The sequence below is a fragment of the Streptomyces doebereineriae genome, from assembly GCF_031845645.1.
Taxonomy (GTDB): domain Bacteria; phylum Actinomycetota; class Actinomycetes; order Streptomycetales; family Streptomycetaceae; genus Streptomyces; species Streptomyces canus.
Genome location: NZ_JAVREZ010000018.1, coordinates 114,837 through 172,507 on the forward strand (window position 1 = coordinate 114,837; position 57,671 = coordinate 172,507).

Consider the following 57,671-nt stretch of genomic DNA (forward strand, 5'->3'; position numbering starts at 1 on the left):
GAGGTTCGGCAGCCGCTTCTGAAGGGACATGTCGACGATCGTGTCCTGGGCGGCGAAGAGGATGTCGGGCGAGATGTCGATGCCGTGGTAGTGCCCGGGCTCCAGGTGGCGGATGAACCGCCAGCCGCCGCGCAGGTTGCCGCAGCCGATCTCCAGCATGCGGTGCTCGGGGCGCAGCCCGTGGCCGAGGAGGTAGTCGAACTGCATCGCCCCGAGCGCCAGCCAGCGCTCCCGGTTGCGGCTGCCGACGGCCGCGTCCGGGTCGGTCCGGGTGTCGGAGCGCATCACGGCGCGGTAGTAGGAGATGTGGTCCGGGTGCCGGCGGCGCAGCCACAGGTCGCGGGCGGCCCGGGCCACATGGCGGGGCACGCGGTCGGGGTGACGCAGGGCGTAGCCGACGCGGTGGCCGAGGGCGGCGCGGTTGGCAGTGAGGTTCTTGGCGGGCATCGTGAGGCCTTTCGCAGGTTGTCGCTCTGCTCCCAGCCTCGATGCGGAAGCCGGGCCTCCGGCTCGGCCAACGAGCTCCCTCCGCGGAGAGTTTCGGGCGACCGGCATGTCAGCCGATCGGTTGATGCGGTCCTGCTTCCCGGCAGGCACGTTAGACACGGAGCTTGACTTCCTCCCCCCTCGTGAATGAGGGGGATTCCTACGGCTCGCGCCGTGGGGTTTTCTGCTTCATCGCCGACTGCCTGCCCGGAGAACTCCGTTGAGGTCTTACACCGGCTCCACAGACTGTCAGGGCCAGCCCGGCCCCCAGAAGGTTCTGCGCCGCGTTCACGTCCCGGTCGTGGGTCGTTCCGCAGTCGCACGTCCAGGTGCGGACGCTGAGCGGCATCTTGTCCTGCAAGGCACCGCAGGCGGAGCACAGTTTCGAGGAGGGGAACCACCGGTCCACGGCGATCACCTCACGTCCGTACCAGGCGGCCTTGTACTCCAGCATGCTCCGGAATTCCGACCATGCCGCATCCGAGATGGTGCGGGCCAGACTCCGGTTTTTGACCATGTTGCGCACGGTCAGGTCCTCGATCACGAGCGTTTGGTTTTCGCGCACGAGCTTCGAGGTGAGTTTGTGGAGACCGTCTCGGCGACGGTCGGTGATGCGGGCGTGGATGCGGGCGGCCTTGCGCCGGGCCTTGGCCCGGTTCGCGCCGTCGCCCTTGGCCTTGCGGGCGAGTTCCCGCTGCGCCTTCGCGAGCCGGGCACGGTCGCGGCGCTCGTGCCGGGGGTTGGCGATCTTCTCTCCGGTGGACAGCGTCAAAAGGTGGTCCAGGCCGACGTCAATACCGACCGCCGTATCAGTGGCGGGCAGCGGCTTGATGCTGGGGTCCTCGCACAGCAGGGAGACGAACCAGCGTCCCGCCGCGTCCAGCGAGACGGTCACCGTCGACGGGCTCGCGCCCTCCGGCAGCGCACGCGACCAGGCGATGTCGAGCGGCTCGCTCATCTTCGCGAGCGTGAGCTGTCCGTTCCGGAACCGGAACCCGCTGGTGGTGTACTCGGCGGACTTCCGCGACTTCTTCCGCGACTTGAAGCGCGGGTACTTCGCCCGCCTGCCGAAGAAGTTGGTGAAGGCGACTTGCAGGTGCCGCAGCGTCTGCTGCAACGGCACCGACGACACGTCATTGAGGTAGGCCAGCTCTTCGGTCTTCTTCCAGGCCGTCAGCATCGCGGAGGTCTGGTTGTAATTCACCCGCTCCTGCCGCGTCCACGCCTGGGTGCGGGCCGCGAGCGCCATGTTGTAGACCTTGCGCACGCATCCGAACGTGCGCGACAGCTCCGCTGCCTGCGCATCGGTCGGATAGAAGCGGTACTTGAACGCCCGCTTCACGATGTTCACGGTCACGCTCACAAACTAGCGCTGCCACAGGTGAAGATCAAAGCTGCCGGCCGGAGCACTGTGATCCGCCCTAGCGGCGAATCGCAGCTCCTCGCCCTGCTCCGCAGGAGTCCGATTCCTCTCCGCCCCGAAGGGCGGAGTGTTCACGGAGGTACACGATGAACCACTCCGATCCGGACGAGCGCTGGCTGGGCGCGATCGTGCACGGCGCCTTCTTCCTGCTCCTCGGCTCGTCGTTCGCCCGCTTCCTGACCCGCGACCAGGGCGGAGCCCGCACCGGCTGGGTGGTGGCGCTGTTCGCCTTCTTCTGTGTGCTGTACGTCCTCGGGCACCTGGTGGCCCCGCCGCCCCGCCCGGGACTGCCGCCCACCCGCCGTCATCTGGTCTGGCTCGGCTGTGTCACGGCTGTCTGGGTCGTCCTGCTGGTCCTCGCGCCGAGCGCCACCTGGTGTGTGATGCCCCTGTTGTTCGCCGGACTGCACGCGCTGCCGCCGAGGATCGCGGTGCCCGCGGCGGCCGTGCTCACCGCGCTGGTCGTGGTCTCGGAGATACGGGTGGCCGACGGGCCGCTCAACCCGAACATGGTCGTGGCCCCGCCGGCCGTCGCCGCGGTCGCCACCGCCGTACTGGTGCATCTGCAACGGCAGGGAGCCCGGCAGCGCGTTCTGATCGAGGACCTGGTGCGCACCCGGCAGGAACTCGCCGCCACCGAACGGCGGGCCGGTGTCCTGGCGGAGCGCCAGCGGCTGTCCGCGGAGATCCACGACACCCTCGCGCAGGGGCTGTCCAGTCAGCGGATGCTGCTCCAGGCCGCGGAGCTGGTGTGGAGCTCGGACCGGGATGCGGCCCGTGACCATGTCCGGGCAGCGGCGGAGATCACCTCGCACAGCCTCGCCGAGGCCCGCCGCTTCGTGCACGACCTGGCTCCCGCGGACCTCGCGGAGCGTTCCCTCGCCGAGGCCCTCGACGCACTCGCCCGGCGCGAGAGCGGCCCGGGGCTGACCGTGGAGTTCCGGCTCGAGGGGGATCCGGGTCCGCTGCCGGAGCGGGTGGCGGCGGCGCTGCTGCGGATCGCCCAGGGCGCGCTGGCCAACGTCAGGGAGCATGCGGCGGCGACCCGGGCCGCGCTCACACTCACGTGGCTGGACGATCAGGTCTCGCTGGACGTCGCGGACAACGGGCGGGGGTTCGAGCGAACCGAGGCCCGGGGGTCCGGGTCGTCGACGCGTGGACACGGTCTTCCCGCCATGCGGATCCGGGCCCGCCAGGCCGGTGGCGGGCTCATCGTGGAGTCCACGCCCGGAGAGGGCACCGTGGTGTCGGTCGCCATCCCGCTCGCCGCCCCGCTCGTCGTCAAGGAGACCGCCCTGTGAGTACGCCGCCGCCCTCGTCCCCGGTCCGGCTCCTGCTCTGCGACGACCATGCCGTCGTACGCGCCGGACTGCGGGCCCTGCTCGCCGGCGCGGACGGCATCGACGTGGTCGGGGAGGCGGCCACCGGTGAGGAGGCGCTCGCCATGGCGGCCCACCTGGGCCCCGATGTCGTACTGATGGATCTTCAACTGGACGACGGCATGGACGGGGTGACGGCGATCCGGCAGTTGACGGCGGGAGGCTCTCGGGGTCCCCGCGTGCTGGTGCTCACCATGTTCGACACGGACGCCGACATCACCCGGGCCATCGAGGCGGGCGCCACCGGTTATCTCCTCAAGGCCGAGCAGCCCGAGGAGTTGTTCACGGCGATCCGCGACGCCGCGTCCGGCCGCAGCACGCTGTCCGCCCCCGTGGCCGACCGGCTGCTGAACCGGCTGCGCAGCCCGCGCCCCACCCTGTCCGCACGCGAGCAGGAGATCCTCGCGCAACTCGCCCGTGGCCTCGGCAATCGGGAGATCGCCCGGGCCCTGTTCATCAGCGAGGCGACCGTCAAGACCCATCTGGGCCGGATCTACGGCAAGTTGGGCGTCGAGACCCGGGCGGGCGCGGTGGCCGTCGCCAAGGAACGCCGGCTGCTGCCTTGACCGGCCGCGGGAACCAGGAGTATCCGATCCGCACTCTTCCGTTACGGCAGACACCCTTGACAGCATGCGTACTGTTTGGCGACGTTTGGTCCTTGCCGACACTTCGATCGGCGGGACGCGGACGCCGCGTCGTGGGGGGAATTGGGGGGAACGGTCGCCCATGCGATCCATGAGCAGTGACACGGACATAACGATCCACAGACCCGAAGAGCTCGGCACCTCGCTCCGCGAGGCCTGGCACCGGGCGATGGACGAGTCGCCCGAGTACGCCAACCCGTTCCTGGCACCGGAGTTCGCGGCCGGGATCGGCAGACACCGCCGCGGCGGCGCCCGGGTGGCGGTGCTGCACCAGCGCGGAGAGGCCGTGGGCTTCCTCCCGTACGAACGGGGTTCCTTCGGCGTCGGCCGGGCCATCGGACTCGGACTCTCCGACTGCCAGGGCCTCGTGCACCGCCCCGGGGTCACGTGGGACGCCAGGGCGCTGCTGAAGGCGTGCCGGCTCTCGGTGTTCGAGTTCGACCACCTCGCCGAGGAGCAGACGCCCTTCGCCCCCTACGTCACCGGCACGTTCGCCTCCCCGGTGATCGACCTCAAGGTCGGCAGCGACAGTTACCCGGAGTGGCTGCGCGGCGCGTACCCGGGACTCGCCAAGACGACCCTCAAGAAGGAGCGCCGGCTCACGCGCGACCTGGGTGAGATGCGGTTCGTGTTCGACGAGCGCGACCCGAGGGCCCTGCACACACTGATGCAGTGGAAGTCCGCCCAGTACCGCCGGACGGGACGGATGGACCGGTTCGCGCGGCCGTGGATCGTGAACCTGGTGAAGGACCTCTTCCACGTCCGCGAGGAGCACTTCACCGGGCTCCTCTCGGTGGTGTACGCCGGTGACCGGCCGGTGGCCGCGCACTTCGGGCCGACCTCGCGCACGGTGTTCGCGCCCTGGTTCACCGCGTACGACCCCGAGCTGCGCTACTACTCCCCCGGTCTGATCATGCATCTGCGGATGGCCGAGGCGGCCGGCCGGCGCGGGGCGCGGCTCATGGACATGGGGCGCGGCGACAAGGAGTGGAAGGACTGGCTCAAGACGCGTGAGCTGCGGGTGGCGGAAGGGTTCGCCACCCGTCCCCATCCGGTCGCGACGGCACACCGTCTGTGGCGCCGGCCCGTGCGGGGTCTGCGGAACACGGTCAACGCCCACCCGGCCCTGCGCGAGCCCGCCGACCGCCTCCTGAAGACCGTCGGCACCCTGCGTACCTCCGGGCACCGCTCGGACTCCGACAGCGCGGGACCGCTGGCGAGCTGACGAGCCTGCTCACCTCCGGTTCCCGCGGGAGCCGGCGCCGATGTGTGTTCTCCTCCACGGTCCTTCCGTGGCCCATCGACACAAGGGATGCCGATGCCCTATGGCTCGCGGCTGGCCGCGACGATGACCCGGCGACTGGGACGCGAGTGCGTCTACACGCCCTCGGCCCGGCTGGCCCTGTACCTGGCGCTCAGGCGCTGGTGCCGGCCCGGCGCGCGGGTGCTGATGTCACCGGTGAACGACGACGTGATCCTGTTCGTGGTCCTCGCGGCCGGGCTGCGCCCCGTGCAGGCCCCCGTGTCCGTGTGGGACGGCAACATCGACCCGGCCGCTGTACCGGAGTCGACCTGGCGCAATGTGGACGCGGTCCTGACCACCAACCTGTACGGCGTGCCCGACCGGGTCCTCGAACTGCGACGCCGCTGCGAGCAGTTGGGGATCCCTCTGTTCGAGGACGCGGCGCACGCCATCGGCAGCCATGTGGACGGGCGGCCGATCGGGACCTTCGGGAAGGCGGCGGCGTTCAGCCTGTCCAAGCACGTGGCCGGTATGGCGGGCGGTTTCCTCGCCGTCGAGGACGCGCGCACCCGCCGGGAACTGGAGCTGCTGCGGGACGATCTCCTGACCCCCGGACGGCTGCGCGAGGACCTGGCCACGACCCTGCGCCCACTGGCCCGGTCCGCCGTCCGGTCGCTCCATCTGGTGCGCCCGGTGTGGCGGACGATGGAGCGACTGGGGCTGCTGGAGCGCGACGCGTTCCGGATGGACCTGCACGCACCACGGCTCACCGCCTCCGCGCGGGAGGCACCGAGCCTGACCGCCTACGAGCGGTGGGTGCGCGTCGATCTGCACGGCTACCGTTCCCGGCACGGCTCGCTGGTCCGCGGCCAGCTGAAGCTGCGGATGGCCCGGCTCGACGAGGACCTGGCCCGGCGCAGGGCCGGGGTCACCCTGCTGGCGGGCACACCGTGGGCCTCGCCGGCCCTGCGCGACCGGACGGCGCACGACGGGCCCCTCCCCCTCTTCCGGGTGCCGCTCCTGGTCCACGACCGCGACACGCTCGTCCAGCGGCTGGTGCGGCACGACGTGGTCTGCGGCTACATCTACGACCCGCCGCTGGACGACTACGCGGGCGCGGAGTTCGTCGAGCCCTCCCCCGATCCGGCGCCCGCCCGCTGGTTCGCCGCGCACACACTCCCGGCCGATCCGCTGCTGGCCCGCAGGATCGTGGGCGCGTTCACGAAGGAACGGGTGGCCGACGCACACCCCTCGCTGCTGCGGCCGGTTCCGGACGTCACACCGCCCCGGTTGCTGGGGCAGTGAGCTCTGACACCCCGACGATCGATCAAAACATCAGGGGGTTAGCATATGAGCGCCGCCTAGCTCGAAAGAGAATTCTGTGACTGTCAAGGACGACTCGTTCACCGACTGGAAGAACCGCGAGGAGATCGCGGAATCGATGATCCCGATGATCGGGAGGCTGCACAGGGAGCGGGACGTAACGGTTCTGCTGCACAGCCGTTCCCTGGTGAACAAGTCGGTGGTCAGCATCCTCAAGACCCACCGGTTCGCCCGGCAGATCGCCGGTGAGGAGCTCTCCGTCACCGACACCCTGCCCTTCGTCCAGGCGCTCACGACGCTGGACCTCGGCCCCTCGCAGATCGACATCGGCCGGCTCGCCGAGATCTACCAGGCCGACGACCGCGGGCTGTCGGTGGCCGAGTTCACCGCCGAGGCCGTGGCCGGCGCGACGGGCGGCAACAAGATCGACCGCCGTGAGCCGCGGGACGTCGTCCTCTACGGCTTCGGCCGCATCGGCCGCCTGGTGGCCCGGCTGCTGATCGAGAAGGCGGGCTCCGGCAACGGCCTCAGGCTGCGCGCGATCGTGGTCCGAGGAGGCGGCGACCAGGACATCATCAAGCGTGCCTCGCTGCTGCGCCGGGACTCCATCCACGGCCAGTTCCAGGGCACGATCACCGTCGACGAGGCCGAGAGCGCGATCATCGCCAACGGCAACACCATCAAGGTGATCTACGCGAACGACCCCTCCGAGGTCGACTACACGGCGTACGGCATCGACAACGCCATCCTCATCGACAACACCGGCAAGTGGCGCGACCGCGAGGGCCTCTCCCAGCATCTGCGCCCCGGCATCGACAAGGTCGTCCTGACCGCGCCGGGCAAGGGTGACGTCCCCAACATCGTGCACGGGGTCAACCACGACACGATCAAGCCGGACGAGCAGATCCTGTCCTGCGCGTCCTGCACCACCAACGCGATCGTGCCGCCGCTGAAGGCGATGGCCGACGAGTACGGCGTGCTGCGCGGTCACGTGGAGACGGTCCACTCGTTCACCAACGACCAGAACCTGCTGGACAATTACCACAAGGCCGACCGCCGGGGCCGTTCGGCGCCGCTCAACATGGTCATCACGGAGACGGGCGCCGCTTCCGCCGTCGCCAAGGCGCTGCCCGACCTCAAGGCGCCGATCACCGGCAGCTCGATCCGGGTCCCGGTGCCGGACGTCTCCATCGCGATCCTGAGCCTGCGCCTGGGCCGTGAGACCACCCGCGAGGAGGTCCTCGACCACCTCCGGGACGTCTCTCTGACCTCCCCGCTCAAGCGCCAGATCGACTTCACCACGGCCCCCGACGCGGTCTCCAGCGACTTCATCGGCTCGCGCCACTCCTCGATCGTCGACGCCGGTGCCACCAAGGTCGACGGCGACAACGCGATCCTCTACCTCTGGTACGACAACGAGTTCGGCTACTCCTGCCAGGTGGTCCGGGTCGTGCAGCACGTGACCGGCGTGGAGTACCCGACCTATCCGGCGCCCGCGGTCTGATCCGGCCGTTCGGACGGGTGATCCCGGCCGACGGTGTCGGCGGTGCCGCGCAGCGCCGTGCGCCAGGCGCCGGCGGCGGTGCCGCTGACACGGTGGTCATCGCGGGTGAGGGTGTGGGGCTCAGGCGCCATGCGAGAGTCGTGAACGGCGGCGGAACGGGGTGCGGGTGGGGCGCGGCGTCCCGGCCCCAGTCGCCGGTCCCGGCCAGGAAGGTCGCCCGGGCCGCGGGTCCGTCCGTACGCGGACGCACCGACCAGCAGTCCGCCCCACCGGCTCCCAGAGAGCCGTCGCCGCTGTCCATGACCGGCCCGGTGAGCCGACCGGCCAGGCCGGCCCACCCCAGGGCGCCGCGCTCCTGTTTTTCCCCGGCTGGAACCCGTCACGAAGGTCCCTAGTGTCCGCGGAACGCCTCCTCCAGCCACCACGCCCCACGGTCCCGAACCACCTTGGCGTCGATCAGCAGCGGGGCGGACCGTGGCCCGGCGACCCAGTCCTCCACGGCCTTCAGATCCGTCCGCGTGTGCACGGTCACCGCCTCGAAGCCGTAACCGCGGGCCACGGCCGCGATGTCGGTCGGCGGGAACTCGACCGTGTCGAGCGGGTGTCCGTCGGGGCCGAAGTGGTGCACCTCCGCTCCGTAGGCGTCGTCGTTGTACACGACGACGACCATGGGGAGCCCGAGCCGCCGTACGGTGTCCAGGTCGGCGGCGCCCATCAGCGCGCCGCCGTCGCCGAGCGCGGCCACCGGCAGCCGGTCCGGACGGGCCAGGGCCGCGCCGATCGCGGTGGCGAGGCCGAGGCCGATCGACTGGAAGGCCTGCGTGAAGCAGAAGCCGTCCTGGTCGGGCACCGACAGGAACATGCTCGGGTGGCCCATGAAGTTGCCGGAGTCGACGCCGATCACCCGCTCCGCGGGGAGGATGTCGTCGAGCGCGATGCTGAGCGTGCGGGGGTCGATCCGGTCACGGGTGCCCGTGTCTTCGTACGGCACGTCACGCCAGCGCACCCGGGTGGCCACGGCCTCGGCGATGCCCGGCGTCCGCAGGCCCTGCAGTTTCCCGCCGTGGGCCGCCAGGACGTGCCGCGCGGTGAGTTCGACATCGCCGGTGACCCCGAGGTGCAGCTTCCGGTGCGCACCGAGTGCCGAGGGGTCGTCGTCGACCTGCACCACGGTCGTGTCCGCACCGATGAGGGCACCGTGCCGCATGGTCCACATGTTCAGTGCGCAGCCCCAGCCGACGATCGCGTCGGCCCCGCCGATGAGTTCGGCCGCCAAGGGCGAGGCGAAGCCGCCGGACACGTCGAGCGACCAGGGGTTGTCGTGGAACAGCCCACGCGCCACGGCCGAGGTCGCCAGCAGGGCGCCGCAGCGCTCGGCGAGGGCTTCGAGGGCGTCCCGGGCCCCGGGTGAGCGCGCACCGCGTCCGGCCACGAAGACCGGCCGCCGGGCCTGCTCCAGCACCCGGGCCAGAGCCGCCACCTCGTCGGCGGACGGCTCGACCGCCGTTCGCCGCGGTGGCGGTGCGGCCTGGGCGAGGGCATCGGCGGGGGCGTCCGCCGCCTGTACGTCCAGGGGGAGGTTGAGGAGCACCGTGCGTCGTTCGTGCAGGGCCCGTCGCACCGCCGCGCACGCCTGTCCCACGGCGTCCTCGGGCGACGCGACCCGCATCGGGACCGCGCCCACCGCCGTCCCCAACGCCTCCTGGTCGACGTAGAAGTTGGAGGTCGGCCGGGTCACCTCGGCCGCCACCACGACGAGCGGTGTGCGGCTCTTGGCCGCCTCGGCGATCCCCGTCATCGCGTTGGTGAGCCCGGGCCCCTGGTGGACGCTCACGGCGGCCACCGTTCCGCTCACACGCGCGTACGCGTCGGCCATCGTCGCCGCACCGCCCTCGTGGCGGGCGGCGACGAAGCGGGCGCCGGCCGCGACCATGGCGTTGGTCAGATGGAAGTTGCCGGACCCCACGACGCCGAAGACCTGCTCGACCCCGGCCGCGTACAGGGCCCGTCCGACGGCCTCCGCGACCTTCATGACCGCTCCACGAGGGCCAGCACCCGGGCGGGCGAGCCGGAGCCCGCGACGATGGGCAGGGGTCCCGCGACGACGACGCTGCCGGTGGCGGGCAGCGCGGCCAGGTTCTGGAGCTGGGTGAGGCCGTACTTGCCGCTGCCCATCAGATGGGAGTGGCAGGGGAAGGGCGGGTCGAAGGAGTGCCCGCGCCCGGCGTCCGTGCCGACCGTCTCCACGCCGAGGCCGATCACGGGCGACTCCTCGGCCACCCAGCGGGCGCACTCGGGGGACAGGCCGGGCGTGTGGGGACCGTTCTCGTCGGCGTTCAGGAACGCCTCCTGGGAGTGCGAGCGGGCGTCCCAGCCGGTGCGCAACAGCAGCCAACCGCCGTCCGGCAGCGGCCCGTTGTGCTCTTCCCAGGCCTTGACGTGGTCCACCTCGACGAGGAAGTCCGGGTCCTTGGCCGCCTCGGCGGTGAAGTCCAGTACGGCGGCGGGGGCGATCAGCCGCTGAGCCGGGACGGACGCCACGTCGGCGAGGTCCCTTCCGGTCACCCAGTGGTTCGGTGCGTCGAAGTGGGTGCCGGTGTGCTCACCGCTGCGGAAGTTGTTCCAGTACCAGGCCGGGCCGCGGTCGTCGTAGCGGCTGATCTCCTCCAGCTCGAAGACGGCCGTCTGGCCGAACTGCGGCGGAAGTTGGATCACGGGTGTGGACGACGACAACGGCGAGGTGAGATCGACGACTTCGATCGAACCGGCCCGCAGGGCGGACACCAGCGCGGCGAGAAGGGACGGCTGCTCGTGCATGAGGGCCTCCTGAAACACTCCGAGGCCGACAGCATGTCACCGACCGTCCGGCCGAGGCCCGGCTTCGCGCGCCGTGTCCGGCAATCCCACCCGGGCGCCCCGCCGGAGACCACGACGGGCCCAGGATCGTCCGATCCGGGGCCCGGCAGCAGGCGTTCGGTCAGTTGACGCCGACGTGGGCGTTGAGGCTCGCCGCGACACCCTCGGTGGAGACGAGGGCGTCGACGTCGGCGCAAACCTCGAGGTGCGCCACCTGGAGGTGCAGACCGGCGGTGGTCGCGGCGGCGGCACCGCCGGAGACGTTGTCCAGGTCGGCATCGTTGAGCTCGGCCGCTACGAGGTGGGGGGCGACGTTCATGGCGCGCGGTTCCTTTCGCATGAGCAATCCTCGAGGAGGAGGGACACCGGATGGAAGCACGCCGGACATGAACACGGCCAGTCAGCCGGACACCCTCCACAGGACGTTCCCGTTCCCGGCTTCACCGATCGCAACATGGTCACCCAATCCGTCGGTTCCTTCACAGAATTTGCTGCCGCAGCGACCGACCCTCCATCGCTGTGCCGTTCCGAGGGGGGGCACTCCGCCACCGAAGAGCGGTGCGGAAAACGTTTTATCCGCGGCCGGGGTAGACTTGCGTCGCCCATGGTGAACAGCGAGGGGGTGGACGCCATTTCGGTTCGCCCCGCCCGTATCCAGGACGTCGCGGCCGCCGCCGGGGTCTCGGTCTCCACCGTGTCGAACGTCCTGAACCGGCCCGAGCGGGTCAACGCGCGCACCGCCGAGCGGGTCCGCGACGCGGTCGCCGCCCTCGACTACGTCCCCCACCCGGGAGCCGCCGGACTGCGTACCGGGCATTCCTCGTCGATCGGCCTGGTACTGCCGGACGTGGCCAACTCCTTCTACTCGCGCATCGCGCGCGGCGCCGCGGACGCTGCCTACGAACACGGCTACTCCCTCGTCCTGTGTGACAGCGGGGACGCGCCGGAGCGGGAGCAGGGCTACTTCACCATGCTCATCGAGCAGCGGGCGGTCGGCGCGGTGGTGGTGCCGCTCAGCGCCGACCCCACCCGGCTGTCGCGGCTGCGCGAGCGCGGTATCCCGCTGGTGCTGGCGGACCGCGCGATGCCCGCCCAGGAAGGCTGTTCGGTCTCCGTCGACGACATCGCCGGCGGACGCATCGCCGTGCAGCACCTCCTGGACCGCGGGGCGCGCGACGTCCTCGTCGTGAACGGCGAGCGCACGATCCGTCAGTGCGCCGACCGCTACCAGGGCGCCCGGCAGGCCGTGCGCACCCGGCGCGAGGCCCGCCTCGGCCAGGTCGTCGCCGAGGAGATGACGGTGGCGTACGGCAGCGAAATAGCCCACAGTCTCGACGAGTTGCCCGACGGGGTGTTCTGCACCAACGACTTCCTCGCAGCGGGTCTGTGCCGGGCGCTGGGCGAACGCGGTGTGAAGGTCCCGGAGGACGTCCAGGTGGTCGGCTACGGCGACCTGGACATCGCCAGCTTCGTGGGCACGACCCTGACCACGGTCCGCCAGCCGGTCGAGGAACTCGGCCGGGCGGCCGTGGAGATGCTCCTGGACGAGGTGGAGGCCCGCGCGGAGCACGCCCACGAGGCACGGGTGTTCGCACCGGGGCTGGTCCTGCGGGACTCCACCCGGGCTTCCTCAGACGCGCCTTTCTAGTGTCACCGGCCCCAGCAGGCCCGAGGGGAGCTGGGAGGGGAAGGCCCACGCGGTCGGCGTGGCTTCGGCGAGATAGGGCGCCAGGGTGTTGTGGACGGTCACTTCCAGGCGGACGGTACGCCCGGCGGTCCCGCGCAGTTCGAAGCGGTACGGCGCGCAGAACGCCTCGCCGACGAGCTCACCGTCGACGCACACCGCGACGCTGCCGCGCACCCTCCCCAGATCCAGCACCGGGTCCGGCCCGGCCGGCACCTCGAGCGTCCGCGCATAGGTCACGCCTCCGCTCCAACCGCCCAGTCCCAGCTCACCCCACTCGCCCAGCGGCATGGGTGCCGGCACCGCGCGCGCCCGCACCGGCCCCCGCCAGGCGGAGCCACCGCGCAGCACGGCCGTCGGGGCGGTGACGACCTCGAACTCGGTTGCCACCTCGAGAGGTTGATCCAACGTCAGTTCATGCCCGTCGAAGGGAAGTTCAGGGTCGCCGATGATCCTCACTCGTGCGGGAAGCTTCAGTGGCAGGTCGAGCGACACGGTCCCCGCCGGTACAACGAACCGGAAGCGCTGCTCGACCTCCCGGAGGTCATCGGTGGACCGCAGCGGCAGTACGGCGGACCCGAGCACCGGAGAACCGGCGAGCCACTCGGCGTCGGGCAGCGGGTGCGGCCGTACCGCCGCGCCGCAGTGCTGCAACTCCCCCCACCGGCCCACGTGTTCGATGGTCGGCCCGCTCCACTCCCCCGTCCCGGCCGCCCAACCCGGGCCGCTGACCAGGGCGGTCGTGTCCGCCACGAGGTCGACAAAGACACCGTCCCGCACGTCGACGCTGTCGGCCACCACGTCGAGGACGTGATCACCGCCGCTCAGCGTCAGTTCGTGCCGGAAGAACATCGGCACCGCGCCCCAGTCGGACTCGTAGTACTCCGCCTTCTCCTGCCGTGCCACGACGGCTCCGTCGAGCAGGACGGTCACGCCCACCGCGGCGCCCACGACGAGGACCGCGTCCGCACCCCGCCCCGGGAGGCCGATCCGGCCGCGGTAGGTCACGCTGCCGTCCGGTCGTACGCCGTCGGGCAGGCGCATGAACAGCGGGCGCGGCGCGAACCCGTCCGGGCGGGACAGACAGAAATAGCTGCCCAGCGGGGTGTCGGCGGCGCCCGAGATGGTCTGCGGCCGGTCCTGGGCGTCGGAAAGCTCGTACTCGAGCACATTGCGGGCCCGTTCGACCTCCACCCGGGCGGACGCCAGATAGCCGCCGCCCGTCTCCAGCAGACTGCCGTTCCACCACACGCGTTTGACCGCCGCCGCGCCGACATGCAGATCGGCGGATCCCCGGTGGTCGGTCTCCACGACGGCCCTGACCCGGGCCACGGTCCCGCTCCCGGGTACCGGCACCCGTACGAACTCCTCCGGTACCAGGCCCTTGTTGCCGAGCACACCGTACGGGTCCGGGATGCCGCGACTCGACGAGTACAGCGAGACCGCCCAGTCCGCGGGTGCCAACATCCGCTCTCCTGCGAGGACTTGCTCGACGGCGGCACGGTCCAGCGGAGCCGGAGCCTGTGCGGAGGGCACGGGCGCCAGGACGCGGACCCGGTTGCCGTATGTCACCCGCGACTGCTCCCACGAGCCTTCGGTCTCGGTCCACCCCATGGTCCAGATCTGCGGTTCGGCGACGGAGGCTCCGGCGGGCAGGGCCAGGTCGCCCCAGGTGTTGTCCATGGTGGGAGCAAGGCGGCCCTCCCAGCCGGTCGACAGGTCGGTCGTCTCCGGCGGGTCCATGGGCGAGGGGGGCACAGCACCCGCCGGAGGACCTTCGCGCCATACGACGAGGGCGGCGGGAGCGCCCTCCAGGGGTACCGCGATGGTCGAGACACCGTCGGCGAGGGTGACGCGTGCAGGGCGGCGGGTGCCGGTCGCCGGGTTCCAGATCTCGGCCTCGGCGACCGGGGCCGTCACGGTGACGGACGAGGTGCGGGCGTAGCGCGCGGGGTCGATCTCGTGGTGGCCCCTCGGCGGATGCGTACGGGCGTCGGGGAACGCCCCCGTGACCAGCGCGACCGCCGCGTCGCCCTTCCTCCTGACGAGCAGCGGCACCTCGCCCGTCGCGTATCCGGCGGCTTCGGCGACCGCGGTCGCACCGGCCTCGGCGTCGGTCACCCGCTCCAGGCGGGGGTGGTCCAGAAGTGCGGCCACGACGGAGTCGTCACCGGCGAGCCCGGCCGCCTGCGTCGGCGGGCGGCCGACGACCACGACCCGTCCCCCGGCGTCGAGGAGTTCGGTCAGCCGGCGGGCCGTCTCGTGCTCCAGGACGCTCGCCGAGGGCAGCAGGACCGCGGTGTACGCCAGGTCCCGGATGCGCAGGGCCCCGTCGCCCGCCTTGGCCCCCTGGACGGAGGCGTCGTCGATGACGTCGAAGGAGACGCGGTGGCGGTCGAGGGCGCCGACGGAGGGCCTGAGCCAGTTGTTGGTGCCGCACAGCTCCAGGTAGTGGCGCTGGGTCTCGTCGACGTCGGCGTGGGTCCCGCCCAGGCGGCCGTCGCCGAAGTGCTGGACGGGGGCGTCGAGGGGGATGAGGGCCTGCACGGTGGCGGTCGGATGCAGGACCGCCACGTCGGCGCTGTAGGTGCCCCAGGACAGGATCGAGCAGATCCGGGCGACGGCCCGGGAGAAGGCGGGGTACTGCCGCCAGTAGGGCTGGCGCCAGTCGGTGGACGGCGGCGCCCACTCGAACCAGCCGCCCGCGGTGCCGAAGTAACTGGCGTGCGGGTTGTACAGGTTGGCGCCGCTGCGCAGGAACGGCAGCAGCCAGTCGTACGTCTCCTCCAGGGTGCCGCCCCAGCCGGAGGAGTGGAACGACTCGATCCAGACGCGCTCGTGGCCGTAGAGGTGGGCCATCGAGGAGTGGATCTTGGCGTCACCGTGGTGGTCGCTGCCGGCGGCGCTGTACCAGCGGTGGGTGCGGAAGTAGTCCGTGTAGAGCTGCGTCGACTGGGCGGGGAAGCCGGAGCGGGCGGGGTGGCTCTGGTCGCAGCCCAGGAGCAGGCCGCGCTCGTCGTGCCAGGCGGCGAGGGGACGGAACAGCGCCTCTTCGGTGAGCTCGGCACGGACGGCGTAGTAGTCGGCGCGGATCTTCCGGGCCCGGGTGGTGTCGTCGCCCGTGAAGAGGGCGGGGAGGTCGTCGAGGAGGTCGTAGCCGCGTCGGGCCCGGAACTCCTCGGGGAAGCGGCCGGTCCAGGAGTTGGTGGCGGGCAGTTCGTCCTGGAAGCTGCCGGCGATGACGTTCCCCAGGTACTGGGGCACTCGCCGGTCGTACTCGCGATGGATGGCATCGAACAGGAGACCGACAGACGCCGGGTTCAGGTAGTCGAAGGCTGTGGGGACGGCGAGGACCAGGCGCACCTCGGTGCCGTCGGCGACCTCGAGCCTTGGCGGTCCTTGGCGACCCGCCGGGTCGGGCTGCCCGGAGACCGGCAACCGCGCGCCCGCGCTGTCGTACGCCCCCAGCAGTGTCTCCGCGCCCTGCAGCGCGACCGTGCCGCCGGAGACGACGGCCAGGCGTGACCGCAGCGCGCGGCCTGCCGCCTCGGGCTGCTCTCGGGTGATGCTTCCCTGCACGTTGGCGCCGGAGAAGCCGATCTGGTCGTAGAACCACAGGCGCATGCCCAGGTCCCCGGCGATCTCACAGGCGTCCGTGAAGCGGGCCCACCACTCCTCGCCGAACCACACCGGGTCGTCGGTGCGAGCGCCGAAGGTCGGGCCGGCCGGGGCCAGGTTGATCACCACGAGGTTGTGGACGCCGCCGTCCGCGAACCGGCGCAGCTGCCAGGCCAGGCGGTCACGGGTGACCTTCGCGCCCGACCACCACCACAGCGGGGTGGGGCCGAAGTCCCGGGGCGGGTTGTCGAACAACTGTTGCAGGGCTGGAGAGATCACGGATAGGTCCTTCCGACTACGGCCCGGACACTCTCACGGATCAAAAACGTTTTACATCAACCTCACCGTAGGACACCTCCGCGGCGCCCACCAGAGCTGCGGGGCCGTCAGGACGTTTCCACGGATGGCCGCATGACGTCTTGTTGGAACGTTTTTACCCTCTTATAGTCGCTGGACATCGGCCGAGAACAGCGACGTCCCCCTCCGCTCGGAACCCCTCTCCCCAGACGGAGCCGCATCATGGCCCGAACCTCGCCTGCCCCGAACCAGCCGGAACCCCCCATCGAGAAGCGCCTGTGGAAGGTCGCGACCCTCTCCGGCATGGCGTCCTACCTCGACGCCGCACTCATCGTCAGCATCGGCGTCAACCTGGCCATCTACCGCGACGCCTACGACATGGGCGTCTGGATGGCCGGTGCGATCAGCGCGATCGTCACCATCTGCATCGCCGTCGGCTCCCTGGTCGGCGGACGGCTCGCCGACGTGTTCGGCCGACGGCGCCTCTACAACCTGGACATCCTCTGCTACGCCCTCGGGGCGATCATCATCACTCTCGCGCCCGACGACATCACCCTTCTGGTGGGTGTCCTCCTCGCCGGTCTCGCGGCCGGCGCCGACCTGCCGACATCGCTGGCCGTGGTCTCGGACGCGGCCCCCGACCACGCCCGAGGCAGGCTCATCGCGTTCACGCAGGTCATGTGGATGCTGGGCATCATCGTCGTGGTCTTCGTCGGCTTCGCCCTGTCGGACACGGGCATGCTCGGCGCACGGCTCATCACCGGCCATCTGGCGGTCGCCGCTCTGGTCACCTGGCATCTGCGCTCGCGGCTGGAGCTGGCCACCGGACCGGACCCGGCACAGGACCAGGTCCCGACGGAGAAGCCGGCCGAGCAGCAGGGTGTCGCGCTCAGGAACGTCTGGACCCGTGCCGCGCTGGTGCCCATGCTCGCGACCTTCGCCTTCTACGTCACCTGGGGCCTGGGCGCCAACACCATGGGGCAGTTCACGACGTATCTGCTGGTCACCGTCAGCGGTGCCTCGCAGAGCGTGGCCACCGGCATCAACCTGGCCTGTCTCCCGATCGGCCTGCTGCTGACGCTCGCCTTCGTCCGGATCGCCGACGGCCCGCGGCGCGACCGGTTGTTCTACGTCGCCACGGTCCTGCAGATCGCGGCCTTCGCGATCGCCTCGCTCACCGTGGGCGCCATCGTCGGCTTCCTCGTCTTCTACCTCCTCTACCAGCTGTGCTATCCCTTCGCGGGCGAGGCGAACTACAAGGTGTGGTCTCAGCTGACGCTCCCCGCGGACACCCGGGGCACCACGCAGGGGATCACCTACGCCGTCTCGCGCGGGGTGTTCGCGGGCGTCGCGTTCGTCACGCCCGCCCTGCTCGACCGGAGCCCCAGTCTGCTGCTCTGGGTGATCACCGGCTGCATGGCGCTGTCGGCGGTCGCGGGTCTGTACATCGTCCGTGTCCTCGTTCCCCGCGCGTCCCCGGCGGCCACCGCTCCGGCGGACCTCAAGGTCGCGCAGACCTGAACCGACCCCCGAAGGAGCGCCGACCATGGCGACGACCGAATCCACCACGACGCGTGCCGGTGAACGGGAGGCCGTGCTGGGCGAGTTGCTCCCGCCCGTGACGCGCCGCCGGCCAAGGATCGGGCTGGTCTCCGGCGGGCTCGGCACCTACTGGCCGCAGTTCCCGGGGCTGCTGCCCCAGTTGAAGGAATCGGCCGCGTATGTCGCCGACCGACTGGGCCAGTTGGACGCGGAGGTGACGGACGCCGGGTTCGTCTCCGACGCTCAGGAGGGCGCGGCCGCCGCCGAGCGACTCCGGCGGGCCGACTGCGATCTGATCGTGCTGTTCCTGACGACCTATCTGACCTCGTCGATGGTGCTGCCGATCGCGCAGCGCACCCACACCCCGGTGCTGGTCGTCGACCTCCAGCCGTCCGAGCGGATGGACCACGCCTCCTTCGACACGGGCGACTGGCTGGCGTACTGCTCGCAGTGCTCGGTGCCGGAGGTCGGCAACGTCTTCCGCCGGGCCGGTGTCCCCTTCCGTTCGGTGTCGGGCTGGTTGCGGCAGGAGTCGGCGTGGCGGCGCGTCGAGCGGTGGGTGCGGGCCGCGCACGTCCGGGCCGCGCTCCGGCACGCCCGGCACGGACTGATGGGGCACGTGTACCCAGGGATGCTCGATGTGCAGACCGACCCGACGCTGCTGTCGGCGACGTTCGGCTCGCACGTCGAGATGCTGGAGTTCGACGATCTGCGGCACCGGGTGGAGAAGGTGACCGAGGCGGAGACCCGGGAACGGGTGGAGCTCGCCCGGCGGATCTTCACCGTCGACGACAGCGTGGTCGACGAGGACTTCGCGTGGGGGGCGACCGTCTCGGTGGCTCTCGACCGGCTGGTGGAGGACTTCGGCCTCGACACCCTCGCGTACTACCACCGGGGCCTCGACGGCGAGCTGCACGAGCGACTCGGCGCCGGGATGATCCTGGGCGCCTCCCTGCTCACCGCCCGCGGTGTGCCCGCGGCCGGTGAGTTCGAACTGCGTACCAGCCTTGCCCAGTTGGCCTCGCAGAGTGTCGGTGCCGGGGGTTCCTTCACCGAGATCCAGGCGCTGAACTTCGAGGACGGCGTGGTGGAGATGGGCCACGACGGGCCGGCCCACCTCGCGCTCAGTGCCCGGGACCCGCTGCTGCGCGGCCTCGGTGTCTATCACGGCAAGCGCGGCTGGGGTGTCAGCGTGGAGTTCGACGTACGGCAGGGGCCGGTCACGCTGCTCGGTCTCGGTCAGGACGCCGACGGCAGCCTGTCGTTCATCACGTCCGAGGGCACGGTCGTGCCCGGTCCGCTGCTGGAGATCGGCAACACCACCAGCAGGGTCGACTTCGGCCGGGATCCCGGTGAGTGGGTCGACGCGTGGAGCGCCACGGGGGTGGGGCATCACTGGTCGCTGGCGGTAGGGCACCACGGCGCTGATTTCGGGGCGGCGGCGAGTCTGCTGGGGATCGATCACCGGGAGGTGTAGCCGGGTCAGGGAGCCTCGGCCGCCCGTACCCGGGCCAGGACGTCCCGGATCATCTCGGCGCTGATCATGAAATGCTCCCGGGCCATGCCCTCTGCCCGCTCCGGCTCGCCCGCCGCGACGGCCTCATAGAGCGCCCGGTGCCCGTGACCGGCCTGTTCATGGTGGGAGCGTTCGCCTCTCCCCCAGGGCTCGATCGGGAAGCCCAGACTGATCCGGGTCAGCAGGTCCCGGCTGAGCTGGGCGATCTGCGGATTGTGGGTGGCCGCGCAGATCGCCCGGTGGAACGCGCTGTCGGCGGCCTGCTCCTCCCGGGGTGTGCTCGCGGAGAGGTGCGCCTCCAGCGCCTCGCGCATCGGCTCCAGGTCCTCGGGGCGTCGGCGCCGGGCGGCCGTCGCGGCGACCATGCCCTCCACCAGCCCACGCAGGTCGAAGAGTTGCTCGAACTCCTCCCAGCGGGGCAGCAGCGTACGGCGGACCGCGGCGCCTGAGGACTCGGTCCAGCTGTCGCGGACGAACGCTCCGCCGTTGCGGCCCCGGCGGATCTCGATGACGCCCAACGCCAGGAGGCGTGCGACCGCCTCGCGCACGGTGGGACGGCTGACGTGCAGCAGTGCGGTGAGCTCGCGTTCGGCGGGCAGCCGCTCGCCGGGCAGGAAGTCTCCGACGGCGATCGCGGTGAGCAGCCGGTCGGCGACCTCGTCGACCGCCGAGTTCACCCGGACCGGACGCAGCGAGGACGACGGGCTGTCGCCGAGCAGAACACGGTCGAGAACACGCGAGAACTCGTCACCGGGTTCAGGTGCGGATGTCAGTTGTCCTCCTGCGAGTCGCCGTTTCTGTTAACGCGCACGGGCCACGTGAACCCGCTGTTACGTCTTGCACTCACCCCGCTAAAAGGTCTTGTGGACTGACCTTTTGCCCCCTCACTATCGCATCCATCCGTCACATCCCAACTATTTTCAGACAGCGGTCGGCTGGTTCCGACCGGTCTGGGAGGCTTCCCCGTGGCGATCCCCGAACCGAACCACACCGGAACCGTCGACTTCAACGGCCATTCCACCTGGTACCGGATCACGGGCGAACCGGGCAGGACACCCCTGGTGGTCCTGCACGGCGGGCCCGGCGCCGGCCACCACTACACGCTCAGCATCGCGGGCATCTCCGAGCAGGGCCGCCCCGTGATCCACTACGACCAGCTCGGCACCGGGTTCTCCACCCATCTGCCCGGCAAGGGCGCCGACTTCTGGACCGTCCAGCTCTTCCTCGACGAACTCGACAACCTGCTCAAGGAGTTGGGCATCGCCGACGGCTACCACATCCTCGGCCAGTCCTGGGGCGGCATGCTCGCCGCCGAGCACGCGGTACGCCGCCCGCCCGGCTTGCGCGGACTGGTCATCGCCGACTCCCCCGCGTCCATGAAGTCGTGGCTCGAGGCGGCCGCCGAACTGCGCGCCGGCCTCCCCGAGGAGGTCCAGCGCACCCTGCACGCCCACGAGGCGGCCGGGACCACGGACCACCCCGACTACCGGGCGGCCGAACAGGTCTTCAACGAACGCCATGTGTGCCGTCTGACGCCCAATCCGCCCGAGGTGCAGGCCACTTGGGACAACATCGCGGCCGATCCGACCGTGTACCACACGATGAACGGCCCCAATGAGTTCCATGTCGTCGGCACCCTCAAGGACTGGTCGGTCATCGACCGGCTGCATCTGATCGAGGTGCCGACCCTGCTGGTGTCCGGGCGCTTCGACGAGGCGACCCCCGAGACCGTCCGCCCCTTCGCCGACCGCATCCCCGATGTGCGCTGGCACATGTTCGAGCATTCGAGCCACATGCCGCACGTCGAGGAGGAGCAGCTCTACCTCCGGGTCGTCGGCGAGTTCCTCGACTCCACCGACTGACCCCGGGAGTTCCCCGCCATGTCCCGCAATGCCAGACGGGGCGCGCTCGCCGCCGCCACCGTCGCCCTCACGCTCACCGCGGCCGCCTGTTCGTCGTCCTCCGACTCGGGCTCCTCCTCCGACCCGGGTGCCTCCTCCTCGAGCTCCTCCGCCTTCCAGGCCCAGCACAAGGGCGGCACCTTGAAGCTCGTCGCCCACGCGGCCGCGGGCAGCTTCGACCCGCAGGTCAACTACACGCTCCAGTACTGGCAGTTGTTCCAGTCGATGTACGACGGGCTGCTCGCCTTCAAAAAGGTCAACGGGCAGGAGTCCTTCACCGTCGTCCCCGACCTGGCCACGGCTATGCCGAAGGTGACCAACGGCGGCAAGACCTACACCTTCACGCTCCGCAAGGGCGTCACCTTCTCCAACGGCAAGGCCCTGACCACCGACGACGTGGTGGCGTCCTTCCAGCGCATCTTCAAGGTCTCCAGCCCCACCGCGGGCACCTTCTACAACGGCATAGTCGGCGCCGACGCCTGTCTGAAGACACCGGCCTCCTGCGCCCTGCCCAAGGGCGTGATCGGTGACGCCAAGGCCAACACGGTCACCATCAACCTGACGGCCGCGGATCCGGAGTTCGAGTACAAGCTGGCGGTCCCGCACGCCGTCGTCGTACCGAAGGACTCGCCGACGAAGGACGCCGGGACCAAGCCGCTGCCGTCGACCGGGCCGTACATGGCGGCGTCGTACGACCCCAACCGGGCGCTCAAACTGGTCCGCAACCCACACTTCAAGGAGTGGTCGCGTCAGGCGGAGCCGCAGGGCTATCCCGACGCCATCGACTACACCTTCGGCCAGACCGTCGAGTCCGAGGTGACCGCCATCGAGAACGGCCAGGCGGACTGGATGTACGACGCGCCGCCCGCCGACCGCCTCAACGAGATCGGCACCAAGTACGCCTCGCGGGCGCATGTGAACCCGCTGACGGCGTTCTGGTACGCGACGCTCAACGTCAACATGGCCCCCTTCAACAACAAGTTGGCGCGTCAGGCGATCAACTGGGCCGTGGACCGGTCCGCCGTGGTGCGGCTGTACGGCGGCACCAACCTCGCCTCTCCCGCGTGCACGGTCCTGCCGCCCGGCTTCCCCGGGCACGTCGAATCGTGTGCCTACACCAAGGGCGGCGGTACGACCTGGAAGGCCGCGGACCTCGCCAAGGCCAAGGAACTGGTGAAGCAGTCCGGTACGGCGGGGCAGGAGGTCGGCATCGTCGTCCAGGACGACGACGTCAACAAGTCGATCGGGCAGTACCTGCAGAGCCTGCTCACCCAGCTCGGCTACAAGGCGACGCTCAAGCCGCTGTCGGGGAACATCCAGTTCACCTACATCCAGAACACCAAGAACAAGGTGCAACTCGCCCTGACGTCCTGGTACCAGGACTATCCCGCTGCCTCCGACTTCCTCAACGTGCTGCTCTCCTGCGCGAGTTACCACCCGGGCAGCGACTCCAGCATCAACATCTCCGGGTTCTGCGACAAGGGCGTCGACGCGAAGATGCAGGCGGCGCTGAAGACCTCGCAGACCGACAAGGCGAGCGCCGACAAGCAGTGGGGTGCCGTGGACCAGACGGTCATGGCCCAGTCGCCGGTGGTACCGCTGATCAACCCGAAGATGATCGACTTCACGTCGACGCGGGTCGGCAACTACCAGTTCAGCAAGCAGTTCTACATGCTGGTCGGGCAGTTGTGGGTGAAGTGACCCTGTCCCCCTCGGCCGGGGCCCGGCGCTCGCCGGGCCCCTGGCGGACCGCCGCCGGCGACCTGCTGCGCAACAGGACGGCGCTGGCCGCCGCCGCGGTCCTGCTCCTCGTCGTGCTGGCGAGCCTGTGCGCCCCGCTCTACGCGGACCACATCGCCCACACCGACCCCTTCCAGTCCCATGTCTCCGGCACCACCGTCGTGGACGGCAAGACCGTGCCGGTGCTCACTCCGAGCAGCACCGGGCTCGGCCTCGGCGTCACGCCGATCGGCCCGACCTGGGACCCCGCCCACTACTTCCTCGGCGCCGACAACCAGGGCCGGGACGTGCTGGCCCGTCTGCTGTACGGCGGCCGTACGAGCCTGTTCATCGGGTTCACGGCGGCGCTGCTCACCTGCGTCGTCGGTACGGCCGTGGGAGTCGTCGCCGGGTACGCGGGCGGGGTCGTGGACGCCGTCATCTCGCGGGTCCTGGACGTCGTCTGGGCGTTCCCCGTCTATCTGCTGGCCATCTGTCTGTCGGTGGTGCTGCTCACCAACGGTCTCAAGCTGGGCCCCGTCACCGTCGACGCGGGAAGTCTCTGGCTGCCCGTCACGATCATCGCGGCGATCTACGTGCCGTACATCGCACGGCCGTTGCGCGGTCAGGTGCTCGTGCTGCGCAACAAGGAGTACATCCAGGCGGCCGTCGGCTCCGGCGCGCCCGCCCCGCGCATCCTGCGCCGGGAGGTGCTGCCGAACGTGGTGCCGACGGCGATCGTGTTCGTCCCGCTGATGACCGCGCTCGCCATGCTCACCGAGTCGGCGCTGTCCTTCCTGTCCGTGGGCGTCCAGCCACCAGACGCCAGCTGGGGCACGATCATCGAGGACGGCCTGGGGCTCCTCTACACCCGGCCCGCCGTGACGATCGCGCCCGGTCTGCTGATCGCCCTGACCACGGCCGCGCTCAACGTCCTCGGCGACGGGGTGCGCGACGCGCTCGACCCGGGCGCGCGGCTGCGCGGAGGGGTGTGACCATGCTCGTCTTCGCCCTCAAGCGCTTCGCCTCGGCCCTGCTGGTGATGTTCGCGATCAGCGTGCTGGTGTTCCTGATCTTCTTCGCCACCCCGGGAGTCGACCCGGCGGCACGCATCGCGGGCCGCAACGCCGACCCGGCCACCCTCGCCCAGGTGCGGCACTCCTTCGGTCTGGACCGGCCGATGCCGATCCGCTACCTGCTGATGATGCGTCACCTGCTGATCGACCGGGATCTGGAGTCGTTCGTCAACCGCGGCTCCCGGGTCATCCCGCAGATCATCCAGGCCACACCCGTGACCCTGTCCCTGGTCATCGGCGCGGCCCTGATCTGGATGACGGCCGGCATCCTCATGGGCACGGCCGCGGCGACTCTGCGCGGCCGGGCCGCCGACCCGCTGATCATGCTGGTGGGCGTGGTCGGCGTCTCGCTCCCGGCCTACTGGCTCGGCGAGGTCGTCAACCTCCTCACCCAGAAGCAGCTGCACGACTCGCTCTTCTCCTGGGTGCCCCCGCCCGGCTACGTCGGTCTCGGCCAGGACCCCGGACAGTGGGCGCTGCACATGCTCTTCCCCTGGCTGACGCTCGCCCTGCTGTACGCCGGGATCTATGCCCGGTTGCTGCGCGGAGAGGTCGTCACCGCGCTGAACGAGGACTACGTCCGTACGGCCCGCGCCAAGGGTCTGTCCGAGCGGCGGATCCTGCTCCGGCACGCCCTGCGCTGCTCGCTGATCCCGATCGTGTCGCTGTTCGGCCTGGACTTCGGCGCGCTCGTCGGCGGGGCCGCGCTCCTCACCGAGGTGGTCTTCGGCCTGCCCGGCATCGGCAAGCTCACCTTCGACGCCCTGCAGAACCTGGACCTGCCCGTGATCATGGGCACGGTTCTGTACGCGGCGTTCTTCGTGGTCCTCGCCAACGCCCTGGTGGACATCCTGTACGCGCGACTCGATCCGAGGGCTCGCCATGCCTGAACCACTGCTGGACGTACGTGACCTGCGAGTGCGCTTCCGCACCCGCCAGGGCCTCGTCACCGCCGTCGACAGTCTCTCCTTCTCGGTCGCTCCCGGCGAAGTCCTGGGCGTGGTCGGTGAGTCGGGCTCCGGCAAGAGTGTGTCGATGCTCGCCGTGCTGCGGCTGCTGACCAACCCCAACGTGACCGTGTCGGGTGAAGTCCTCTTCCGGGGCCGTGACTTGCTCGCCCTGCCCGACAAGGAGATGCGTGCGGTGCGCGGCCGGGAGATCGCGATGGTCTTCCAGGACCCGATGACCGCCCTGACCCCGGTGTACACCGTGGGCTGGCAGATCGCCGAGGCGATCCGGGCGCACGAACAGGTCTCCCGCAAGGAGGCACGGGCCCGTGCGGTCAGGCTGCTCTCGGACGTCGGCATCCCCGACGCGGCCTCCCGGGTGAACGCCTATCCGCACGAGTTCTCCGGCGGGATGCGCCAGCGCGCGGTCATCGCGATGGCGCTCTCCTGCAGCCCCTCACTGCTGATCGCCGACGAGCCGACGACGGCACTGGACGTCACGGTCCAGGCGCAGATCCTCGATCTGATGCGGGAACTCAACGCAGGGGGCTCCGCGATGGTGCTCATCACCCACGACATGGGCGTGGTCTCCCAGATCGCCGACCGGGTCCTGGTCATGTACGGCGGCCGGGCGGCCGAGGAGGGCCCGCGGCGGGCGGTGTTCCACGGTCCGCGACACCCATACACCTGGGGTCTGCTCGACTCGGTGCCCCGGGTGGGCGGTCCCCGGCTGCGGCGGCTGCCCAGCATCGCGGGTGTGCCGGTCGCTCCGGGCGGGGTTCCGGAGGGGTGCGCGTTCGCGCCGCGTTGCCGGCTGCGGCACGACCGGTGCGAGGAGCGGCCCGTTCTGTCAGGTGACACCCATCTCGACGCCTGCTGGCTGCCGTCCGGCGACCGGGCCGGACTGAGAGTGAGCGCGAGAGACACGGAGGCGGCGTCGTGACGGCACAGGACATCGTGGCGGTGGACACGGACGCACCGCCCGCCGGAGAGGTCCTCCTGAGGGCCACCGACGTCACCAAGCACTACCCCGTGCGCGGAAGACGCCAGGTGCTGCGTGCCGTCGACGGGGTCTCCCTGGCGGTGCGTGGCGGCGAAACCCTCGGCGTCGTCGGGGAGTCCGGCTGCGGCAAGTCCACGCTCGGCCGGTGTCTGGTCCGGCTCACCGAACTCACGGGCGGGCGCGTCGAGTTCGACGGGCAGGACATCTCCACACTGTCCGCGCGACGGCTGCGTCCGGTACGGCCGGGCATGCAACTGGTCTTCCAGGACCCGCAGGCCTCGCTCAACCCCCGCCGTCGCGCCGGGGACATCGTGGCCGAGCCGCTGCTCGTGCACCGGTACGGCAACGCGTCCACGGTCCGCCGCAGGGTCCGGGAGCTCTTCGACGTCGTAGGACTGGCGGCGGCCCATCTGGACCGCTATCCGCACGAGTTCTCCGGCGGTCAGCGCCAACGCATCGGTATCGCACGGGCCTTGGCGACGAATCCGAAGCTGATCGTGGCCGACGAGCCGGTGTCCGCGCTGGATGTGTCGATCCAGGCGCAGGTGCTGAACCTCTTCGCCGATCTCCAGGAGGAGTTCGGACTCACGTACGTCTTCATCGCGCACGATCTCGGCGTGGTCCGTCATGTGTCGGACCGGATCGCCGTCATGTATCTCGGTGAGATCGTCGAACTCGCCGGCACGGAGGAGTTGTACTCGGACCCGGCCCATCCGTACACGCAGGCCCTGCTGTCGGCGGTACCGGACATCGACGACGGGACGTTCGCGGAGGACGGGCCGCCCCGGGAGCGCATCGTGCTGACCGGTGAGGTGCCCAGTCCGGCGGACAAGCCGACAGGGTGCCCGTTCCGCACGCGCTGCCCGTACGCCCGGGATCTGTGTGCGGTGGAGCGCCCACGGCTCACGCCGAAGGCCTCCGGCCGTCAGGTGGCCTGTCACTACCCGCTGGCCGGCTGAGGGTCCGTGGTCGGGCCCGGGGTCTGCAGCCCCCGGGGCCGGTCACCCGGTCCTCAGGCTCAGGTCCTCAGGCTCAGCCGAACTGACCGACCACGTAGTCGCCGGCCGGCTGCTGGGTCATGACGTTCAGCCGGTTGAAGGCGTTGATGACGGCGATCAGGGAGACCAGGGCGAGGAGCTCCTCCTCGTCGTAGTGCTTGGCGGCGTTCTCCCAGACCTCGTCCGAGACGCCGGTTGCGTCGGCGAGGCGGGTGCCCTGCTCCGTCAGCTCCAGCGCGGCGCGCTCGGCCTCGGTGAAGACCTTGGCCTCACGCCACGCGGCGACCATGTGGAGGCGCTGAGCGGTCTCGCCCGCGGCTGCGGCCTCCTTGGTGTGCATGTCGAGGCAGAACCCGCAGCCGTTGATCTGGCTCGCGCGGATCTTCACCAGTTCCTGGGTCGTCATCGGCAGTCCCGAGTCCGTGACCACCTTCCCCGCCGAGGCGAAGTGCTTCAGCAGCTTGCCGGCCAGCGGGCTGGTGAAGACGTTGAGTCGGGCTTCCATGGTGGGCTCCTTCTGCCGTTGTCGATGGCTACACAGATACGACTGAATGGCCCGGCGGATTGTGACAGGCCTGGATGTGACCTGCGTCTCCCTGGGACGGGTCCCTAGCCGCCGTACGCCTTCTTCCAGCGGGCCCGGTGTCGTGCGTCCCCCTGGCCCCGGCCGTTCACCGGCCCCAGCGACACGAGGGAGGCCCCGTTGTTCCACAGGCCGAGGAGGTCGCGGTGCACGGCGAGGATGTCGTGCTCCAGCGCGAACTTCTCGGAGGGGCCGGTGAAGCGTGAGGTCGTCACGAAGACGGCCACGTCGGCGCGGAAGTGCACCCGGGCGCCCAGCAGATCGCGCAGCTCGCGATTGGGGATCGCCCTGCTCGGTGCGTACCGCTTGCACTGGACGACCATCGTGCGGCCGTCCGGCAGCCGGCCCAGGACATCGGCGCCGTTGTCACCCGCACCTCCCACCCGCCGGACCTCCGTGCACCCGTCCCGCCGGCACAGACCCGCGACCAGCTCCTCGAACTCGGTGCCCGTCATGACGTCCACCTCGGCGAGGGTCCGGCGGCCCGCCCTCACCGCCTCCTCCTGCCGCCAGAGACGGTCCCTGCCCCGCAGCAGCCGGTCCGTGTGCCACAGCCGCCAGACGATCGCCGCGGCGGCAGCGACCGACAGCACGCCCAGGAGATACGGCCACACGCTCGCCCGGAACAGCACCACGAGGACCAGCGCCACCGCGCCGCCCCACCACCACTGCCGCGCCCGCCGCCCGCGAGCGGCCGTACCCCGTCGACGCCTGGCCACAGCACTCTCCCCCCTGTGCTCCTGCCAAGAGTCTGGGCAGCTCAAGAGGGCGTGAGAAGGGCGCGAGTCGGCCATGTCCGAACACCGCCGTGAACGCCGATCGGCCGCGGCACCGAAAGGCACCGCGGCCGAAACAGGGAAAGAGGTGTCAGCCCTTGACGGGCGTTCCGCGGCCCCAGGCCCAGGCGAGGCGGTCGGCGCCCGACTGGTTGGTGGTCTCCAGCCACGGCTTGCTGGGCGGCCCGACGAGCTTCTGCACCGAGTAGATGTCATCGGTGCGCAGGCCCGGCCAGTACACCGAACCCATCTTCAGCTCGCGGAAGGTGTCGGTGACGGCCTGGATGAAGTTGACGAAGTTGTCATCCGGGGTCTTGACGTTGTAGTTCAGACCGGTCGTCATCGGCGCGCCGAACTCGTCCGCCACGGTCCGGTTCGCGCAGTCGCCGATGCGCACCTTCAGGTCGGCCACCCACTCGTCGTAGGTGGCGTACGACTTCCAGAAGCCGTAGTGGTGCAGCGACAGGTAGGTGCCCTTCAGGCGCGGGTCGGCGCACACGGTCGTGACGTGGTCGTTGTAGCCGGCGCCGCTGACGAAGACCCGGTTGCGCGGCACGGACTTGTAGGTGTCCAGCCACTTCGCGGCGATGTCGGCCCACTCGGTGTCGGTGTAGCCGTGCGGCTCGTTCATCGGCTCGAAGTAGACCCGGGAGTTGCCCTTGTAGGCCTTGACCACGGTGTTCCACATCGGCCAGTAGGTGGCCTCGTCGTCGATGAAGCCGTCCTTGCGGTCGCCCGTGCCCTCCCAGTAGGACACGATGACCTTGAAGCCGTGGGCCGTCGCGGCGTCTATGACGCCCCGGTACGACTTCCAGTAGGAGCCGTTGACGGTGTACGGGTTGATCGGCAGCCGGACGGTGTTGGCGCCGAGGTTGGCACGGAACGCCGAGATGATGCGGCTCGCCTTGGTGTACGTCTGGGCGTAGGTGTCGGAGGTCGACAGGCCCGACAGCTGGAGCTCGTCGTCGGCGAAGTTGTCCCGCGGGTCGGCCCAGTTGACACCCTTGAACTGGGTCGTGTCGGTGGTCGGCGCGGCGGCGGAGGCGGGGCTGCCTGTGAGGGTGGCGCCGCTGACCGCGGCGATCGCGACGGCGACGAGGGAGGCACGCAGCCTCGGGGCGCGACGGGTGCTGACGGGGGTCTTGCGCATCGACCAAACCCTTTCGGAATGACAGCATGTTTACGTAAACATGACGGCGCCGGAATCGTGGCATCCGCTCCGGCGACCGTCAAGGTTTCCCACACGTAACATCCGGTGCGACACGCAACACGTTCGTGTGCGGACGGAGGAGGCAGCAGTGGTGGAGCGGGGAGGTTCCGGTGTGCCCGGGGGGCGGCGCAAGCAGCGCGTGTCCATGGCCGACGTCGCCAAGCTGGCGGGCGTCTCCTCGCAGACGGTCTCGCGGGTCTCCAACGGTCACCCGGGGGTGATCCCTGCGACGCGCGAGCAGGTCCTGGCGGCAATGCGGGAACTGGGTTACCGCCCCAACAGTGCCGCGCGGGCGCTGCGGTACGGCCAGTTCAACACCATCGGCGTGATCCTGTTCAGCCTGTCCTCGACCGGCAACAGCCGCACGGTGGAGGCGATCGCCACGCACGCGGCGGCCGAGGGGTACGCGATCACCCTGATCCCCATCGACGTCCCGACGCAGGACAACGTCCTGGGGGCCTTCACACGGATGGGCGAGCTGGCCGTGGACGCGGTCATCGTCATCATGGAGATCCATCTGCTCGACACCGGGACGGTCCAGCTGCCGCCCGGGGTGCATGTCGTCGTCGTGGACTCCGACGCCGGCGACCGCTACAGCGTGGTCGACACCGATCAGGCGGACGGCGCGCGTCAGGCCGTACAGCATCTGCTGGACCTGGGGCATCGGACCGTCTGGCATGTGACCGGTCCGCAGGCCTCCTTCTCGGGACAGCGACGGGCCCAGGCCTGGCGTGCGGTCCTCGAGGAGGCCGGGCGGCCGGTGCCGCCCGCGCTGTACGGGGACTGGTCGGCGGAGTCCGGTTACGAGGCCGGGCTCGTGCTCGCCGAGAATCCGGACTGCACGGCCGTGTTCGCCGCCAACGACCAGATGGCGCTGGGACTGCTGCGCGCGTTCCACGAGCACGGCCTGTCCGTGCCGCACGATGTCAGCGTGGTCGGTTTCGACGACACCCCCGACGCGGCGTTCTTCGTGCCGCCGCTCACCACGGTCCACCAGGACTTCGCGGAGGTGGGCCATCGCTGTGTCCAGAAGGTGCTTCAGCAGATCCGCTCGCACGGGGGCGGACAGCCGGGTACGGATCTCGTCCCGACGCGTCTGGTCGTGAGGGGGAGCAGTGCGCCACCACGGGGCTGACGCTACTGTCACTCATTCGGTGTTCGCGGGAACCGGGGGGAACGACTGTGATCGTCTGGGTGAACGGCCCGTTCGGCGGCGGGAAGAGCACGCTCGTGGAGGAACTGCGTCCGCGATGGCCCGAGGCGCTGGTCTTCGACCCGGAGATGGTCGGCTACGTGCTGCGGGAGATCGTGGACGTGCCGACCGGTGACTTCCAGGACCTTCCCCTGTGGCGGCGGCAGGTCGCGGACCTGGCCGTCGGCCTCGTCGAGGAGTACGGGCGCCCGCTTCTGGTCCCCATGACGCTGGTGGACCCCGGCTACCTGGGCGAGATCTTCGGCGCCCTGAAGGCCGCGGACATCGTGGTCCACCACTTCTTCCTCAAGGTCGCGCCGGAGGTCCTGGTGCGGCGGATCGACGCACGGAGCTTCTTCCCCGACGACCCCGCCCGGGAGGAACGGGTGCGGGCCTGGTGCAAGGCCCGCATCGAGGCGTGTACGGCCGCGGTCGACACCCTGCCCGGCGACACGGTGTTCCTCGACGGCGAGTCGACCCCGCGCGAACTGGCCGACCAGGTGCTCGCCCACGTCGGTTGACCTTGCCCCAAGGGGAGCCCGCAGCATCGCGCCATGGTGCGAAGCAAACAGCTGCTGGTCGATGTACGGCCCCTGCGGGCGGGCGCGTTCCGGCGATTGTGGGCGGCCGGGATCGTGACCGCCCTCGGAGCTCAACTCACGGCGGTCGTCGTGCCGTTGCAGATCTACGAGTTCTCCGGCTCGTCGGCCTACGTGGGGCTGGCCGGTCTGGTGGGTCTCGCCCCGATGGCCGCGGCGGCGCTGTGGGGAGGGGCGCTCGCCGACGTACGCGACCGGCGGCGGGTGCTGCTGACGACCACGATCGGCATCGGGGTGACGTCGTCGCTGCTGTGGGCGCAGGCGTGGGCGAATCTGCGGTCGGTCGCCGTGCTGCTCCTGCTGGTGGCCGTGCAGCAGGCCCTGTTCGGCGCCAACTCCACGGTGAGCAGGGCCGTGACACCGCGTCTGGTGCGGCCCGAGTTGCTTACGGCCGCCAACGCGCTGCAGTCGACGGTGCTCCTGTCCGCCGGGATTGCCGGGCCGCTGCTGGCCGGTGGTCTGCTGCCGGTCGTGGGCAGCAGGACGCTGTATCTGGCGGACGCGGTCGCGGTCTGCGCGACGGTGTGGGCCGTGTGGCGACTGCCGGCTCTCCCCCCGGACGGCGGCGGTGAGCGGCGACAGAGCGCGGTTCTACGACAAATCGCGGACGGCGTACGGTTCGTGACGAAGCACCAGGTTCTGCTCGTGGTCTATCTCGCCGACTTCGCCGCGCTGTCCCTCGGTCTGCCCACGGCCCTGTTCCCGCAACTCGCGGCAGAGACCTTCCACCCTTCGGACATCGGGGTGTTGTACGCCGCCGTCTCGGCCGGCGGTGTGCTGGCGGGGTTGTGCTCGGGGGCCTTCACGCGCGTCGGCCGCCACGGTGTCGCGGTGGCCGTGTCCGTCGGTGTGTGGGGCCTGGCGGTCGCGGGGTTCGGGCTTGCCCACTCGCTCGTCTCCGCCGTGGCCTGGCTGCTGCCGGCCGGCGGTGCGCTCCTCGCGCTGGGGGTCTTCCGGAAGACGGTGCTGCAGAGCGCCGTTCCGGACGGGATGCGCGGCCGGCTCCAGGGGATCGACACCGTGGTGGCCGTCGGAGGGCCACGGCTGGGCGATCTCCTGCACGGCACGGTCGGCGCCGCCCTCGGCGTCACGTGGACCGTCACGGGCGGCGGTGTCCTGACCGTCGTGGCGGCGCTCGCCCTCCTCCTGCTCTTCCCCGGGTTCCGGCGCCATCGGGCACCGGCCGGGACCGAGCAGGAGGTGATCAGCGGGTGAGCCTCACTTTTGGACCAGCGGCAGCGAACCGAGGCAGCTGCGAGGTCCTCAGACGTTGCGGCGGTACTGGCCCCCGACCTCGAAGAAGGCCTCAGTGATCTGCTGGAGGGAGCAGACCCGGGTGGCCTCCATGAGAACCGCGAACACGTTGTCGCCGCGTACGGCCGCGTCCTTGAGGGCGTCCAGGGCGGCCCGGGCCTCGTCGTGGTTGCGGGCGTGGAAGTCGCGTACCCGTTCCAGCTGGGACTGCTTCTCCTCCTCGGTGGCGCGGGCGAGTTCGACGACGACGGGCTCGGCGGTGTCGGCGTGGGGGTTGCGGAAGGTGTTGACGCCGATCAGGGGCAGCGAGCCGTCGTGCTTGCGCTGTTCGTAGAGCATCGACTCGTCCTGGATACGGCCACGCTGGTAGCCCGTCTCCATCGCGCCGAGCACGCCACCGCGTTCGCTGATCCGCTCGAACTCCTGAAGGACGGCCTCCTCGACCAGGTCGGTGAGTTCGTCGATGATGAACGACCCCTGCAGCGGGTTCTCGCTCATCGCCAGGCCCCACTCCCGGTTGATGATCAGCTGGATGGCCAGGGCCCTGCGGACGGACTCCTCGGTGGGGGTGGTGACGGCCTCGTCGTAGGCGTTGGTGTGGAGGCTGTTGCAGTTGTCGTAGATGGCGATGAGGGCCTGGAGGGTGGTGCGGATGTCGTTGAAGTCCATCTCCTGGGCGTGCAGGGAGCGTCCGGAGGTCTGGACGTGGTACTTCAGCTTCTGGCTGCGCTCGCCGGCGCCGTACTTCTCCTTCATCGCCACCGCCCAGACACGGCGGGCGACCCGGCCGAGCACGGAGTATTCGGGGTCCATGCCGTTGGAGAAGAAGAACGACAGGTTCGGGGCGAAGTCGTCGATGCGCATGCCGCGGGCGAGGTAGGCCTCGACGTAGGTGAAGCCGTTGGCCAGGGTGAAAGCGAGCTGGCTGATGGGGTTCGCGCCGGCCTCGGCGATGTGGTAGCCGGAGATGGACACCGAGTAGAAGTTGCGGACCTTCTGCGCGATGAACCACTCCTGGATGTCGGCCATCATCCGCAGGCTGAACTCGGTGGAGAACAGGCAGGTGTTCTGGCCCTGGTCCTCCTTGAGGATGTCGGCCTGCACGGTGCCGCGCACGTTCGCCAGCGCGTGTGCGCGCAGGTGGTCCGTCTCCTCGGGTGAGGGGTCGCGGCCCTCCTTGTCGCGGAAGCGTGCGGTCTGCTGGTCGATGGCGGTGTTGAGGAAGAACGCCAGGACGGCCGGGGCGGGCCCGTTGATCGTCATGGACACGGAGGTGGTGGGCGCCACGAGGTCGAAGCCGTCGTAGAGCGCCTTCATGTCCTCCAGAGTGGCCACCGAGACGCCGGAGGTGCCGACCTTGCCGTAGATGTCGGGGCGCTCGTCGGGGTCGCGGCCGTACAACGTCACCGAGTCGAAGGCGGTGGACAGTCGGGTGGCGGGCTGGCCCTCGGAGAGGAGCTTGAAGCGGCGGTTGGTGCGGAACGGGTCGCCCTCGCCGGCGAACATCCGTGCCGGGTCCTCGCCGTCGCGCTTGAAGGGGAACACCCCGGCCGTGAAGGGGAAGTGGCCGGGCAGGTTCTCCGCGCGCCAGAACCGCACCAGTTCGCCGTGGTCGGTGAAGCGGGGCAGGGCCACGCGGGGGATCTTGTTGCCGGACAGGGACTCGCGGGTCAGCTTGGTGCGGATCTCCCGGTCGCGGACCTTCACGACCTGCTCGTCGCCGGAGTAGGAGGCGATCACGGCGGGCCAGCTCTCGATCTGCCGCACGATGTCGTGCGGCAGACGCGTGCGGGCGTCCTCCAGCAGCGCGTGCACGTTCGCGGCATCGGAGCCGGCGTCGGCGAGCTCGGCCCCGACCAGCTCCAGCCGCTGGACCCGCCGCGCCGCCTCGGCCAGCCGCTCGGTGTCGGCGTGGTAGCCGCGGACGGTGTCGGTGATCTCGGCGAGGTAGCGCACCCGCTCGGGCGGGACCACCTGCCGGATGCCGGAGGAGTGGCGTACGTCGACCCGCGCCAGGGTGCCCTCGGGCAGCGGGAGTCCCTTCTCGGCGAGGACGGCGGTGAGGTGCTGGTGCAGGGCGGTGACGCCGTCGTCGTTGAAGGTGGCCGCGGAGGTGCCGTACACCGGCATGTCCTCGGGCCGCTTGCCGAACGCCTCGCGGTTGCGGACCAGTTGGCGGCCCACGTCGCGCAGGGCGTCCTTGGCGCCGCGCCGCTCGAACTTGTTGATGGCCACGACGTCGGCGAAGTCGAGCATGTCGATCTTCTCCAGCTGCGAGGCGGCACCGAACTCCGGCGTCATCACATACAGCGAGGCGTCGACGAACGGCACGATCGCCGCGTCGCCCTGGCCGATGCCGGGCGTCTCCACGATCACCAGGTCGAATCCTGCGGCCTTCACGACGTCGATCACGTCGGAAAGGTGCTCGGGCAGCTCGCGGCTGCCGCGGGTGGCCAGGCTGCGGAAGAAGACCTTGTCGCCGTCGAGGGAGTTCATCCGGATCCGGTCGCCGAGCAACGCGCCGCCACCGCGGCGACGGGTCGGGTCGACCGCGATCACGGCGATGCGCAGGGCGTCCCGCTGGTCGACACGGAACCGGCGCACCAGCTCGTCGGTCAGGGACGACTTGCCCGAGCCGCCGGTGCCGGTGATGCCGAGCACCGGCACGTGCCGCGCGGCCGCCGTGGCGCGCAGTTCCTGTCGGAACTCCGGGGGCAGCTTGCCCAGTTCGGCACCGGTGACGGCGCGGGCGATCGCGAACCGGTCGCCGGCCAGGACCGCGGTGAGGTCGGCCGGTTTGCCGTCCCAGAGGTCGAAGTCGCAGTCCCGCACGACCGTGTTGACCATCCCCGCGAGGCCCATCCGCTGGCCGTCCTCGGGAGAGAAGATCGTCACCCCGCTCTCGCGCAGCCGGGTGATCTCCTCGGGCACGATCACACCGCCTCCGCCGCCCACCACCCGGATGTGCTCGGCGCCCTGTTTGCGCAGTGAGGCGACCAGGTATTCGAAGTACTCGACGTGTCCGCCCTGGTAGGACGAGACCGCCACACCGTGCGCGTCCTCTTCGAGAGCCGCGTCCACGACCTCCCGCACGGAGCGGTTGTGGCCGAGATGGATGACCTCGGCGCCCTGCGACTGGAAGATCCGCCGCATGATGTTGATCGAGGCATCGTGCCCGTCGAACAGTGCCGAGGCGGTGACCAGGCGGACGGGGTGGACGGGGCGATGCAGATCGCTCATGGCGGAGCCTTCCCAGGACACGTCGAAAAACGCGGGCTGAGAAAATAGTAGGACGTCCTAGTAAAATCGCGGTGTCGGGGTGAGCAGAAGCACACAAGGACGCTCACGGAGTCCCTCGATCGGGTGAAGTGGTGGCACAGGGCCGCTGCGGAACGGCTCGGCACGGCGGAGAGCCACACGCCATTGCCGTAGGCGAGACCGTCGAGCCGGCGGTCGATGCCGCAGCGGACGGGGTCCAGGTCTCGGCGCGGCCGCATCGCCATTCGGCGCGCTGCCGGTCAGGGCGGCGACGGCCGCGGCTCCGCGGGCACGGGGCGAGGCGAGACGGCGGACAATCGTGAGGGCGGCGATCCCACGGCGGCGTGGTCCAGGCCGGCGCGGTCTCGGCGGCACTCGAGCGCAATGCGGGTCAGGACGGCGACAACCACGGTTCCACGGACACAGCGCTAGGCGTACCCGGCCCGACGGCCCCGAGCAGCGGGCCCGCGACGCGGCGCTCGCCGACGCGCTCGTGAGCAACAGCTGGATCTACGGGTACGACCCCGAGGAGGCACTCCCATGAACGACCCTCACGGCTTCGCGCCCGACCCGTCATGCAGCAGGGGCACCTCCCGGGTCTCGGCCAGCCGGGTGCGCAGCTGCGCCGCGTCCTGGCCGGGCGGCAGGCCGTAGGCGCGACGGTACTCGCGGTTGAACTGGGTGGCGCTGACGTACCCGACCTCCTGGGCGACCTGAGCCGCCGTCACGTCCCTGGTGAACAACAGCCGTCGGGCCTCCTGGAGCCGCAGATGCTTCTGGAACCTCAGGGGGCTCATGCCGGTGGCCGCCTTGAAGTGCCGGTGCAGCGTGGCCGGGCTCATCCGAGCCACCTTGCTGATCTCGTCGATGCCGAGCGGTTCGGTGTAGTGGTCGCGGATCCAGCGGGCGGTCGTACGGATCCGTCCGGCGGTCGAGTCGGCCAGCGACCAGTGCCGCAGGACGGATCCGAGCGGACTGCGCAGCAGCCGGTAGAGGATCTCGGTCTCGATGCGGGACGCCAGGGGGACGATGTCCTCCGGGCTGTCGAGCAGCTGGACCCAGCGGGTGACCGCGTCGACGAGCTCCGGGGACATCGGCGCGGTGACCGCCGCGGCGACGGCCGCCTGGGGCTGCGGTCCGCTCTCCGCCAGCTCCAGCTGTACGGCGGCGAGGACCTCGCTGTCGATCCGCATGACGGCGGCGCGGTAGGGCACCTTCTCGAAGGCGGCGGTGACCGGCAGATCGAGGGTGAACAGAGCCATCTCGCCGCGTGGTGTGATCCAGCTGCGCTCGCCCACAGCGGTGCGCTTGGCACCGTCGGCGATGAAGCAGATCATCGGCTCGTACGTCACCTCGATCGGGTCCACGAGCTCGTCGAGTGAGACCAGCGACAGCTTGGGCACCGCGGTCTGCGACCACAGCCCCGGGCAGTGCCGCTCGATGGCGTGGGCGAGCCGGTCCAGCATGAGAGCGCCCTTCGACTGAGAGGATCAGGCAATCCTATGCGACCGGTGCCCCATGACTCCCCGGTGCCGCGTTCCTAGCGTTGAGGCATGACACAGCACGACAGGAACCTCCCGCACCGCAGGCTCGGCACCCAGGGTCTGGAGGTCGGCGCCGTCGGCCTCGGCACCATGGGCATGACCATGGCCTACGGCTCCTCGGACGAGCAGAGCAGCATCGCCACCCTCCGCCGCGCCCACGAACTCGGCGTCACCCTCTTCGACACCGCCGAGCTGTACGGCATGGGCACCGGCAGTAACGAGGAGTTGCTCGGGCGGGCCGTGAAGGACGTTCGCGACGACGTCGTCCTCGCCACCAAGTTCGGCTTCGACCTGAGCGGTGGGACGGTGGGCGGATTCGGCCTGAACAGCCGCCCCGAACACATCCGCGAGGTCACCGAGAACAGCCTGCGCCATCTGGGCACCGACCACATCGACGTGCTCTACCAGCACCGGGTCGACCCGGAGGTACCCATCGAGGACGTCGCCGGAGCGGTCGGCGAGCTGATCGCCGAAGGCAAGGTGCGCTACTTCGGCCTGAGCGAGGCCGGCCCCGACATCATCCGCCGTGCCCACGCCGTGCACCCGGTGTCGGTGCTTCAGACCGAGTACTCGGTGTTCGAGCGGGCCGTGGAGGCGGAGGTGCTGCCGGTCGTGCGCGAGCTGGGCATCGGCTTCGTCCCGTACTCGCCGCTGGGCCGCGGTTTCCTCACCGGCGCGGTGAAGCCGGCCGCCGAGTACCCGGCCGACGACATGCGCAGCTGGGACGAGCGCTGGCAGCCCGGGAACTACGAGAAGAACCTGGCCGCGGTGCGTGAGCTGACCGCTCTGGCCGAGTCCAAGGGCATCGCGGTGACCCAACTGGCCCTGGCCTGGCTGCTGGCGCAGGGCGAGGACATCGTGCCGATCCCGGGCACCCGCAGCCCGCGCCGCCTGGAGGAGAACGTCGCCTCCGCGTACGTCGACCTCACGCCCGAGGACCTCGCCCGCATCCAGGAGCTCCTCCCCCGCGGCTCGGCCGGCTCCCGCTACCCCGAGAGCATGATGCCGACCTGGTAGCCGCGGCCCACCCCGGTTCCCCGAGAGGCTCCGCGAGCGGCACGACAGTTGAAGGTACGGCACCTCCAGCGATCTTCACCGGTGATCCCTAGGATAAGAGCTCAAGACAACCATTCCGGCCGGTCCGACGGGGGACTGCCCAGAGGGACGGCCGGGGGTCGCCGATGCCAGGGACCGCTCCCCGGGTTGCGGTGATCTTCCTGTCCAGGAGGACCTTCCGCATGTTCCGAAGTATTGGCAACGCCGTCGTCCGGCATCCCGTCTGGACGATCGTTGCATGGTTATTCGCTGCGGTGGCGATCGTCGCCACCGCCCCGAGCCTGCCCTCGAACAGTGACGAGAGCAGTTTTCTCCCCAAGAGTTACGAGTCCATCAAAGCGGCGGAAGTCCAGGAGAAGGCGTTCCCCAGCGCCTTCACCCCGTCCGCGATCGCGCTGTACCAGCGCACCGACGGCGGCAAGCTGACCGCCGCCGACCACAAGGATGTCGCCCGGATCACCTCCGAGCTCGGCAAGAAGAAGATCGACCAGGTGCAGAAGGTCGTCCCCGGCCAGCCGTCCTCGGACGGCAAGTACGCCCTGACCCTGGTCCAGATGGACAGCAAGAACGCCGGTCAGCCCAAACAGGCCGACGCGGCCGAGGTGTTGCGCGAGGACGTCAAGCAACTCGCCAAGGGCACGGACCTCGACGTCAAGCTCGGCGGTTCGGCCGCGCAGGCCCTCGACCAGCAGGACTCGTCCAAGCGCGGTGAGGCGCTGATCGGCATCGGCACCTTCGTCATCATCCTGGTGACCCTGCTGATCATCTTCCGGGCTCCGATCCTGGCCTTCCTGCCCCTGATCACGATCGGGTTGGTCTCGGCGATCGCCAACGGGCTGATCGCCTATGCCACCAAGCTGTTCGACCTCCAGGCCAACAGCTCGATCTCGTCGATCCTGATCGTCGTGCTCTTCGGCGTGGGGACCGACTACTTCCTGTTCCTGATGTTCCGCTACCGCGAACGCCTGCGCCTCGGCGACGAACCGAAGCAGGCCATGATCAACGCGGTCGACCGGGTCGGCGAGGCCATCGCCTCCGCCGCCGGAGCGGTCATCATCGCCTTCCTCGCGCTGGTCCTGTCGACGCTGGGCTTCCTCAAGCAGATGGGCCCGGCCCTCGCGATCGCGGTCACCGTCACCCTGATCGCGGGCCTGACACTGATCCCGGCCGTTGTCTCCCTCATCGGACCGAAGGTCTTCTGGCCGTCCAAGTCCTGGCAACGCGAGCCGGAGAACGCCCGGTTCGCCGCCCTGGGCCGCGGCGTGCGGAACCGCCCGGCGCTCACCGCCGCGCTCTCCGGGCTCGTCCTGGTCGCACTGTCGCTCGGGACGTTCGGTTACAACGCCACGTTCGACCTGGCGGCCGGCTCCATGCCCAAGACCAAGGAGTCGATGGTCGTCCAGGACGAGATGCAGAAGGCGTATTCGGCGGGTGCCGCCGCACCGACCGACGTCTACCTCTCCAGCACCGACGGCAAGCCGATCGACACGACGCTCTTCGACGCGTACGTGAAGAAACTCGGGGCCGTGGACGGCGTGGCGAACGCTCGTCTGTCGCAGCTGAACAAGGACGGCACCACCATCGACTTCACCGTCACCCTCAAGTACGAGGCGTCGACGGACAAGGCCATCGAGGCGGTGGGCCGGGTCCGCGACGTCGCGCACTCCGGCGCCCCGGACGGCACCGAGGCCCTGGTCGGCGGGATGTCCTCGATCTACAAGGACATCGGCACCGCGGTCAACCACGACTACAAGACGGTCTTCCCCGTCGCGGCCGTGCTGATCATGCTCATCCTGGGGCTGCTGCTGCGCAGCGTGGTCGCCCCCTGGTACCTGATCGCCTCGGTGGGCCTCGGCTTCGGCGCCACGCTCGGTGCCACCGTGTGGATCTTCCAGGAGGGACAGGGACACTCCGGACTGATGTTCATGCTCCCGGTGATCATGTATCTCTTCGTGGTCGCCATCGGCACCGACTACAACATCCTCATGATCGCCCGGCTGAGGGAGGAGGCCCGTGAAGGCCGCGAGCCGCGCGAGGCGGCCAGTATGGCGCTACGGCATGCCGGTCCCACGGTGGCAGCGGCCGGCTTCATCCTGGCGGCGACCTTCGCCACGATGATGCTGGCCGGCAACGTCCTGCTCACGGAGATGGGCTTCGCGGTCTCCTTCGGCATCGCCGTCGCCGCGTTCGTCATGGCGATGTTCTTCACGCCCAGTCTCACGGCCCTCATGGGCCACGCGGCCTGGTGGCCGGGGCACGCGGACCGGGCGAAGGAACCACCCGCCGCCCCCGCACCGGTCTCCGGCGGCGGCCGGGACACGGTGGTGCAGGATCCGGCCGGCCGCCGGAACTGACGCCGATGTCACGGGGCGGCGTCCGCCGGGCCGCATGGCTCGGCGGGCGCCGTCCCGTCCCGGCACACCGCCGGGCCGGGCACGATCGGTGTCTGCCACCCTGGATCCCGTGCCGAACCCCGCTCCCGTCACCCCGGACGCCCCCGCCCTCATACGGACCCCGCTCCTCACCCAGCAGTGGCTCGACCTCGCCTTCATCCACTGGGGCGTCGAACCGGCGGTCGTGGCAGAGCTGTTGCCGCGCGGCACGGTCCCCGACACACACGACGGGCTGACGTACGTCGGCCTTGTCGCGTTCCGGATGCACCGGGTCGGCTGGCTGGGGCTGCCGGGGGTGCCGTATCTCGGGACCTTCCCGGAGACCAACGTGCGGCTGTATTCGGTGGACGCGCACGACCGGCGTGGCGTGGTGTTCCGCTCGATGGACGCCTCCCGGCTGATCCCGGTGGTGATGGGACGCGTCGGCTTCCGGCTGCCGTATCTCTGGTCCCGGATGAGCGTCCGCACGGCCGGGGACACCGTCACCTACACCAGCTCACGCCGCTGGCCCGGACCGCGCGGCGCCCGGAGCCTGATCACGGTACGGACCGGCGAACCCATCGGGGAGCCGACCGACCTGGAGCACTTCCTCACCGCCCGCTGGGGCATGCACAACGCCTTCTTCGGTGGCCCCGAGTCGCTGGCCTACCTGCCCAACGACCATCCGCGCTGGCCCCTGTACCGCGCCGAGCTGCTCACCTGCGAGCAGGACCTCGTCACCGCGGCCGGTCTGCCCGCCCCGACCGACGCCCCGGTCAGCGTCCTGTACTCCCCCGGCGTCCCGGTCCGCCTCGGCCGTCCGGCACGCCCGGCGGGCATCCCCACGCCCTGACGCGAGTCTGCTGTGAGCCCCTGGCGACCGGCGCGGTTGTCTCCGGCAGACGCGCCCTCGAACTGACTGCACGGAGGCATGGCGGCCACTTCGAGGTCGTAGCCATCGCCTTCCCGCCCCTTCACGTGCCCGACGAAGACGGCCCGTCGGCCGCGCCAGTCCGTCGCCGACGTCGAAGAGCGCGCCGAGCGGGCCCGGGCCCCCGGGCGAGGACTCGCTGGTGCACGGCAGGCATCTGCGCGTCCCGATACGGCGCATCACCTGGGCGGGGCCGCGCTGTCGCGGGCGATGCGGCACAGGCGCCGCCGTGTGCCGGGCCACTCCACGAGAGGAAGATCCACCTCGTCCCGTACCCCCGACAGGAACGTCGTTCCTCGGACATTCACGCCGGGATCACGTCCGAGGGGTTGAACGGGTCCGCGTCCTCACTAGCGTCTGTGGGCGTCCCGACCCAAAGGAGTGAGGTGTCGATGTCCTCAAGACGTGTCCTCGCCGGGCTGGCACTGGTGCCGGTGCTCGCGCTGTCGGCCGCCACGCCCGCGACGGCGTACGACGACCACCGACCGCCGAAGCCCAAACCGCACTTCGACCTCCAGGCCCACCGCGGCGGCATCGGCATGACGACCGAGGAGTCCTTGGAGGGCTTCGGCAAGGCGATGCGCCTCGGGGTGTCCACGCTGGAGCTGGACACCCATGTCACCAGGGACCGGAAGGTCGTCGTCAACCACGACCGGCAGATCAGCGCGGTCAAGTGCCGTGACACGGGACCGGTGACGGCCGGTGACCCGATGTATCCGTATGTCGGCAAGTACATCAAGGATCTGACGCTGGCTCAGATCAAGACCATGGACTGCGGTTACCAGCAACTGCCCGGCTTCCCCGAACAGGAGGTGGTCAAGGGCTTCCGGATGGTCGAGTTGAAGGATGTCCTGAACCTGGTCAAGAGCTACCGCGCCAAACGGGTCGAGCTGAACATCGAGACGAAGGTCGAGGCGGGCGCGCCCGAACAGACCGCGCCGCGTGAGCTGTTCGTACGGCGGGTCTACGAGGAGATCCACCGCTCGGGCATCGAGAACCAGGTCACCGTCCAGTCCTTCGACTGGGGCGCGCTGAAGGCGATGCACAAGCTGGCCCCGAAGTGGCCCCTCGTCGCGCTCACCAACTACGACTTCCTCCAGGTCGGCCTGCCAGGTGCGTCTCCGTGGCTCGGCGGGATCGACGCCGACGACTACGGCGGCGACTTCGTCAGGGCGGCCGCCACGATCCCCGGCGTCAGGGCCCTCTCCCCCAACTACGGCTTCCCGCAGAGCGGCAAGGTCGGCGACCCCGACTTCCGCTTCTACGCCGACCGGACGATGGTCCGGGAGGCGCACGCCCGGGGCCTGAAGGTCATCCCGTGGACCTGCGACGACCCCGCCACCGTGGAGGCGCTCATGGACGTGGGCGTGGACGGCATCATCACCAACTACCCGAACCGCGTACGGCAGATCATGGCCGACCGCGGCATGCCGCTGCCGAGGGCGTACCAGCCCCGCTGACGGAGTCGAGCCGCCGGAACATCCCGGGTCCGCACCCACGGAGTTCGCTTGACGTTCCGCTGGTTACCGGCAACAATCCTGGGATGAATGTGACCGGTCACACCCGCGGTTCGGCGAGCATCCGGGATGTCGCCGCGGTGGCTGGTGTCTCCTACCAGACCGTCAGCCGGGTGATCAACGGCCACGCCAGCGTCAAGCAGTCCACGCGGGAGCGGGTTCTCGCCGCCATCGACGAGCTGGGCTTCCGGCGCAACGCCACCGCGCTCGCCCTGGCCAGGGGCCGCAGCAGGGCCGTTACGGTGCTCACCGCCAACACCACGCACTACGGCTACGCCTCGATCCTCCAGGGTGTCGAGGAAGCAGCCCGCGCGGCAGCCTACTCGGTGGGGGTGGGCGTCCTCGAATCGGCCGACGAGGCCGCCGTCACCGTAGAGGTGCAGCGTGCCGCCGACGCGGGCGGCGGGCTGATCGTGATCGCGTACGATCCCGCGGGCGTCCGGGCCCTGGAGTCGGTCCCGGCCGGGCTCCCTGTCGTCGGCGTGGTCGAGACCCCGGCGAGCGACCCCACGGGCGACCGGCCGTGGGTCTGGACCGACGACCGCGAGGCCGCCTACGAGGTGACCCGGCATCTGCTGTCCCTGGGGCACGAGACCGTGCACTACGTCGCCATTCCCTCCAGCACCCGTCGCACCAGCGCCCGCACCGGCGGCTGGCGCCAGGCACTGAAAGAGGCGGGCGCTCCGGAACCCCCTCCCCTGCAGGGCGGTTGGGGACCCGCCGGCGGCCACGCGGCGGGCCGCGAACTCGCCCGGGATCCGTCCGTCACCGCGGTCCTGTGCGGCAACGACGACCTCGCCCTCGGTGTGCTGCGCGCCCTGCACGAGGCCGGCCGGTCGGTGCCGGGCGAGGTCAGCGTGGCCGGATTCGACGACGCCCCGCACTCCGCCTATCTGACGCCGTCCCTCACGACCGTACGTCTGGACTTCACGGGCCTCGGCCGAGCCGCGTTCGCCCTGCTGCACGGCGTACTGGAGGAGTCGGCGCCGGTCGCCCCACGTCGGGTCTCCGTGCCGGAACTGGTGGTCCGGGAGAGTTCGGGGCGGCCACCCGCCTGAGTCGCCTGCGCTCGTCGGCATCGGAACGGGGGACACGTGCCGGGCCGGGGGACGCGGTGCAGGAGGTGAACGCGCCGGGCGGGGCAGGGCGGCGCCGTCGAGGACGTAGACGCGCATGCCGTCGAGCGGGCGGCCGATGGGCAGCGGCTCCGGCACCCTCGAAGTGCCGGGGCGGCGACCGTCAGGCGCGCCACGGAAATTTCCCGGCCGGTGGGACGGGAGGGGCGGCGGGGCTGGCACCGTCCCTGCCGTCCGTCCGGGGTCACCAGGGGACGACGCCCTCGTCGTCGAAGAAGCCGCCACGCGGGCCGTCGTCCGGCAGGGTGGCGAGCCGGACGGCGATCGCCGCGCCCTGCTCTGGCGTCCGCGGCGCGTTGAAGCCGGTGAAGTCGGTCGCCACATAGCCGGGGCAGCAGGCGTTGACGATGACGTTCGTATCGGCGAGCCTGCGGGCGTACTGCGCCGTGACGCTGTTGAGCATCGACTTCGACGGTGCGTACGCGGCCATGACCGGTCCGGTCTGCAGCGTCAAGGAGCCCATGCTGCTCGACACGTTGACGATGCGCGGCGAGTTCGCGCGGCTGAGGAGCGGGAGCATCGCGTTCGTCACCCGGACGACCCCGAGGACGTTGGTGTCGAGGACGGTGCGGACGACCTCGAGGTCGAGCGTCGTCGGATCCTGTGTGCCGTTTTCGATGGCGCCGGAGACGCCCGCGTTGTTGACGAGCACGTCGAGCCGTCCTGCCGTCCGTTCGACGGTCGCGGCCGCCTCGGCGACGCTGTCGTCGGAGGTGACGTCGAGGGCGACCCCGAACGCGTCGACGCCCGCGGCCTGCAGTTCCTTGACGGCCTGCTCGCGCCTGGCGTCGTCGCGAGCTCCTACCGCGACCGTGAAGCCGAGGGTCCCGAGACCCTGTGCGATGGCGAAACCAATTCCCTTGTTCGCGCCGGTGACCAGCGCGGTCTTCATGTCGTTCACGCGTTCCATGCTGGGCGAGCCGCTCATGCGCCGTCCAATATCGAACCGGTGCACTGTGATACTCACCGGGTATCAGTCGGTAGGCTGTCCGTGTGGACGATCTCGAGACCCGCGAGCTTCGGTACTTCGTCGCCGTCGCCGAGGAACTGCACTTCGGACGCGCCGCCGGTCGGCTCGGGATCGCGCAACCGCCGCTCTCGCGCGCGATCGCGAGGCTGGAGCGGCGGCTCGGCGTCCGGCTCCTCGACCGGGACCGTCGCGGAGTGGCGCTCACCGATGCCGGCGGCGTGCTGCTTCGGGAGGCCGGAGCAGCCCTGGACGCGGTCGCTGCCGCCGCGCGTCGAACGCGGCGTGCCGGGGACCCGAAGCGGCCGCTGGTGCTCGCGACGAAGGCCGGGGCGTCCCACGAAGTGCTGCGACAGCTGCTCGACGCGGTGGCGAGCGAACCGGAGGCGCCACCGATCGAGATCCTCCTGTGCGAGGTCGGTGAGCAGGCGCGGCTGCTCCGCGACGGGCACGCCGACGTGGCACTCATGCATCATCCCTACGACGACCTCGCAGGGTTCGACTCCGAAGACCTCTACGTCGAAGGTCAGGTGGCGATCGTGCCCGCCGGGCATCCGCTCGCGTCACTCGACCGGCTCACGCTGGCGGACGTCCAGGACGTGCCGGACCTGCCGATCGCTCGATGGCCCCGGCTCGACGGGTCCTACCCCGACGGGCCCGGACCCGAGGTGCGCACCCAGTCTCAGCTCGCTCAACTCGTGGCGCTCGGCAGGACGTTGCTCGTCATCCCTGCCTCCAGCCGTGCCTGGCAGTGGCCCGAACACGTCGCGGTGCCCGTCGCCGACGCGCCGGAGGTGACCACGGTGATCGCCTGGCCGCCGAGCAGTCGCTCGTTGGCCGTCGCGTCACTGGTCGGCGTCGCGGCCGGCATGATCATGTCGGCGACCTGACCCCGGTGACGACGAACGGGCGGGCGGCCCGGGACCGCCGCGCGCACTGATCAGTGCCGGGCGTCCCACGCGGGGAGCACCGGCCTCGGCGCAGGACGTGTGCGCGCCCATCCGTACAGGACCACCGAGCAGACTGCCGCCAGCGCGCACCAGGTCGACACGAACTCCAGCCGCCACAGCAGCCAGCACATCAGCGCGCCCGCCCCGGTCAGGGTTCCCAGGGTCGTGAGGCGGCGGTCGCCGGAGAGCAGCAGTGCGCCGACCGTGGCGATCAGGTAGCCCGCGACGAGCAGTTCCGCGTGGGGCAGTCCGATGACGTAGGCCATGGTGTGGCCGCGGATCTCGGCCCGGACGGGGCGGGTGGCGAGAGCGTGCGTGAGGAAGGCGGCGGTCACGACGCCCACCGCCACGACGGCCGTCACCCGGCGTCCGGTTCGGCGTGGGACCGCGCACCACACGCCCACCGGCACCCACACCGCGAGCACGGGCAGGGCGATGACGGCCCAGGCGACAGTGGCCGCGCCGGTCCCTCCGCCGGTGTGCCAGATCTGGGCCTCCACCAGTTGATGGGCGCCGAGCAGCAGGGGCAGCGCGGCGAGGGGCAGGTCTCCGGCGCGGCGGGTCCGGGCCACGCAGACCGCTCCGACGGAGGCGATGGCCGTACCCGCCACGAGATCCGCTGTCGCACTCCAGCACATGACAACACACCATGTCAGGTCGGTGCGTCGGCCGTGCGCTCCGCCACGACGCGGGCGGGGCCGGGGTGGGCGGCTCAATCGCAGATGTTCTGCGGTGGGCGGAACGTGCGGTCGGTGCCGGCGTCCATGTTGACCTGCACGCGTACGGTCTCCAACTGCTCCAGCAGCGAATCGAGTTGCCGCTGGGTCGGGTCACGGAAGAACTCCAGGACCGCGCGGTGGAAGGCGTCCCGGAGTTCGGGCGGCATGACGTCGGAGGCGTCGAAGCAGAGGGTGCGGGCGCGGGTGGTGAGCAGGGAGTCGATCTCCCGCTCGACCGGGGTCGCGGAGACCGGCGGCGACAGTCCGGCCGAGTCCGGGAACAGCGGCCGTACCGCGGGCTCCGCCTCCGCCCGCCAGAGCTTCCGTCCGGCCGGGCTCGAGAGCCGCTCCACGAGTTCCTGGGCGTCCGGGTCGTCGCTGAACACGGCGGCCATGTCGCCCGCGACCTCGAAGACGTCCCGGAACGCGGACTGTCCGTCCAGATAGCGGGCCGACGGTTCCACGGTCACGTCATCGCCCGCGTAGACGTACCGGATGAAGGCGCTCTGGTGCTCGTGCGTGCAGTCGAAGCCGGGCGAGTCGAGCAGGCCGCGCGGGTCTCCCCGCGGGTCGGACACACCCTCGAACGACGTGGTCAGGGACCGCTCGACCGACGCCGGGGAGCGCTTGCCGAGCAGCCGCGCCCAGCTGGTCCAGGCCCGCTCGACGGCCGGGTCGCGCCAGTCCAGGCGGCCCGTGGCCCATTCGGTGTAGAGGCCGGGGCCCGCCTGATGGAGCACCAGGTCCTCGATCCAGTCGGTGCCGGGCCAGCCGGAGGTGGCCTGTGAGGCGAGACCCACGCACCAGGTGGGCCGTTCGCTCGGGGCGCCCCTTTTGCTCCACACGAGGCTCTTGAGGTCGACCTTCAGCGGCACCCAGTACACGCGCCGCAGGTGGTTCACCAGCATGATCGGCGACCAGGGCGAGTAGGCACGCTCGGCACTCGCCTCGGCGAGGGGCTTCAGCTTGCCGCGGCGGGCGTACTCGGTGAGTTCGCCCATGCTGTTGAGGACCGCCACGTCCGGCGGGTCGTCGGCCTCCAGCTGCGAGACGAGCGTCTCGCGGAGTGAGCGGGTGCCCTCGTAGGTGTACGTCCGCCCGGTCCCGTCGTCCAGTTTGTCGAGGACCGCTTCAAAAGCCCTGCCCTCCTCGCCGGTCCAGGGGCCGAGGACGACCAGCGGGTCGCGGGTGTCCGACCCGCAGCCGGGGACGAGTGCGAGCAGACAGGCCGCGAGAAGGACGCGCAGGAGACGGCTCATGCGACGGCTCCCGGGCGGGTGACGACGAGGTATTCGCGGCGGTAGGCGTGCAGGGCGCCGGCGATCACGGCCGCGGCGGTCAGGCCCGCGGGGAACACGAACGGGGCGATGCCGTCGAGGAAGGCGAGCCGCCCGTCGGCGAGTCCGTCGTCGATCCTGGCCTGGAGCGTCTCGATGGCCTGCGGGTCCGGTCCGGCGAAGGGGCGTTCCTCGGCGACCGTCTCCGTCTTCGGGGAGGTCCGTTCGGCCAGCGCGTCCGCGACCGGGACGGTCTCGTGCTGGGCGTCCAGGGCGAGCAGGGCGTCGGCCGTCAGGAACGGTACCGCGAGCAGCGGCAGGGCGGCGGCCGCGAGCGGGATGCTCAGCCGGATCCGGAAGCGGCGCCGCAGGAAGGACATCGTCCGCCACAGCCCGGCGGCGAGCAGGGTGAAGGCTAGCGCGGCGATCACCGCCGCGGTGATCGTGCCCGCGCCCCAGGCGGCCCGGTCGGCGAGCCGCGCGCGCAGCCGCCCCTCCAGGCCGGTCACCCGGTCGACGATCGAGGTCGCGGCGGAGCCGGTGGCGGCCGGGCAGGCCGGATAGGGGTTCTCGGTGGTCGGGGCGAGGGCCTGCGAGCAGAGCATGCTGCGCGCGTAGGTGAAGTCGGCATCGCGCAGGACCGGATCGGTGGCATGGCCCTGGGCCCGGCCGATCCAGCTGGTGTAGTCGACGACCAGCGCGGACACGACCCGCAGTTCCTGTTCCTCGGCGACAGTGAGGGCTCCGCTGCGGGTGACCTGGTTCAGGCTCTGCGTGGCGCGGGCGATCCGGGTCCGGTACCGCTCGCTGAGCCCGCTGAGTTCCGCCGCGCGCCCCTCGTCGAGGTTCCGCTGGGCCTCGCCCTGCGCGATGAGCAGCGAGGCCCGGGCGTCCGCGAGGTCTACCAGCGCGGGCGCCGCGCGTTCCCGGATGTACGCGGAGTCGCCACGCACGCCCGCGTAGGCCCAGCCCAGCGCCCCGAAGGCCACCACGGCCAGCAGCGGCAGCGCGAGGAGCCGGTCCCGCAGGTAGGCGCGGTTGCGGTGGCCCGCGGTGGAGGGCCAGGCGTACCGGAGGATACGGCGGGCGAGTTCGGTGGTTACGGCGGCGACTGCCCGCGTGAGGCGGAGGGTGTCCTGTGCGAGGGCGCGTAAGCGACCGTCCGGAGCCAGTGGGCGACTCTCTTGCCGAGCCATGGGCTGTCCCTGTGGTGTCGGAAGGCGAGCGGGCGGACCTCGTAGGCGCGGTCCAGGAGGATTTCGGCCACCGCCGCGTCCTCGGGGGCGGTGGAGCGGGCGGCCTGGTGGGCGAGGGTGACATAGCGGCGGGAGAGGTCCTCCCGCAGGCCGTGTTCGTCGGGCGGTAGGCCGAGCCGGGGGTCTGCGCCGGCGGACAGCGCCGCGAGGCCTGCCGCGTCGAGGGCACCGCGCGCGAGGGCGCCCTGTACGGCCTCCCAGGCCTCGACGGTCATCCGGACCCTGGCCTCCTCATCGGTCAGGCCGTGCGCGTGGAAGAGCAGAGCCAGGCGCCTCAGCACCTCGTCCAACCGCTGCGGCGCCCGGTCGTCGCACTCGCCCGTGCGCACGTACTCGATACCGATCCGCACGGCCGCGGTACGCGCGGCGGTCCGGTGCCGCGAGTGCTGCGGTACGGCGTCGAGTTCGCGTACGGCCTCCTCGCGCGCCGTTTCGCCGCCGAGCGCGAGGCGGGCCCGCGCGGCGCCGAAGGCCGCGCCGCCCAGGGAGGGGTTACGCAGCCCGACCGCCTCGTAGAACGTCAGGGCCTCGTGCCGGCGTCCGAGGCGTTCCGCGCAGTGGCCGAGGGCCAGCTTTGGGGCGTACTCGCCGGGGATCGCCGCGTACACCCGGTCGAAGTGCCGCCGGGCCGCGGCTACTTGCTCCCGGGCGAGCGCGAGCAGGCCGTGGTGCCAGTCCAGCCGCCAGTCGTACGGGGCGCGGCGGGGGCCGATCCGTGCCTCGGCCGCCGCCAGTTCCCGTTCGGCGGCGTCGGGTCCGTCGGCCGGGTTCCGCAACCGCAGCCGACAGCGCAGCAGATGGACCTCCGTGGAGTCCCGCCAGTCGCCGATGTGCTGGAGCAGGGCCTCCGGGGCGGCGTCGGCGAGCCTGCTCAGCTCGGCGTGGTGCTCGTCGCGCGGGTCGGGGCGCGGGACGGGCAGGCGCTGGGCGACCTCGGTGGGAGTGGGCGGGGCGAACGGGGACGGGGCGTCGGGGGCGGCCCAGTGGGCGAGGGGTGGCGCGGAGCCGAGAGCGCCGTCGAGGGCGTACGGGGACTGGAGGAAGAGCGGCGAGGGCTCGAAGGTCTCGGTGCCGGTGCGCAGCGACCTCAACTCACGGAACACGCCGCGTAATTGCTGGTCCATCTCACGCGCGTCGGCGAACCGTCCGGCGGGCTCGCTCAAGGTCGCGCGGTGCAGGACACGGGCGAGGGAGAGCAGGCCGAGGCCATGGGGCACGGGGGCGGTGGCGTCACCGGGTGCCCACGACGCCCTGGCCGGCGGCGACACTTGGACAGACGGTCCATCACCGCCCACCGACAGGACTTCGGGCCGCGACTCCCCCGCGCGCGCCGCCCCGGGGACGGCCAGGTTGCCGACGTCCGGCGCGCCTTCGACTCCCGACGTGCGGGCCACGTCGGCTGTCTCACCGCCGCCCAGTGCGCTCTCGCCGCCCGATCCCTGAACGACACCTGACGTCCGGGGCACACCCGCTGTCTCACCGCCGTCCGGTGCCCCTTCTGCGTCCAATGCCCGGGCGACACCCGCTGTCTCACCGGCGCCCGGTGCCCCCTCGCCGCCCGATCCCTGGACGACGCCGCCCGACCTCTGCGTGCCGTCCGACGTCTCATCGGCACCCGACTTGTCCCCGGCGCCTGATCGCTGAGCAACGCCCGGTGTCTCCCCGCCACCCGAGGTCTCCCCGACCCTTGACGTCTGGACGAAACCTGGTGTCCCGCCGACCTCAAGCGCACCCTCGGAGCCCGATGCCCGGGCGACACCCGACGCCTCCCCGCCTTCCGAGATCCCCTCGACACCCGACGCCACCTCAGCGCCCGAGGCCTGACCCCCGCCCGCCGTCCCACCGACGCCCAGCACCCCCTCGACACCCGATCCCCGGGCAGCACCCGAGGCCCCCTCGACACCCGACGCCACCTCAGCGCCTGAGCCCTGACCCCCATCCGCTGCCCCACCGACGCCCAGCACCCCCTCGACACCCGAGGCCCGGGTAGCACCCAAAGCCCCCTCGACACCCGACGCCTCCTCGGCCCCAGCCGTCCGGACGACGCCCGACACCCGACCCCCGCCCGCTGCCCCACCGACGCCCAGCGCCCCCTCAACACCCAACGCCTCCTCGGCCCCAGCCGTCCGGACGACGCCCGACACCCGACCCGGGCCCGCTGTCTCCCCGACGCCCAGCGCCCCCTCATCGCCCAATGCCCGAGCGGCACCCGGCGTCCCCCCAGTGGCCAGAGCCCCCTGGACGCCCTGTGTCCGGCCCGCGGCCAACGCCTCCCCGGCGGCCCGTGCCTCGGCGCTCGCGGCCGAGGCTTCCCCGGCGGCCCGTGCCGCCTCGGCGGCCGACGCGCTCGCGGCATCCGCCCCCGACGTCCCACCCAGCGTCCCGAGATCCCCCAGCCGCGCAAGATCCGCCGCCGACCTGCCGAGGCCGCTCAGCCGCCGCAGGGTCTCCCCCAGGCTGAAGAGGTCGTCCTGTTCCCTGGACTCGCCGTGCGGTCCCACGGTCGGTGCGCTGAAGCCCTTCGTGGTCATGCCCGGCGCCCCGACCGGGCGTACGCTGCCCACGTCGATGATCTTCGTCGTGGTGCCGTCGTGCATGACGTTGTCCGGCTTCAGATCGCCGTAGACCTTGCCGGGCCGGTCGGCGTGCAGATACGCGAGGGCGGACAGGATCCGCACACCGTAGGCGAGCACGAACTCGTGGAAGCGGTGGCCGCCGAACTCCCCGGGGTTCAGTCCGGCCCGCGCCCGCACCTCCTCCAGCGTGAGCCCGTCCACGTACTGGAGGACGAGGAAGTCACCGACCTCGGGATGGTGACCGTAGTTGAAGACCCGGATGATGTCGTCGTGGCCGAGGTCGACAAGGGCCCGCCGCTCCCGGGCCAGCGCACCCGCCGCGGCCGCCGCCTGCTGCGGGTGCAGGATCTTGATGGCGACCTCGCGGTTGTCGACCTTGGTGTCGAGCGCGAGATAGACCTCGCCCATGCCGCCGTAGCCGAGGGGCCGGATCAGCCGGTACTGGCCCGCGAGCAACTGCCCGGGAGGCAGCGGAAGTTCCCCCGGATCACCGCCGGGGTCCCAGCCGCGTCCCAGCAGCGTGATCGTGGGCAGCACCGTCGGATCGGGGTTCTCCGCGGGGAGGTCGACGTGCGCCGCCCTCAGGTACATCGGCTGTCCGGCGACAACCAGCGGACCGAACGATCCCTCGGATTCCGGTACTTCACCGAACGCACTCCCGCCCCGAGCCCCCTTCATGCCTCCTCAGAATAGGGCCAGGTGCCGGGATCGACCCCTCGCTTTCCCCCTGAGAACCGTGATGCCGCGGGGTTCGGCCGGTCGGCAAGGCCGAGATCCATGTCCCTCGCGGACCGGCGCCCCTCTAGAGTGAGGGGTCCCTGTCAGAAGAGTCCGGACCGCAGCCGTCCTGGCCAGAAGCGGTGAAGGAGACGCGGTGACCCTGCGCGAGAACGATCCGGAGTCTGTCGGCGGCTACCGGATCGAATCGCGGATCGGGACCGGCGGCATGGGTGTCGTCTATCTCGGCCGATCGGCCTCGGGACGGGCCGTCGCCGTCAAGGTGGTCCACACCCGGTATGCCGACAACCCCGAGTTCCGGGCCAGGTTCCGGCAGGAGATCGCCGCCGCGCGCCGGGTCAGCGGCGCGTTCACGGCACCGGTCGTGGACGCGGACCCGGAGGCGGAACGGCCCTGGATGGCCACGGCGTTCGTGCCGGGCCGTACGCTCGCGGAGCGCGTCGACGAGTCGGGACCGCTGGACTGGCCCGCGCTGCGCCGCCTCGGCACCGAACTCGCCGAGGCCCTGCGGGAGATCCACCGCGCGGAGGTCGTGCACCGGGACCTCAAGCCGAGCAATGTGCTGCTGCTGGAGAGCGAGGGCGACGACGGGGCCGTACGCGTCATCGACTTCGGCATCTCGCGCGCGGCCGACAGCGATGTCCGCACCCAGACCGGCATGGTGATGGGCTCGCCGCCCTTCATGGCACCGGAACAGTTCAGCCGCCCGCACGAGGTCGGCTCCGCGGTCGACGTCTTCTCGCTCGGCGCGGTGCTCGTGTACGCGGCCACCGGGCACAGCCCCTTCGAGGCGGAGAACGCCTATCTGGCCGCGTACAACACCGTGCACGGCGAGCCGCGGCTGGGTGAACTGCCCGAGCAGCTGCGCCCGTTGGTCTCGCGCTGCCTGGCGAAGGAGCCCGCGGACCGGCCGACGTCGAGCGAGGTCCTGGAGCGGCTGGCGGGTCTGCCGGAGGAACTGTCCGACGGGAGACCGGCCGAGGAGGTCTCCCGCGGCCCGGAGATCCGGACGACGGACGTGGTGACCTCGCCGCTCGGTCACGAGGGGCCGGTCCGGCGGAAGCGCCGCGGGAGGAAACTGTGGGCCGCCGTCGCCGTCCTGGCGCTCCTCGGCGGGGCAGGGGCGGCCGCGGTCGCCGTGGTGGGGGACGAGCCGGCGAGTACGGTCGACGCGTTCGACGCTCTCGCTCCGCGGACGACGCCCAGTGGGACGGCACCGGCGGGCTGGAGGCCCTGGCACAACGCGCTGGGGTCGGGCGGGAAGGACCAGCCGAGGGGCGTCGGCGCCTCGTGCACTCCGGACGCACTCGGCGTCTTCTGCGCCTCCGAACAGGTCGCCCTGATGCGCCTGAACCCGGCGACGGGGAACGTCGAGTGGACGAAGTCCATGAGCCGCAAGCAGGTCAGCAGCTTCTCGATGCGCGAGCCCGTCGTCCGTGACGGTGTGGTGTTCGTCTACAGCGCGGACCGCTCGCAGGGCGTCGACGCCTACGACGGAAAGACCGGCGAGCGGCTGTGGCGGCTGAAGGGACCGCTCGGCCAGTTCGAGGCTCTGGGTGGGGTGCTTCTCGTGCGCCTGGACGAGCTCGGCCCTTCCGACACGGCCCGCTATGCGGCCTACGAGCCGCGCACGGGCAAGGAGTTGTGGCGGCGTGAGCTGACCTCCACCTCGTCGAGCCCCTTCTACGAAGGCCCGGGGGACACGCTCTACGCCGATCTGCGCGGTGGCGAAGGCGGTATCGCCCGCCTCGACGTGCGGACCGGCAGGACGCTGGGCAGTGTGGACGCCCCGAAGGGCGACCTGTGGCTGGCGACGGTCCACGACGGCACGGCGTACTACGCGCGTTGGGAGGACGACTCCGGCGTGTCCGCCGCCTTCTTCGTCCAGGATCTCAGCAGCGGCAAGACCCGCCGGATCGACTTCCCGTGGAGCGTGGAGCCCGAGGCACCGCCGCTGGTGCAGGGCGACACCATGTACATCTTCGACTACGGCAACGAGACCCTGCTCGCATTCGACGTGAAGAAGGGCAAGCCGCTGTGGTCCAGCTCGCGCGACCTGCGCGTCTTCAGCGAACCGGCGTATCACGCGGGCCGGTTGTACGTCACGATGCCGGACACCAGCATCGTGGCCCTCGATCCGAGGACCGGGAAGGAGATCGGCCGTACCAATCCGTCCTTCGACACCACGGGCCGCTCCTTCGAGGAACTGTCGCCGAGTTCGGTGCCGCCGCTGCTGGTGGGCGATGTGCTGTACGGGGTCAGCGGGTCGGGGATCTTCTCGGTGGCCGACGTCACCTGAGCGAAGGTGGGTGGGGGCCCTGCCCGAAGGCCGGGCCCCCACCTGCGATCAGGCGGTGTGCAGGGTCAGGCCGTACCGGTTGAGGATCTCGTTGACGGGCTGGAACCAGGTCTCGCCGCCGCTGGAGCAGTTGCCCCAGCCACCGGAGGTCACGCCCTGGGCCTGGTCGCCGCTGATGAACGAGCCGCCGGAGTCGCCGGGTTCGGCGCAGACGCTGGTCTTGGTCATCTGGTGCACGGCGCCCTGGCTGTAGTTGACGGTCTCGTTCATCGCGAGAACCGTGCCGCAGTGCCAATGGGTGGTCGATCCCGAGCGGCAGATCGAGGAGCCGACGGGCGCCACGTTCGACCCGCGCACGAGCTGGTCGGAGACGGTGCCCCAGCCGAGCACCACGGGGACGGTCCACCAGCCGCTGCCCACGTTGACCCAGGCGTAGTCGTTGTCGGGGAAGGACGAGCCCTGGAAGTTGCCGACGTAACTGCGGTCCCAGCCGTAGACGCTGCCGGTGTGCTGGTCGCAGTGGCCGGCGGTGACGAAGCCGCCGTACACCGAGAAGCCGATGGAACAGCGGACGTTGCCGGTGTAGTAGGGGTCGCCGCCGACGGTTCCCGCGGCGAACGTGGTCGGCGCGGTCGCCACCTCCCGCACGGTGACGGGACCCGCCTTCCGGGCGCGGGCGACGAACTTCCGGACATCGTTGTCACCCTGTCGGCCGCTGACGACGTTCACCACCACCGTGCTGGCCTTCGGGTCGACGTGCCAGCTGCTGACGGCGTCCGGCGCGGGGACTTTGTCGATCCGGGCCTGGGTGGCGGCGAGTTCGCGGGCACTGTGGGTGACGGTGCGGACCGTGGCACCGGTGGCGCGTATCTCGCGGAGGGCGGTGGCGGGGGTGTCGGGGGTGACGGCGACGGTCAGCGTCCCCTCGGCGGCGTCGAACCAGGAGCCGCCGTACGAAGTACCCGCGGTCCGGCGGAGCTTGGACTCCAGAGCGGTGGCCCGCCGCTCGGCGGCGAGCCTTGCCTCGGCTTCGGCCTTCGTGAGGTGGAAGTCCCGCTGCATCGCCGTGAGGAGTCCGGCCGAGGCGGGCTGCTTCTCGTCGGCGGTGGCGGGGACCGTGCCCACGGTCGCTCCGACACCGAGCAGGAGCAGCACGGCCAGGCCCGCGCGCATGATTCTGGTGCGTCTCATGGAGATTGCCCTTCGTCGTTCCAACGGGGGTGGGGGTGGAACAGCAGAGTTCTCTGAGAGCGCTCTCAGTGTGGCTCGGGAGAGCCTAGCCGCTGATTATTGACAGGTCCATACCAATACCGAAGTTGGCGAAATCCCGGCACGCGGAACGTGGATTTCTTCCGGCCCGTCCGGGGGATCTCCTCCAGGAACCTGTCCTGCCCGACAAAGGAACAAGATGACGCGTAAGAAAGCACTGGTGGTCCGAGGCGGCTGGGAGGGACATCAGCCGGTCAAGGCCACGGAGCTGTTCCTGCCCTTCCTGGAGAGCAGTGGCTACGACGTCCGGGTCGAGGAGTCGACCGATGTCTACGCCGACAGCGCCGAGATGGCCGCCACCGACCTCGTCGTGCAGTGCGTGACCATGTCGGAGATCACCGCCGAGCAGGTCTCGGGTCTGAGCACCGCCGTCGTGGCCGGTACCGGCTTCACCGGCTGGCACGGCGGAATCGCCGACTCGTTCCGTGCCTCCTCCGACTACCTCCATCTGGTGGGCGGCCAGTTCGCAACCCACCCGGGCAAGGAACCGTGCGAGCGGCGGGGCGGCGAGGAGGACAACTTCCTGCCGCACACCGTCACCCTCACCGAGCTCGGCCGCGAACACCCCGTCACCGCGGGCATCGAGGACTTCGAGCTGCACACCGAGCAGTACTGGGTGCTCCACGACGACCTGATCGACGTCCTGGCCACCACCACCCACCCGGCACAGCCGTGGCAGCCCTGGCACCGGCCGGTCACCTCCCCGGCGGTCTGGACCCGTCAGTGGGGAGCGGGACGTGTCGTGGTGACGACACCCGGGCACAACCTCGACGTCCTCGAGAACCCCAACGTCCGTACCGTCATCGAGAGGGGCATGCTGTGGGCGACGCGCACCGCATCGGCGTCGTAGGTCTCGGCGTCATCTCCCGCGCCTACCTGGACACGCTCGTCGGCCACCGCGCCGTGCGCGTCACCGCCGTCGCCGACCTGGACGCCTCCCGGTCGGCCGCCGTCGCCGCCGAACTGCCGGGAGTGCAGGCGCTGTCCGTCGAGGAACTGCTGAGCAGCCCGGACGTCGACACGGTGCTGAACC

General features: G+C 70.8%; 45 protein-coding genes (2 of these 45 cut by a window edge). 26 read left to right on the forward strand and 19 right to left on the reverse strand.

Translation table 11 applies throughout. The features are described from left to right. A protein-coding gene (locus RNB18_RS38700) for a class I SAM-dependent methyltransferase (RefSeq protein ID WP_311718762.1) crosses the window boundary here: on the reverse strand, window positions 1–447 show its 5' portion. The gene continues 339 nt to the left of window position 1, outside the view; only the first 447 of its 786 coding nucleotides appear in the window; the start codon lies at window positions 445–447; its stop codon lies beyond the left edge, outside the window. 199 nt (window positions 448–646) lie between these two features. Then, window positions 647–1,849 (reverse strand): RNA-guided endonuclease InsQ/TnpB family protein, encoded by a 1,203-nt coding sequence (locus RNB18_RS38705; protein WP_311718763.1) that lies wholly within the window; start codon window positions 1,847–1,849, stop codon window positions 647–649. Between the two features lie 146 nt (window positions 1,850–1,995). On the opposite strand from RNB18_RS38705, the gene RNB18_RS38710 reads away from it, so the two are divergent. The 5 genes from RNB18_RS38710 (at window position 1,996) to RNB18_RS38730 (ending at window position 8,002) form a co-directional block, all read left to right on the forward strand. Then, window positions 1,996–3,210, forward strand: a complete 1,215-nt coding sequence (locus tag RNB18_RS38710; protein WP_311718764.1) for a sensor histidine kinase — start codon at window positions 1,996–1,998, stop codon at window positions 3,208–3,210. Then, window positions 3,207–3,854, forward strand: coding sequence for a response regulator transcription factor (locus RNB18_RS38715; RefSeq protein WP_311718765.1), 648 nt, complete (start codon window positions 3,207–3,209; stop codon window positions 3,852–3,854). The genes RNB18_RS38710 and RNB18_RS38715 overlap by 4 nt, the downstream gene beginning before the upstream one ends. Before the next feature lie 160 nt (window positions 3,855–4,014). After that, window positions 4,015–5,157: a GNAT family N-acetyltransferase gene (locus RNB18_RS38720; protein WP_311718766.1), complete on the forward strand. Its 1,143-nt coding sequence runs from the start codon at window positions 4,015–4,017 to the stop codon at window positions 5,155–5,157. Between the two features lie 87 nt (window positions 5,158–5,244). Further along, the gene (locus RNB18_RS38725) at window positions 5,245–6,480 is read left to right on the forward strand and encodes a DegT/DnrJ/EryC1/StrS family aminotransferase (RefSeq protein ID WP_311718768.1); all 1,236 of its coding nucleotides are present in this window, start codon (window positions 5,245–5,247) and stop codon (window positions 6,478–6,480) included. 76 nt (window positions 6,481–6,556) lie between these two features. Next, window positions 6,557–8,002, forward strand: a complete 1,446-nt coding sequence (locus tag RNB18_RS38730) for a glyceraldehyde-3-phosphate dehydrogenase (protein WP_311718769.1) — start codon at window positions 6,557–6,559, stop codon at window positions 8,000–8,002. Here RNB18_RS38730 and RNB18_RS53895 read toward each other — a convergent pair. The 4 genes from RNB18_RS53895 to RNB18_RS38750 form a co-directional block, all read right to left on the reverse strand. Next, the gene (locus RNB18_RS53895) at window positions 7,981–8,133 is read right to left on the reverse strand and encodes a hypothetical protein (RefSeq protein ID WP_394817740.1); all 153 of its coding nucleotides are present in this window, start codon (window positions 8,131–8,133) and stop codon (window positions 7,981–7,983) included. The genes RNB18_RS38730 and RNB18_RS53895 overlap by 22 nt on opposite strands. A 260-nt stretch (window positions 8,134–8,393) precedes the next feature. Continuing rightward, window positions 8,394–10,034 (reverse strand): thiamine pyrophosphate-binding protein, encoded by a 1,641-nt coding sequence (locus RNB18_RS38740; RefSeq protein WP_311718770.1) that lies wholly within the window; start codon window positions 10,032–10,034, stop codon window positions 8,394–8,396. Further along, window positions 10,031–10,819, reverse strand: a complete 789-nt coding sequence (locus RNB18_RS38745; protein ID WP_311718771.1) for a cyclase family protein — start codon at window positions 10,817–10,819, stop codon at window positions 10,031–10,033. Before RNB18_RS38745 ends, RNB18_RS38740 begins: the two co-directional genes overlap by 4 nt. 160 nt (window positions 10,820–10,979) lie before the next feature. After that, complete coding sequence (locus tag RNB18_RS38750; RefSeq protein ID WP_311718772.1) at window positions 10,980–11,177, reverse strand: hypothetical protein; 198 nt, start codon at window positions 11,175–11,177, stop codon at window positions 10,980–10,982. Between the two features lie 303 nt (window positions 11,178–11,480). Here RNB18_RS38750 and RNB18_RS38755 point away from each other — a divergent pair, with 303 nt between their 5' ends. Next, window positions 11,481–12,506 carry a LacI family DNA-binding transcriptional regulator gene (locus RNB18_RS38755; RefSeq protein WP_266568183.1) on the forward strand — a complete coding sequence of 342 codons (1,026 nt, stop codon included), beginning with the start codon at window positions 11,481–11,483 and terminating at the stop codon, window positions 12,504–12,506. On the opposite strand, the gene RNB18_RS38760 is transcribed toward RNB18_RS38755, so the two are convergent. Then, the gene (locus RNB18_RS38760) at window positions 12,489–16,439 is read right to left on the reverse strand and encodes a glycosyl hydrolase (RefSeq protein WP_311718773.1); all 3,951 of its coding nucleotides are present in this window, start codon (window positions 16,437–16,439) and stop codon (window positions 12,489–12,491) included. The genes RNB18_RS38755 and RNB18_RS38760 overlap by 18 nt on opposite strands. Before the next feature lie 240 nt (window positions 16,440–16,679). Here RNB18_RS38760 and RNB18_RS38765 point away from each other — a divergent pair, with 240 nt between their 5' ends. Next, window positions 16,680–17,978 (forward strand): MFS transporter, encoded by a 1,299-nt coding sequence (locus RNB18_RS38765; protein ID WP_311718774.1) that lies wholly within the window; start codon window positions 16,680–16,682, stop codon window positions 17,976–17,978. A 25-nt stretch (window positions 17,979–18,003) separates the two neighbouring features. Then, complete coding sequence (locus RNB18_RS38770) at window positions 18,004–19,476, forward strand: L-fucose/L-arabinose isomerase family protein (RefSeq protein WP_311718775.1); 1,473 nt, start codon at window positions 18,004–18,006, stop codon at window positions 19,474–19,476. A 5-nt stretch (window positions 19,477–19,481) separates the two neighbouring features. On the opposite strand, the gene RNB18_RS38775 is transcribed toward RNB18_RS38770, so the two are convergent. Beyond that, window positions 19,482–20,192, reverse strand: a complete 711-nt coding sequence (locus tag RNB18_RS38775) for a FadR/GntR family transcriptional regulator (protein WP_311718776.1) — start codon at window positions 20,190–20,192, stop codon at window positions 19,482–19,484. 288 nt (window positions 20,193–20,480) lie between these two features. On the opposite strand from RNB18_RS38775, the gene RNB18_RS38780 reads away from it, so the two are divergent. The 6 genes from RNB18_RS38780 to RNB18_RS38805 are packed head-to-tail and all read left to right on the forward strand — an operon-like array spanning window position 20,481 to window position 27,120. Further along, complete coding sequence (locus RNB18_RS38780) at window positions 20,481–21,377, forward strand: proline iminopeptidase-family hydrolase (RefSeq protein ID WP_311718777.1); 897 nt, start codon at window positions 20,481–20,483, stop codon at window positions 21,375–21,377. A gap of 18 nt (window positions 21,378–21,395) precedes the next feature. Next, window positions 21,396–23,117 (forward strand): ABC transporter substrate-binding protein, encoded by a 1,722-nt coding sequence (locus RNB18_RS38785; protein ID WP_311718778.1) that lies wholly within the window; start codon window positions 21,396–21,398, stop codon window positions 23,115–23,117. Then, window positions 23,114–24,130 (forward strand): ABC transporter permease, encoded by a 1,017-nt coding sequence (locus tag RNB18_RS38790; RefSeq protein WP_311718779.1) that lies wholly within the window; start codon window positions 23,114–23,116, stop codon window positions 24,128–24,130. Before RNB18_RS38785 ends, RNB18_RS38790 begins: the two co-directional genes overlap by 4 nt. 2 nt (window positions 24,131–24,132) lie before the next feature. Beyond that, entirely contained in the window at window positions 24,133–25,101 is a 969-nt protein-coding gene (locus RNB18_RS38795; RefSeq protein WP_037707443.1) for an ABC transporter permease, read from the forward strand. Beyond that, complete coding sequence (locus RNB18_RS38800) at window positions 25,094–26,101, forward strand: ABC transporter ATP-binding protein (protein WP_311718780.1); 1,008 nt, start codon at window positions 25,094–25,096, stop codon at window positions 26,099–26,101. The genes RNB18_RS38795 and RNB18_RS38800 overlap by 8 nt, the downstream gene beginning before the upstream one ends. Beyond that, the gene (locus RNB18_RS38805; protein ID WP_311718781.1) at window positions 26,098–27,120 is read left to right on the forward strand and encodes an ABC transporter ATP-binding protein; all 1,023 of its coding nucleotides are present in this window, start codon (window positions 26,098–26,100) and stop codon (window positions 27,118–27,120) included. The genes RNB18_RS38800 and RNB18_RS38805 overlap by 4 nt, the downstream gene beginning before the upstream one ends. 73 nt (window positions 27,121–27,193) lie before the next feature. On the opposite strand, the gene RNB18_RS38810 is transcribed toward RNB18_RS38805, so the two are convergent. The 3 genes from RNB18_RS38810 to RNB18_RS38820 form a co-directional block, all read right to left on the reverse strand. Continuing rightward, window positions 27,194–27,664: a carboxymuconolactone decarboxylase family protein gene (locus RNB18_RS38810; RefSeq protein WP_311718782.1), complete on the reverse strand. Its 471-nt coding sequence runs from the start codon at window positions 27,662–27,664 to the stop codon at window positions 27,194–27,196. Between the two features lie 104 nt (window positions 27,665–27,768). Continuing rightward, window positions 27,769–28,392 carry a restriction endonuclease gene (locus tag RNB18_RS38815; protein ID WP_394817743.1) on the reverse strand — a complete coding sequence of 208 codons (624 nt, stop codon included), beginning with the start codon at window positions 28,390–28,392 and terminating at the stop codon, window positions 27,769–27,771. A 217-nt stretch (window positions 28,393–28,609) separates the two neighbouring features. After that, on the reverse strand, window positions 28,610–29,668 hold the full coding sequence (locus tag RNB18_RS38820; protein WP_057617823.1) for a glycoside hydrolase family 5 protein: 1,059 nt from the start codon (window positions 29,666–29,668) through the stop codon (window positions 28,610–28,612). A gap of 148 nt (window positions 29,669–29,816) precedes the next feature. On the opposite strand from RNB18_RS38820, the gene RNB18_RS38825 reads away from it, so the two are divergent. The 3 genes from RNB18_RS38825 to RNB18_RS38835 are packed head-to-tail and all read left to right on the forward strand — an operon-like array spanning window position 29,817 to window position 32,734. Continuing rightward, window positions 29,817–30,863 (forward strand): LacI family DNA-binding transcriptional regulator, encoded by a 1,047-nt coding sequence (locus RNB18_RS38825; protein WP_311718785.1) that lies wholly within the window; start codon window positions 29,817–29,819, stop codon window positions 30,861–30,863. A gap of 47 nt (window positions 30,864–30,910) precedes the next feature. Beyond that, entirely contained in the window at window positions 30,911–31,441 is a 531-nt protein-coding gene (locus RNB18_RS38830) for an AAA family ATPase (protein WP_311718786.1), read from the forward strand. A gap of 33 nt (window positions 31,442–31,474) precedes the next feature. Then, window positions 31,475–32,734, forward strand: coding sequence for an MFS transporter (locus tag RNB18_RS38835; protein WP_311718788.1), 1,260 nt, complete (start codon window positions 31,475–31,477; stop codon window positions 32,732–32,734). Window positions 32,735–32,782: 48 nt separating this feature from the next. On the opposite strand, the gene icmF is transcribed toward RNB18_RS38835, so the two are convergent. Together icmF and RNB18_RS38845 are read right to left on the reverse strand one after the other, a co-directional pair. Beyond that, window positions 32,783–36,013 (reverse strand): fused isobutyryl-CoA mutase/GTPase IcmF, encoded by a 3,231-nt coding sequence (gene icmF / locus RNB18_RS38840; RefSeq protein WP_311718789.1) that lies wholly within the window; start codon window positions 36,011–36,013, stop codon window positions 32,783–32,785. 569 nt (window positions 36,014–36,582) lie between these two features. Continuing rightward, entirely contained in the window at window positions 36,583–37,497 is a 915-nt protein-coding gene (locus RNB18_RS38845) for an AraC family transcriptional regulator (protein WP_311718790.1), read from the reverse strand. Window positions 37,498–37,584: 87 nt separating this feature from the next. On the opposite strand from RNB18_RS38845, the gene RNB18_RS38850 reads away from it, so the two are divergent. The 5 genes from RNB18_RS38850 (at window position 37,585) to RNB18_RS38870 (ending at window position 44,509) form a co-directional block, all read left to right on the forward strand. Beyond that, window positions 37,585–38,592, forward strand: coding sequence for an aldo/keto reductase (locus RNB18_RS38850; protein ID WP_311718791.1), 1,008 nt, complete (start codon window positions 37,585–37,587; stop codon window positions 38,590–38,592). Window positions 38,593–38,813: 221 nt separating this feature from the next. Then, window positions 38,814–40,985: an MMPL family transporter gene (locus tag RNB18_RS38855; RefSeq protein WP_311718792.1), complete on the forward strand. Its 2,172-nt coding sequence runs from the start codon at window positions 38,814–38,816 to the stop codon at window positions 40,983–40,985. A 109-nt stretch (window positions 40,986–41,094) separates the two neighbouring features. Beyond that, a complete protein-coding gene (locus tag RNB18_RS38860; protein ID WP_311718793.1) occupies window positions 41,095–41,856 on the forward strand; it encodes a YqjF family protein in 762 nt (253 codons plus the stop codon). A 470-nt stretch (window positions 41,857–42,326) separates the two neighbouring features. Next, window positions 42,327–43,394 carry a glycerophosphodiester phosphodiesterase family protein gene (locus RNB18_RS38865; RefSeq protein WP_311718794.1) on the forward strand — a complete coding sequence of 356 codons (1,068 nt, stop codon included), beginning with the start codon at window positions 42,327–42,329 and terminating at the stop codon, window positions 43,392–43,394. Window positions 43,395–43,477: 83 nt separating this feature from the next. Continuing rightward, entirely contained in the window at window positions 43,478–44,509 is a 1,032-nt protein-coding gene (locus RNB18_RS38870) for a LacI family DNA-binding transcriptional regulator (RefSeq protein WP_311718795.1), read from the forward strand. A 262-nt stretch (window positions 44,510–44,771) separates the two neighbouring features. Here RNB18_RS38870 and RNB18_RS38875 read toward each other — a convergent pair whose 3' ends face one another. Continuing rightward, on the reverse strand, window positions 44,772–45,497 hold the full coding sequence (locus RNB18_RS38875; protein ID WP_311718865.1) for an SDR family oxidoreductase: 726 nt from the start codon (window positions 45,495–45,497) through the stop codon (window positions 44,772–44,774). Between the two features lie 83 nt (window positions 45,498–45,580). On the opposite strand from RNB18_RS38875, the gene RNB18_RS38880 reads away from it, so the two are divergent. Beyond that, entirely contained in the window at window positions 45,581–46,444 is an 864-nt protein-coding gene (locus RNB18_RS38880; RefSeq protein ID WP_311718796.1) for a LysR family transcriptional regulator, read from the forward strand. Window positions 46,445–46,494: 50 nt separating this feature from the next. Here the strand turns inward: RNB18_RS38880 and RNB18_RS38885 are convergent, their stop codons facing one another. From RNB18_RS38885 to RNB18_RS38900, 4 genes are all read right to left on the reverse strand, one after another. Continuing rightward, window positions 46,495–47,142 carry a DUF6629 family protein gene (locus RNB18_RS38885; protein ID WP_311718797.1) on the reverse strand — a complete coding sequence of 216 codons (648 nt, stop codon included), beginning with the start codon at window positions 47,140–47,142 and terminating at the stop codon, window positions 46,495–46,497. Window positions 47,143–47,216: 74 nt separating this feature from the next. Beyond that, on the reverse strand, window positions 47,217–48,482 hold the full coding sequence (locus RNB18_RS38890) for an alpha-glucoside ABC transporter substrate-binding protein (protein WP_311718798.1): 1,266 nt from the start codon (window positions 48,480–48,482) through the stop codon (window positions 47,217–47,219). Continuing rightward, on the reverse strand, window positions 48,479–49,696 hold the full coding sequence (locus tag RNB18_RS38895; protein ID WP_311718799.1) for a hypothetical protein: 1,218 nt from the start codon (window positions 49,694–49,696) through the stop codon (window positions 48,479–48,481). The genes RNB18_RS38890 and RNB18_RS38895 overlap by 4 nt, the downstream gene beginning before the upstream one ends. Next, on the reverse strand, window positions 49,600–53,010 hold the full coding sequence (locus RNB18_RS38900) for a tetratricopeptide repeat protein (RefSeq protein ID WP_311718800.1): 3,411 nt from the start codon (window positions 53,008–53,010) through the stop codon (window positions 49,600–49,602). Before RNB18_RS38900 ends, RNB18_RS38895 begins: the two co-directional genes overlap by 97 nt. Before the next feature lie 196 nt (window positions 53,011–53,206). Here RNB18_RS38900 and RNB18_RS38905 point away from each other — a divergent pair, with 196 nt between their 5' ends. Next, a complete protein-coding gene (locus RNB18_RS38905; RefSeq protein WP_311718801.1) occupies window positions 53,207–55,369 on the forward strand; it encodes a serine/threonine-protein kinase in 2,163 nt (720 codons plus the stop codon). Window positions 55,370–55,417: 48 nt separating this feature from the next. On the opposite strand, the gene RNB18_RS38910 is transcribed toward RNB18_RS38905, so the two are convergent. Beyond that, window positions 55,418–56,560: a S1 family peptidase gene (locus tag RNB18_RS38910; RefSeq protein ID WP_311718802.1), complete on the reverse strand. Its 1,143-nt coding sequence runs from the start codon at window positions 56,558–56,560 to the stop codon at window positions 55,418–55,420. Window positions 56,561–56,777: 217 nt separating this feature from the next. Here RNB18_RS38910 and RNB18_RS38915 point away from each other — a divergent pair, with 217 nt between their 5' ends. Both RNB18_RS38915 and RNB18_RS38920 read left to right on the forward strand, forming a co-directional pair. Then, a complete protein-coding gene (locus tag RNB18_RS38915; protein WP_311718803.1) occupies window positions 56,778–57,488 on the forward strand; it encodes a ThuA domain-containing protein in 711 nt (236 codons plus the stop codon). Beyond that, on the forward strand, window positions 57,458–57,671 hold the 5' end (the start) of the coding sequence (locus RNB18_RS38920) for a Gfo/Idh/MocA family protein (protein WP_311718804.1). 890 nt of this gene lie beyond the right edge of the window; the window shows 214 of its 1,104 coding nt (coding positions 1–214); the start codon lies at window positions 57,458–57,460; its stop codon lies off the right edge, out of view. Before RNB18_RS38915 ends, RNB18_RS38920 begins: the two co-directional genes overlap by 31 nt.

Coding starts and splice junctions, on each gene's coding strand:
- RNB18_RS38710 (WP_311718764.1), top strand. CDS start 1,996: ATGAACCACTCCGATCCGGACGAGCGCTGGCTGGGCGCGATCGTGCAC.
- RNB18_RS38720 (WP_311718766.1), top strand. CDS start 4,015: ATGCGATCCATGAGCAGTGACACGGACATAACGATCCACAGACCCGAA.
- RNB18_RS38725 (WP_311718768.1), top strand. CDS start 5,245: ATGCCGATGCCCTATGGCTCGCGGCTGGCCGCGACGATGACCCGGCGA.
- RNB18_RS53895 (WP_394817740.1), bottom strand. CDS start 8,133: ATGGCGCCTGAGCCCCACACCCTCACCCGCGATGACCACCGTGTCAGC.
- RNB18_RS38740 (WP_311718770.1), bottom strand. CDS start 10,034: ATGAAGGTCGCGGAGGCCGTCGGACGGGCCCTGTACGCGGCCGGGGTC.
- RNB18_RS38745 (WP_311718771.1), bottom strand. CDS start 10,819: ATGCACGAGCAGCCGTCCCTTCTCGCCGCGCTGGTGTCCGCCCTGCGG.
- RNB18_RS38750 (WP_311718772.1), bottom strand. CDS start 11,177: ATGAACGTCGCCCCCCACCTCGTAGCGGCCGAGCTCAACGATGCCGAC.
- RNB18_RS38765 (WP_311718774.1), top strand. CDS start 16,680: ATGGCCCGAACCTCGCCTGCCCCGAACCAGCCGGAACCCCCCATCGAG.
- RNB18_RS38770 (WP_311718775.1), top strand. CDS start 18,004: ATGGCGACGACCGAATCCACCACGACGCGTGCCGGTGAACGGGAGGCC.
- RNB18_RS38785 (WP_311718778.1), top strand. CDS start 21,396: ATGTCCCGCAATGCCAGACGGGGCGCGCTCGCCGCCGCCACCGTCGCC.
- RNB18_RS38795 (WP_037707443.1), top strand. CDS start 24,133: ATGCTCGTCTTCGCCCTCAAGCGCTTCGCCTCGGCCCTGCTGGTGATG.
- RNB18_RS38800 (WP_311718780.1), top strand. CDS start 25,094: ATGCCTGAACCACTGCTGGACGTACGTGACCTGCGAGTGCGCTTCCGC.
- RNB18_RS38810 (WP_311718782.1), bottom strand. CDS start 27,664: ATGGAAGCCCGACTCAACGTCTTCACCAGCCCGCTGGCCGGCAAGCTG.
- RNB18_RS38820 (WP_057617823.1), bottom strand. CDS start 29,668: ATGCGCAAGACCCCCGTCAGCACCCGTCGCGCCCCGAGGCTGCGTGCC.
- RNB18_RS38835 (WP_311718788.1), top strand. CDS start 31,475: ATGGTGCGAAGCAAACAGCTGCTGGTCGATGTACGGCCCCTGCGGGCG.
- icmF (WP_311718789.1), bottom strand. CDS start 36,013: ATGAGCGATCTGCATCGCCCCGTCCACCCCGTCCGCCTGGTCACCGCC.
- RNB18_RS38845 (WP_311718790.1), bottom strand. CDS start 37,497: ATGCTGGACCGGCTCGCCCACGCCATCGAGCGGCACTGCCCGGGGCTG.
- RNB18_RS38850 (WP_311718791.1), top strand. CDS start 37,585: ATGACACAGCACGACAGGAACCTCCCGCACCGCAGGCTCGGCACCCAG.
- RNB18_RS38855 (WP_311718792.1), top strand. CDS start 38,814: ATGTTCCGAAGTATTGGCAACGCCGTCGTCCGGCATCCCGTCTGGACG.
- RNB18_RS38865 (WP_311718794.1), top strand. CDS start 42,327: ATGTCCTCAAGACGTGTCCTCGCCGGGCTGGCACTGGTGCCGGTGCTC.
- RNB18_RS38870 (WP_311718795.1), top strand. CDS start 43,478: ATGAATGTGACCGGTCACACCCGCGGTTCGGCGAGCATCCGGGATGTC.
- RNB18_RS38875 (WP_311718865.1), bottom strand. CDS start 45,497: ATGGAACGCGTGAACGACATGAAGACCGCGCTGGTCACCGGCGCGAAC.
- RNB18_RS38885 (WP_311718797.1), bottom strand. CDS start 47,142: ATGTGCTGGAGTGCGACAGCGGATCTCGTGGCGGGTACGGCCATCGCC.
- RNB18_RS38890 (WP_311718798.1), bottom strand. CDS start 48,482: ATGAGCCGTCTCCTGCGCGTCCTTCTCGCGGCCTGTCTGCTCGCACTC.
- RNB18_RS38895 (WP_311718799.1), bottom strand. CDS start 49,696: ATGGCTCGGCAAGAGAGTCGCCCACTGGCTCCGGACGGTCGCTTACGC.
- RNB18_RS38900 (WP_311718800.1), bottom strand. CDS start 53,010: ATGAAGGGGGCTCGGGGCGGGAGTGCGTTCGGTGAAGTACCGGAATCC.
- RNB18_RS38910 (WP_311718802.1), bottom strand. CDS start 56,560: ATGAGACGCACCAGAATCATGCGCGCGGGCCTGGCCGTGCTGCTCCTG.
- RNB18_RS38915 (WP_311718803.1), top strand. CDS start 56,778: ATGACGCGTAAGAAAGCACTGGTGGTCCGAGGCGGCTGGGAGGGACAT.